This is a genomic window from Bacillus sp. 7_6_55CFAA_CT2 (genome assembly GCF_000238655.1).
Lineage (GTDB): Bacteria > Bacillota > Bacilli > Bacillales > Bacillaceae_G > Bacillus_A > Bacillus_A cereus.
The window spans coordinates 490,591-547,068 of sequence record NZ_JH414711.1 but is presented as its reverse complement, the minus strand read 5'-3'; the positions used below and the strand labels follow the sequence as shown (position 1 = coordinate 547,068).

Here is a 56,478-nt window from a genome sequence, read left to right as displayed (position 1 = left end):
GACAACTTTACTACAATTCTTCCTGTAACTAATTTATTATCGTGGTAAACCGTCTTCCACTACATCCGTAACAGTTCCATTCGGTTCAAAGTTTACATTTTTTCTACATAATCTTATCTTAAAATGAACAATATGAATCTCGAATTCACAGCATTAATCATATATACCGTATATAATAACATTTAAATTAAAATCTAAAGTAACTCTACATGCATTTTCTGTTTTAACGCAAAAAGAAAAGGCCTTTCTAACGATTTTATTCCATCGCTAAAAAGGCCTTTTCTTTTTTGGCTAAAAACTTAGCACTCTTCTGGCTTACCAGCATTCGATGCTGTACGGAAAGATGATCCACATCCGCATGATGCGATTGCGTTTGGATTGTCGATTGTAAAACCGCCGCCAAGCATAGATTGTTTATAGTCAATTTTTACTCCTTTAACTATCGGAGCACTTTCTGTATCAATAACAAATTCAACACCGAAAAACTCAAGAACTGTGTCGTCTTCTTTTGGTTCTACTTCAAATCCTAAGCCGTAAGAAAGACCGCTACATCCGCCGCCGTGTACAGCAAGGCGCACATACTTCTCTCCATCTTCAGCATCTTTTAACATATCTTTAATTTGAAAAGCTGCTTGTTCTGTTACTTCAATCATGAAATACACCTTCCTTTCTGTTCTTAGTCCATTATACATCTTTACGCTTCTATCTTGTACTCATACACTCCGCGGCAAATTACTTCCGCAGGTCCTTTCATCAACACGTTTCCTTCTTCAGTCCACGCAATCATTAAATCGCCGCCAGCTAAATGGACTGTAATTTCCTTACCACGTTCCATCTTTCCATTTAAAATAGCAGCTACAACTGCAGCGCACGCTCCTGTTCCGCAAGCTTGCGTTACACCAGATCCACGTTCCCAAACGCGGAAGTTCATCTCGTCATTATTCAAAATTTCGATAAACTCAACATTTACTCGCTCTGGGAACATTTCATGTGTCTCGAGAACTGGTCCAAGTGTTGTAAGAGGTGCTTTTTCTACATCATCAACAAAAATAACCGCATGCGGATTTCCCATTGAAACAGCTGTAAATGCATAACGATGATTATTGTATAAGAAGTTTTCACGAATAAATGGTGTTTCACCTTCACCAAGCATCGGTATTTCTGCACGTGTTAGACGAGGTGCTCCCATATCGATTTTTGCTAATGTCACGACACCATCTTCTACTGTTACTTCAGCCGTTACAATACCAGCTAACGTTTCAATTGTGAAAACTGTTTCTTCTACTAGTTTATGCTCATACGCATATTTCGCTACGCAGCGTAAACCGTTACCACAGCTCTTTCCTTCAGAACCATCATTATTAAACATACGCATCTTCACCGGAGCTACGTCTGAAGGGCAAATTAAAATCATCCCGTCTGCTCCAATACCAGTATTAATATTTGAAACCTTTTCGGCCACAAGGGCTAAATCTTCTTCAGGAATTTGCTCTTCAAACATATTTACATATATATAACTATTGCCAAGACCATGCATTTTTGTAAAAGAAAATTGGCTCATTTATATTCACTCCAAAATAATTTGTTATGTTAAGTATAAAATGCATGCTTTTAGAACACAATATGAATGTCCCCCGTTTCTCATATTTGACAACGTTTGGCGATGAGCCACTCTTACACAATTTGTGTAAGAAAAAAGCCCTTCTAAAAAGGGCCTTTTTTTATTTATCCTACTATTTTCGATTGGGGAAGACTAATACTCAGTATTAGTCTTCCCCACGAAATAAAGTTTTATCTAATGAAAAAGGTGCTGCTAATTCGCAACACCTTAAAACATTGGATTTTCATCCAAATACTCATATACATTATTAACAAGCTCTTCTACTGTTGCACCTTGTACAACTTCACCATTTACAAGTGCAAATGGTCCTTCAAAACAAATGCCACAATATCCTAAACAACCATACTCCATTACATCTAAATTCGGATCTTTTTCTAATTTTTCTAGAGCTGCTTGTGAACCACTTGCAAGGTTACCTACACAAAATTCAATTAATGGTTTAATCAAAATTCTCCCCCCTGTACTACAAAACAAATTACCTTTTCACTTTATCTATAAGAAGAAAACTAAGCTGTTTCTTGTTGTTTTCGTTACACAGTCTAAACTATTTAGTTACTTCATTACTTCACTTCAAAGTAGATGATTTCTTCTATATAACATGCTACTTACAATGAAAGAGTAACTTAAAAAGAAAAACAGTTTACTTTTCTTCTTATTGTACAACAGAGTATTCATTCATGCATTGTTATTTGTTCACAAATTCGATATAATTTGATTGAGTAAAGTCAAAATATTTTATTAATATAAAATTTTATGATTAGGGGATATTTCAACAGAAAAGGGGTAATCCATCATGAAACACCTCGTAATACTAGGTGGCGGCTACGGTGGAATGAGAATTCTGCAAAGGCTACTTCCAAGCAACCAACTTCCAGATGATGTACAAGTGACATTAATCGACAAAGTACCATATCATTGCTTCAAAACTGAATATTATGCATTAGTTGCGGGTACTATTTCAGAAACGCATATTCGTATACCGTTTCCTGAACACCCACGCCTCAATATTCAATACGGCACAGTAACAAATATTGACCTCGAAGAAAAAGCTGTTCATCTTGATGGCGGCGAAGCGATCCAATATGATGATTTAATTATCGGACTTGGCTGTGAAGATAAATATCATAACGTTCCTGGAGCTAGAGAATATACACATAGTCTACAATCAATTGAACAAACACGTAAGACATATGAACAATTAAATAGTCTAGAACCAAATGCAACAGTAGCTGTCGTTGGTGCTGGCTTAAGTGGCGTTGAAGTAGCAAGTGAACTTCGTGAAAGCCGTTCTGATTTAAAAATCTATTTATTTGATCGAAAAGATAGAATTTTATTCCCATATCCAGAGAAATTAAGTAGATACGTAGAAGAATGGTTTGTAAAGCATAAAGTTAACATCATACGAAACTCTAACATTACAAAAGTAGAACCAAATATTGTGTACAACCACGATGAACCACTTGAATGTGATGCAATCGTTTGGACAGCTGGTATTCAAGCAAATGAAGTTGTTCGAAACCTTCCAGTTGAACAAGATGGTAGCGGACGGGTTGTCTTAACTAAATATCATAATATTCCAAATAACGATCATGTTTACGTTGTAGGAGATTGCGCAGCACTTCCACATGCACCATCTGCCCAACTGGCTGAAGGTCAAGGAGAACAAATTGTCCAAATATTATTAAAACGTTGGAATAATGAACCACTCCCGGATGAACTACCTGTTATTAAATTAAAAGGTGTTCTAGGATCTCTTGGTAAGAAGCACGGCTTTGGTTTACTAGCAAACCAACCATTAATGGGACGTGTACCGAGATTATTAAAATCTGGTCTTCTTTGGATGTACAAATATCATAAAGGTTAATACCTTACAGGCTGTCTACTATGTAGGCAGCCTCTTTGCATCAGTTTTTAAAAATTATCAGACACATCTTTCTCAATATTTATAATGATTTATTTTTCATTTTTATATTAAAAAATATTGATAAACATTGTATGCTATTTGTAAGTTGTTTTATTACTTCCTTTAAGACCGAGTTCATTCGGTCTTATTTTTCATGTGATAAATACTTTTGTAGGAGGCATTACATTCCACTTATGAACTTATCGAAACTAAACAATCGAATAGAAGCGAAAAAGAAAGAGCTAATCTATCTCGTTGAACGATACGGATTCACTCATGATAAAGTGATTTCTTTCAGCCAAGAATTAGATCGTTTACTTAACTTATTAATAAAACTCAAGACGAAGAAAAAACGTTGTTCGTTATAACCATTTTCCCCTCTTTTTTTGATACGATATAACTAGAATCAGAAAGGAGCGATTTATGTTTATATTAAAAGACGTTATATATAAAGATATACTACACATTCCTTATTTACAGATTCAAAAAGAAAAGATTACTTGTATTATCGGTGAAAGCGGAAGCGGAAAAAGCACATTACTTCGCATGTTAAACGATTTACAATCCCCAACATCCGGCACAATTGAATATAACGGAAATTTAATTTCTGATTATCACCCTATTCAATTACGTCGTGACGTAGTTATGCTTGGGCAAACTCCACCTATTTTTGATGGAACCGTTAAAGACAACCTATTAATGGGACTTCGTCTTTCTGAAAAACCATTTCCAAATGATGATGCCCTGCGGAGTGCATTACAAACCGTTAGCTTAGACAAGCAATTAGAAGATAGCACCTCCTCATTATCCGGCGGTGAAAAACAAAGACTTGCCTTTGCACGTATCGTACTTATGGATTCGCCTGTCTATTTATTAGATGAACCAACTTCAGCATTAGATAGTGATACAGAACGCCGCATTATGAAACAATTTACTGAACTAGCACGAAAAAAGAAAAAAAACAGTTATCTTCATCACACACTCACAACAACTTCCAGAAGAAATTGCAGATGATATTATTGAAATTAGCAAAACAAAGGGTGCAACTAGAAAGGAAGTGCTCTCAGTTGAAGGGCGTTATTGAACTCCAAATTTGGCAACTTGCAGCTGCCTATATTTTCATTCTTATTTTAATTGGACTTGTAAAATTAAAAGGAATACCTCGCGAAAAACAAATCGCGCTCGCAACATTCCGTATGACGATTCAGCTCGTACTTGTTGCATATGTCCTTACATACGTATTTGAAAACAGTAATCCATTTTATACAATCGCTCTCATCACTTCTATTACTACCTTTGCAATTTTTAATATTTATAAACGGGTTAACATCCCAATGTCTAAAGAATTAAAACGAGTAGCCGCCCTTTCCATGGTCACCGGATCAATTGGGCCACTTCTACTATTTATCTTTGTTATTATCGGTCATGACCCTTGGTATGCTCCGCAATATATCGTCCCTATTACAGGAATGTTAGTTGGGAATGCCATGACTGGTGTTTCTCTTGGTGCAAATACGTTCTTAAACAATATGAAATCGCAAAGAGGTCAAATTGAAGGTGCACTTATGCTCGGCGCAACACCGAAAGAAGCTGCTGCTCCGCTCATTCGAGACGCTTTTGATTCTGCTATTTTACCAACAATTAATTCTATGGTCGGAATGGGAATTATAAGCTTACCAGGCATGATGACTGGTCAAATATTATCCGGTGTATCACCATTCACAGCCATTCAATATCAAATCGCTATCATACTCGGTATTTCTGGAAGTACTGCCTTTGCTGTCATTATCTTTTTACAGCTTGGATATAAAACGTTCTTTAATAAGCGATGTCAGTTGAAAGAAATTGACTATGGTGCACGGTGAATCGTGCGTAGTTCACGATGAATGAAATTATATTAACGATTTTTTCAATATATCTATCATAACTTGCAATATATCAACGATTTTTCAAATATATCTATCATAACTCAGAATATATCAACGATTTTGTACGAAATAAATATCGATTTACCGACAAAAAGTGACATAATAAAAAGAGGAGGCTATTCGCCTCCTCTTCTATTTACTTACGCCTTCTTAACGAACTGTGATTTTAGCTTCATAGCTCCGAAACCGTCGATTTTGCAATCGATATCGTGATCGCCATCAACTAGACGGATACTCTTTACTTTCGTACCGATCTTCACAACTGAAGAAGTTCCTTTTACTTTTAAATCTTTAATAACAGTAACAGCATCGCCATCTTGAAGAACGTTTCCGTTCGCATCTTTTACAACTTTTGCACCATCATTATTTTCAGCTTCTGCTTCTTGGCCCCACTCATGAGCACATTCTGGACATACGAAAAGAACACCATCCTCATACGTATATTCTGAATTACATTTTGGACAATTTGGTAAAGTAGCCATAAATTCATTTCCTCCGTTCATTATTTATACGTAAAAATCAAAATTGATGTTTACATCTCGATAAATAAAATTTGTATAGCATTTCTTTATAGTGCCATAGTCTCACGTTATTGACAACCCTACCTCAAATTCTCATTTTTTATTGTATTTTACAAAATTTCAATTTGTATGCCGTTTTTCTATTTGCTCTTCTACTAATTTTAAAAATCTTCGTTGTGCATTTTTATTTTTTACGAGCAATCGAACTCTTAGCTTACTTTGTAAATATGAGCGAACTTTGTAGTTCGTAATAAATAACTTTCGATACTTCTCGTCTTCATATATCATTAGAAACCATTCATACTGCTGCAAGTAACGTATGTTAACATCAATATTTTTCGTGTGTAAACCCGTACTTAAACTAATAGATCCTATTAGAGCTTCTATTCATGCTGAAATCATTTCTCTCCCCCTGATAAACAAAAGAAGAACCTTCGCAAGATTCTTCTTTTCAAAATGAACGAGTTCCCTCTAGAACCCCCAATTATTTTCTTCAATGTAAATTTGATATTCTTCTAATTCTTCTTCACTTAACTTCTTATTATTTTCATATATCTCTTGCCACTCGAAATAATCTTCATCGAAATAAACAGCAAATTTAATTTTCACGTTTTTCTTCTCTGTATAATCATAACCAGTAAACTCTACTACGTCATAATCTTTTTCTTTCTTCACAAACTTCCAAGTTGGATTATCAGTCATAATCTCTAACGTAACCCCTTCACCACTTGAACGAACAACGTTTTTAATATTCGGTTCAGTTGGTAAAAAGGACAGCCCGAACGCAGCTAACCCAAACACAATCCCGACTATAACTTGTAAACCAATCATACCAGCAATACTCACGCCACCCTTTGATTGTAAGAAATACGCCTTCTCATGATCAGACGCATCTTCTCCCTTACGAAAAACACGAACAGCATGCTTGTAATATAAACGGTTTCCTTGCCATCCAGTAAATATCATCATTCCTAATTGAAGAGCTAAATTAAATGTTACATAAATCCCATCTGGAATATCTATAAAAGGGGGTATAACTATACTAGGTATAGCCAATAACGCAAATATAATAAATAACTTATACATTTTTCGATAAGCTAACCAAAAAGTTGGGAAGAAAAAGGCTACCCAATTCCATGTATTCCCTTGCGCTGGATTTTCTACTTTACCCCACTTAAAGTCATAATAAGCTGTATTCTTTTGAACAACTTTATGTAATTCTTGTGGAGAAATCGTTTCTTGTAAAACAGTGTCCTTCACGTACATCATCCTTTTCTTATTTCTATATACATTTATTGTATATGCACAAAATGAAGGAATCTAACAAAAAGTACACATATTTCATAAAAATGAACGGAAATCGAATATATTCCGACAATTATCCGTTTCTTATTTCATTTTACTTTTAAATATATTAAAATAATCATGTATCATATCTTTAATACACTAAGTTAATTATTTTATATATTCACTAAAAAGGATGCATCAAAATCATTTTTATACATCTTTTTTAGTGAATATATACTATTATTTTAAAACAAACATCTCGACTTAAAAGAGCTCACAAATTAGCCTTCTACTAGTTCAAACATATTTCCACTTACACAACTAATGAATAGTTCATTATTAACTTTCTCTGCATAATGTTTCACATGAAACTATCAACATTCCGAATTACCTTTCTACTATTTTCGACTGGTTTCAAACGTGGGCATCTTATGAAAATTTAGTGGAAATAAATATACATTCCATTACTCCGGTACTAGCTGTCGTTCCAATATTAGAAGAAAAAGCGTTTCTACTTCTTACCTGTTTTTCTTTCTACAAATTAAAACAGTACGAACAAGCTAATCGCTACTTACAGCAATATTTACATTGCACCGTGCATCTGAATACCGAGGAAAAAGAGCCCATATTCTTTCACGAAATTGATATGTATATGAAAAAACTAGTAGAAAGTACAATGTAATTTCACATTGTGCTTTCTACTAGTCCTTTATCACAATGTTATATCCTATCCTACAACTCCCAAGTAATATTCATTTCTGCAAATGACTCCTTGCTAGCTTCCAATCCTTCGCTATCTTCCGTTCCAATCATTTCTACTTCTTCTTTAGACAACTTAATTTCCTCATTTGGCCTTTGGATTTTTTTCTCATACACGAGTTGTAAAAGCTCTATTTGTTCCTCTGTCAGTTCATACTCTTCTTCCAGTCTTTCCATTGCTGATTCTGTATCAAGTAATGGAATTTCTAATAAGAATCCACCGTGCTCTTCCATCTCTTCAAATGAATCAATTGAATACGCACCACTATCCTCAATCCAAAATGCAGTTGTAATAAAAGGAACTGTTTCGCCTTCTACTTCTTCTAATACGTATTGAAGTGCTTCTTCTTTCGCAATATCTATTACTTCCGAAGGTGCCCCTTCAAAATAACTTTTCGCATCAATCCACTCATCCATTCTCTCACTATTCACATCTTGAAGACATACAATCGTGTAATTCGGATGAAACGTAATTGCCCCTTGTCCGCCTTGGCTATCTTGCATACTATAGTTAAATCCATCCCATGAACTTTCATATGAGAAATCTGGACAATGCGCTACATTAATTGCATGGGCAATCGAATTTAAAACGCAGCCTTTCCATAATTGTTCTCTATCTATATGTAATTTATATTTACTCATCATCTTCCCCCATGCACATATTTTTTTCTATTATCTTTCCTCTACACAATACTTGTAAATACTTTTCTATCTACTACAAAATAAAAAAGACGCCTTTTTAAAAGGCGTCTTTTTATAGTTGAAAATTTACTAATAAATAAAACGAATTATTTAATAAATGAATCCCAATTGGAACGAGTAAATTCTTCGTTTTCTTATATGTGTATGCCAAACATATGCCCATACCAAAAATATATAAAATACTCCCTACTGTAAGGGGGTGCCCTAAAGTAAATATGAAAGCACTTATAGCAGCACTACTAAGTGTAGAGAAGCGCTGAGATAATTTCATAAAAAACATACCTCGAAATACAATTTCCTCCCAAATAGGCGCAAAAGTTGTGAGCACAACTACGTATAGAATGATTTCACTTGTAGTAGGTTCTATTACTATATTAGATTCATCCACACCAAGCCCATGTGGTAAAACTACATTTAATACCGCAAGATACATAAGCATTACAATCGTTGTTATTACTATCGTTACATAATGTTTAAGATTATTGAATTGTAATGATTTTATTAAATGTAAGCAGCAATTTCTTGCCGGTGCATACATTACGATAATCATACAAAACGTGAAAGGTGGAATAAGATGATCTACATACCATGGGTATAAGGAAGAATCATATAAAAGGTTCAAAAAACCAATTCCATGCATGACCCCAAAAATAATTAATAGAATGCTAATTACTTGGCGCATACTCATTTGTTCATTCTTTTCTTCATATGTAGCTAATTCCGTTTCCATTATATCCCCTCCAGTATAATTAAACCTTTTTAACCATTATATACCAAATAAAACGTAAAAAAAGACAATACCTCAACTGTATTGTCCATTTTCTTCCCTACCATTTCTCTCTACACATCTCAATTAAATGCAGTAAGTACCTCTTCGTCATATCTGCCCTTCTCCACCTTGAGAGCATTCGCTTTTCTTTTGGGTTCTGCCGTATTCTCGCTACTTCTTTTAATAAAAGCTCCCATTCTTCCGCTGAACGTTCTGACAAGTATTGCAAGCCTCTATCTTTTGAAACGATTGTTTTATGATCTAGTGTATATAAAATACGTCCCATCGTAACGACAGCTGATTCTACCCACTCTTCTATAAAAAATAAATATGGCTTCTTCGCCTTTTCACTCCAGTACTGTTCTACGTTGTATTTCATCGTATTTACTACATCATTCCATTGTATTTGCAGCGGAAGATCTTCTGCTTCTTTTCCTGTAACTGTAATGCCTTGATTTTTCAACGTCCACCATGTGACCGCATTAATGTCCCAATGACCAACATTAGCTTTACCATCTGCACAATACACGTACTCGTTCATTTCATCATTGTATTTCCCTAAGTCAGCAAGCGGAATATACATACCGTCCATTCTTTTACCTAGCATATTATCACTAAGTTTCTTATGTAGTTCCACAAGCTGCTGTTTTTCAGCTTCATTCACGGAATCATTTATCACTGTAACAAAATCAACATCGCTCGTTTCCTTATGAAATGCACCTAGTGCGATGGATCCGTAAATATATACCCCGACTATTTTTTCATCCAAAAAAATTTCTTTTAATTCTACTGTGTACCGCTCCATTAACTGCTCTACTTCCGTTGGTAACGCATGCTTCACTCCATTTTTCATATCTATCCCTCCAATAAAAAAAGCCTTTGCAAATTCGCAAAGACTTCTTGTTTTATAAATATTTCTCGATTTCTTCGTAAACATCCTTCAAACGAGGATTTCCTTCTCCAACAATTTCTCCATTTACAAGAACGACCGGATAAAATAAATCTTCTTCCACTACGCGCTCTGCGAATGCTTTTTTATCCGCATCTTCTTGTTCTTCTTGGAAATCAATATACTCGAAATTAAATTTATTTTCTTGTCCTTCATATTTACGACCAATTGCCGCTTGTAACCATTCAAACGTTTCTGTTGAAGATGGCATTCCAACGCAGCTCGCACAAATTACTTTCGTCCCATACACTTGAACATTAACCATTTCTTCTCCCCCACTTCTTGTCCCAACAGTATATTCAGATGTCTTATTACATAAGCACATCATTTTACAAACTTATTCCATACCCCTATACTGAAAAAACACGATACAAAATTTCGACAATAAAACAAGAAGAGAAAAAATAGATTTTCCCCTCTATCTTGATTATAATAAAACTGATGAAAGGAGTCGATAAAAATGGAAAACCCACATATGCAAGAACAAGTATTAGAAGTATTAGATAAATTACGTCCATTCTTACTTCGCGATGGCGGAGACGTTGAATTAGTAGACATTGAAGAAGGTATCGTAAAACTACGCCTTATGGGTGCATGCGGAAGCTGCCCAAGTTCTACAATCACACTAAAAGCTGGTATCGAGCGCGCGTTACTTGAAGAAGTACCAGGCGTTATCGAAGTAGAGCAAGTATTTTAATTAAAAGCGGAAGCGGCTCGTTCAGAGTCACTTGCTAAAAGGAGACCAAATTTGGTCTCCTTTTTTTATTCAAATCACATTTATCCGTTAACATCATAAAACAAAATTGGAAATCCCTCTCAAAAAATGCGATAATTAATACTATATAGTGAATCGTTCACACATATAAAGTAAAAAACATAGGGGGACGACAGATGCCAAAAATGGGGAACACTTTTTTAACAATTCAAGAACTAGAAAAGAAAAAAGAGTATTTATTAGGCCTTTCATCCGCTATACCAACGTGGAATACAAGCTATCAATTTTTATTTAAAGAAATCCAGCAAGAATTATTGGGTAAAGTAAATGAAAAACTCGAAGGGCATCAATTCGTTTTAAATATATGTGCAGATCAGCAGGTAGGGGCATAATGTATTACATAAAATTGTGGTATAAAAAAGAGACCTCCATCGGTCTCTTTTTTATACTTTTAAGATAGCCAATCTAATTTTCTAATCCCGAGCTTATCTACTGGTAAACGAAGTGAGCCATAAAAATGCTTCATAAATTGCTCTGAGCGGTTCACATCGTGTAAAATGGCTTCTAAGCGATCTCTATATATGCTTTTTTGTTCTTCGTTTCCAGTTTGGTAATATCGTTCGACCGTTTCAAAATAGTGCAGCGGGAACAGGAGCCTTGCAAATAATAAGCGCCAGCCAAATGAGGATAGCGAATAATTCCGTTCATAATCCGTAACAAATTGAACGATTGTTTGCTCCCAGTCTTTCTTTTTTTCTATTGTCATATGGCGGATCCATTCTGCAATATCTCGACTCGGGTGATCATACACCCAATCAAAAGGAAGTTTGAGACGCTTCGTTTGATGCCATAATAAAGGTGTGAATCGTTCTTGACAAATTGTTGCTGCATCCGTTAGTTGCGGCGTATCATCCATTTCTGTATCGACAACATATTGAATTGCATTTTCTGCAACTCCTAAGTAATACGGGAAGGATTCAATAAACAATTGATCGAATACATCTGAAGGGTGGTTCATCACTTGTGATTGCCAAAACTTTTCTAATTGATCGAGCCTTTTTTCCCATAACGCTTTCCATTCACCAATTCGGCTTAATTGCTCAATTTCTTCTGGAAAGAATGCACCTCGTTTATGGAATATAGAAAGCTCACTTCCTAATGACATAGCATGTCGTTCTAACGTGCGCATACCTTTTAATAAGCAGTAATTTTGTTCTTCTATCTCACTTACATAGTAGCCGTGTATAGTCGGAACGAAAGTCGCTACAGTTATATCCCCTTGCTGGTTCATATAATCACTGAGCTTTTTCATCTCTACAAGTACTTCTTCCTCCATTTCTCCAATTGGAACAAGTACATAAATTTTGTTGCGAATCCAAAAGCTTTTATAGGGGCCAAGGGGGATTAATTCTTTAACATGCATGTGATAATGCTCATAAATATGCTGAATCATCGCAGTCGCCACCTATGGTTTTTCTTTATATATATGAGCTTGTGCTCGCCTTTCATTCCTATGCACATGATAAAGCAACGAAACGTATACAAATACTAAAAAGAAAAAAAGGTGATAAACATGAAAGAATCAAATCAACTACAAGAAAGAGCATTAAAACTATTACAAGAACGCGGTGTAACAATTGACGATATTGCTGAACTTGTTCATTTTCTTCAAAAAAAATATCATCCAAATTTAGAGATGTCAGAATGCCGTTACAATGTAGAACGTGTACTATCAAAACGTGAAGTACAAAACGCACTGATTACTGGTATCGAGCTTGATGTCCTTGCTGAAAAGGGAATGCTAAGTGAACCGTTACAAGATATTGTAAAACGTGATGAAGGCTTATACGGAATTGATGAAGTTATCGCACTTTCTATCGTGAATGTGTACGGCTCTATCGGTTTCACGAACTTTGGATATATTGATAAATTAAAACCTGGTATTTTAGAATACTTAAATGATAAATCAACTGGAAAGGTGCATACGTTCCTTGATGATATCGTTGGCGGAATCGCTGCCGCTGCTTCAAGCCGTTTAGCGCACCGAGCTGAGCACTCAGAATAATAGTGTTTTCTAGGCCGTCAGGTTCATGCTGACGGTCTTTCATATTCCATCAGCATAAATTCTCTTCCGCGACTCAAAAAAATAGGCCCTTGCTTAAATCCGATATTTTTATATAACGTAATCGCTCTTGTATTAAATGTCGCTACGCTTAATCGAAACATTTTTGCATTAAACTCTTTCGTGGCAAACGCTATTCCAGCTTGGAAGAATTCTTTCCCCATTCCTTTCCCGGTTAACGCCGGCTTCATGCCAAGTCCGATATCAATCACATCTTCTCCACCATATAAATGAGCATCTCTTCCACCTGGTACTTGTGCATTTGCTCCAAAACAAAAATAACCGATGAAGTCTCCTTGATCATCACAACAGCCATAATACGTTCCATCTAATAGCTCTTCCATTACTTCTTTCTCGCCTGAAAAACTATATAAATTATATGGTTCCTCGTACGTCCAAGTATTTATCTCATTTGCTTCTTCCTCTGTTAATTTATGTATATCCACTTTCTCTTTCCCCCTATTATATTTCTATTAACAATATTCGATATTCATCTTATAATTCATCTTTCTCAATATATTTTTTTAATTTCTTGCTTCATTTTTATGGAAGATTTTTCTTATTATGTTACGATTAAACAGAATCATTATAAATAAGGTGGTGACAATTTGAATTACTTTTCTTATCTCTCCTCAGAAGAACGGCAAAATTTTTTCTATAAAGAACCTCTTAATTTTTCAAAAAATATAGGGAAAGAACAACTAGCTTACGCACTAGGTGCCACACTATATACTCCTGGCACGAAAGAAACGATTGCGGAAGATATAATTATAAGGAAACATGTGGATGCTATCTCAATTATTCTTTGTCTAGAGGACGCTATAAGCGATGAGGAAGTAAAACTTGCAGAGCAAAACATCGTCGTTCAAATACAGCAAATCGCTAACTTAGTCAGTGCCAACATACTAAATCAAGCAGACATCCCACTTCTTTTTATTAGAGTTCGACAGCCAAGTCAAATGAAGAAAATTGTTACTGAATTAGGTAGTGCTGTTCATTGTTTATGTGGTTTTGTCTTTCCAAAATTCACACCAATTAACGGAAAGACTTATATCGATCAGCTTGCATATATAAACGAGTTATACTCATTATCGCTATATGGCATGCCGATTTTAGAATCACCCGAAATTATGTATAAGGAAACACGGGCAGAATCATTATTACAAATAAAGGATTTACTAGATTCTTATCACGATTACATCTTAAATGTACGTATTGGTGCTACTGATTTTTCAAGTATATTTAGTATTCGGCGCAATAAATACACACCTATCTATCATATTACTGTTGTCCGTGATTGTATTTCAGACATTATTAACGTTTTCTCAAGGGCAACAAATGAATATATTATTTCAGGATGTGTATGGGAATATTTTTCTAATGATCATGAAGAAGGGCTTATTCAAGAGGTATCACTTGACCATGCAAATGGCTTAATCGGAAAGACAGTTATTCATCCATCTCATATTAAAGTTGTACAGGCAATGCACATTGTCACAATGGAAGATTATTTAGATGCGAGATTAATTTTACAAAATGCAGATACGTATAATGGAGTGCTAAAAAGCAGTTTTTCTAACAAGATGAATGAAGTAAAACCTCATTATGGCTGGGCTCGCAAAACCATTTTAAAATCTAATATTTACGGGGTGCTACATGAAAACAAACAATTTACCGATCTCCTTATTACAAACGCAAAGCAACACGTATAACGTTTTAAATAATATACAAGTTCATGTAGAAGTACGTGATAATCCATATAATTTAGCGCTAGACAATCTTTTTCAAATGGCTGCGAGAATAAATAAGAAACGTAGTTTTTTATTTGTGAGTACAATCCTTGGAAAGCATCTTCCTATTAAACCTGCAGTCTCTCTATCAAGTGGAGTTGCTCTCGCTGCAAGATATATGGAAATACTACATAATATTTCTCATCCATTTCAAAAAGAAATTTTAAATCTCATTTCATTAGAAATTGATGAAATCCCAGAGGAAGTATTTCGTTATCAATATCCTCTGCAACAAGAAGTTTTGTTCATCGGATTCGCTGAAACAGCGACATCACTTGGTCATTCTATGTTTCAATGCTTTCAAAATGCAAAGTATGTACATACAACTAGGGAATCGATACCCCACCTAGAATCTGTCATTACATTTGAGGAAGAACATTCTCATGCAACATCACACCGTTGTTATGTAGATGAAAGCTTTTTTCAAAACAACAATTCAATTGTTCTCGTAGATGATGAGATGACAACAGGAAAAACAGCATTAAATATTATTAGATCTATTCAAAATAAATTCCCACGAGAAGAATATATAATTGCTTCTTTGTTAGACTGGCGTTCTCATACTAATAGAAAACAATTTAAACAATTAGAAGAAGAACTTCAAATTAAGGTTCATGTTATTTCTTTATTAGAAGGCAGTATTCATACAACTGGCCAACCATTAAATATTGCAAAAAAAGAGATTCAAATTAAAGAAACAAAACCTGATTTCAAAAAACATGCCCTTACCTGCCCAAAATCACCCTATACATCAAATTATATAAAATATACTGGGCGATTTGGCATTTCAGCATATGAACAAAAGCACATTCATTCTTTCGCCCAAGAAGCAGGAAAAACTTTAAAAAGAGAAAGAATGGGAAAACGAACACTCTGTCTCGGAACGGGTGAATTTATGTATATCCCAATGAAAATTGCTGCTGAAATGGGTGAAAATATTTTATATCAATCTACAACAAGAAGCCCTATCCATCCTGTTTCAAATGATGTGAACTACGCCATTCATAATCATTTCTCATATCCAAGTCCTGAAGATTCTACTATTACAAATTACTTTTATAATATTTCACCTCATGATTACGATGAAGTATTTGTTTTTATTGAGCGTGATTTAGGAGAAGAAGCCCTATCTCCTCTTCTACAGCAGTTACAAACAGTTATTCCTTTTATTCATATCGTCTCATTTTCAAATAGCATAGAAAAGGAAGGTTGATAATTATGGTGAAATTAAATTCTCATATTAGTAGTTACAATCCAAATGATGCTATTTTTCTATTAAAAGATATTAGTGATTTAATGAAAGAAAGTTCCACGGAAACTAGAGAACAAGCAATTCAAGCTGGCACACATTATTCCGAAATGTTACCAATGGAATATAAACCCTCTAAAGCGTATATGGATTTATTCTTTTCTTCCCTGCAACAATACAAACACAAACTAGCCATCGCTGTTGGAGTTGTCGCCGAACAGATTATACAAACTAAAGGAACTAACCTTGTCCTCGTTTCATTAGCTCGTGCTGGTACACCTATTGGCATTCTTATCAAACGCTACATACGCTATCAATACAACCTTGATGTACCTCACTATTGTATTTCTATTGTTCGCGGACGCGGTATTGATGAAAATGCACTCCATTATATTTTGGAACATCACCCTAAAGAAACAATTCAATTCATTGATGGGTGGACTGGAAAAGGTGCAATAAAAAAAGAATTAGAATATGCAGTACACACATTTAACGAACGAAATAATACACACATTTCTCATTGTATGGCTGTGCTTGCTGATCCCGGTTACTGTACTTCAATTTACGGTACACGTGAAGATTTTCTTATTCCTAGCGCTTGCTTAAATGCAACAGTCTCTGGACTCATTAGCCGCACTGTACTAAATGACACCTATATCGGTCCAAATGATTTTCATGGTGTTAAATATTATAAAGAGCTAGAGCAAGAAGACTTATCAAATTTCTTCGTTGATGAGGTAACAGATTTATTCCCTTCTGTTCATTCTCATATAGATAATCAATTACGTTATATTACTTCAACTTACACTGATCCCTCTTGGCAAGGATTAAAAGATATACAGTCTATCCAAAATCACTTTGAAATTGACGATATTAACTTAATTAAACCAGGAGTCGGTGAAACAACTCGCGTATTACTCCGGAGAATACCGTGGAAAATTTTAATACGTAAGCAAAACAATCCCGATTTAAAGCATATTTTACTTCTTGCTAAAGAAAAGAATGTCCCTATTGAAATCTATGAGAATATGGCTTATTCATGTTGCGGGCTCATTAAGCCTCTTAAGGGGGAAACGATATGATTTTCGCCAGTGATCTTGATCAGACGCTTATTTATTCCCGGAAATCGTTTCGTGCCCCTATAGAAGATGAATCAATTCAACTCATTGAAACTTTAGATGGGAAAGAAATTTCTTTCATATCACATAAAACCATTTCACTACTAAAAAAATTGCAACTGCACTCACATTTCATCCCAGTTACAACAAGAACTATTGAGCAGTTTCAGCGTATTTCTTTATTCCAAGACGAAATCATTCCCGAATACGCCATTACAAGTAACGGCGGTAATATCCTTCATAACGGTAAACAAGATGGTACTTGGAACAGGATAGTAAAAGAAAGACTATCGTTTGAATGTATAGAGGGAAACGACATACTAAAGGAATTTGGACAAATAGCTCATAAAGATTGGGTTATATCACAAAAAACAGCTGATGATCTATTCCATTATTGCATTATTAAACGGGAGAACATTCCTTATGATGAATTATCATCCTTCACTTCCTGGTTAGGCAAACAAGGCTGGAATCATTCACTTCAAGGTAGAAAGCTATACTTTGTACCAAAACCAATTAACAAATGGGACGCCGTGCAATATATAAAAGAAATTTTGCAAATAGATACGATTATTACAGCTGGGGATTCTTTACTTGATTTATGCATGCTTGAAAAGGCGAACCATGCCTTCGCACCACTTCATGGTGAGTTAGGGGCAATGCATGATAACTTACAACCTCATATTTTAAAAACAGACGCAATCGGCATATATGCCGCAGAAGAAATCGTAAATAAATCACTTCAAATTATTCACAGTTCATTACCTACCTCATGATCATAATATGCACAATTGCATACGCACCACAATTAAACAAATGGTACAATCTATTTGAATCGCTGTTGCTACACTTCTTGATTAAAGAAAAGGCGTTAACACGGAAATTAGCGTCTTATCAACCTCAAGAAATTGGTACATTTTGTCATCTTAAAAGACACTCCACGAGTGTCTTTTTTTCTATATCCAACAAGGACTTACTCATTTCAAAGTATAAATACATAAAATAATGTAAATCATTACACGCATGAATCACTTTCTAAAAGTTATAAAGTAGATTCAAAATAAAAAAGCACTCTTAACTAGAGTGCTTTTTACTTTCAAACAAGGAGGCTACATATATGGATAGTACTCTCGTATTTAACTTCGGCATTGGTATTGTCATTATTTTATTTGTTTTCTTTGTTCTTTGTATGAGCGGGGTGTAGTAATCTTTTATGCTGATAACTCCTTTAAAGTATCACTTAATTTGAACTTTCTTAATTGTAATGAAGCAATCATTGCTGCACCTGCTCCAAGCATCACGCTAGCTAGGGCCAATATGACAACTTGATTATACGGAATGATAATCACTGTTAGCTCTAAGCTCGATAACACAATATAACTAAACAAAATCCCGCCAAAAATCCCTATACAACCAGCTATCGCTCCAAGTAAAGTTCCCTCTAATAAAACGATCCGTCTCATTTGCTTTGGGATAGCCCCTACCGCACGAATCATACTAATTTCAGCACGTCTTTCATGTAAACTTGCGACTATCGCATTCATTAATCCTATACCAGAAATAATGAAAACAATTACAACTAACAAGCGAATTAACATCATCATTTGCGATAATAACTGCTCTTGTTCTTTCAATAAATCATAACTGTTTATAACTTCTACATTCTCTTTATTATTTGTAATTTCTTTTACTTGCTTCTTAATCACTTCAAATGATTGATTAGAATTTGTCATAATTTGAATCGCTTCATATCCTTGTACGCGAAACTTATCCCGAGCCCATTGTTCATTTACGAAAATATCCAAACTCCTTAACCTTAATCCTTGCTCAATAATCGAAACGACTTTAATTGTTTGTTTTTCTTTCCCTTTTCCTTGTACGTCAACCGTATCATGCAACTGAAGCCCTAAATTTTTAGCAACTTCCTTCGTAACGACTCCCTCACCATCTTGTAATGGCTTATTTAAAGCTTGTCCTGCAATCACTTTCGCCTTTGTTACTTTCTGGTACGCTACAATATCGTTACCTACAACTTCCATTGAATCATAGTTCAAGTTATTTTTTTTCATAAATTCATACCATTCTTGATTCGCTTTTTTAAAGTCATAATTCACAAGCTTTGCAGTAAAGTCAGTAGCATTCCCAACACTCGATTCCACACCATCAATTTTTCTAACCTTCTCCATCCAACTAAACGGTAATGTTTCTATTCCTTGCGATTCTACTGGAATTCTTACTACTAAGTCCGCTGGTAAATGTTTTTGTAATCCTTTTTTCATACCTTCATACATAGAATTTACATACATCGTTCCAACAAGTGCTAACATAAAACCAAATGCTAATATAGCAACCGACACAGCTGCCTTGTTTCGATAACGAATGACATTCCGGCTACTAATCGTCGTTTCAATTCGTAATATCATTTGAAACGGTTTTGCAATCACTGGTGCTATCATACGAATAAATAACGGAATCGCTAATAACAAACCGACCGCAAATAAAAATGCTCCTATCGCACTTGGATTAAAACCGATATACTGCTCTAATACGCTACCCGTGAGTCCAATAACGGTACCAATGATTAAAATGCTAAGGCTAAAAGCACTCCATCTTTTTTCTTTTTTTTCATTACTAGGAAGACCAGGCCGAAGTGCTTGAACTGGTGGAATCTTTCTAACCATGAAAGCTGGTATAATGGCCCCTATGATAGACATAACAATCCCTAGTAAAAACGTAATGAGTAAAATCTCACCTGAAATCGAGAATGATGCTTTCCCTGCGCCCTCAATATTCACCCATTTATTAATGAATGATGCAGCGATTGTTTGCGTACCTGCTCCAAGAATAACTCCTGCTAGCGATCCGATTGCTCCGATGCATAAAGCCTCTAATAAAACGACGACTATAATTTGATTTGTGTTACTACCAAGCGCACGTAATAATGCCCACTGCTTAAATCGACTTCTAACAGATAAGAAGAAACTTCCCATTATTAACAGAGCTACAACAAATAAAGCAATACCACCTAAACTAAAAATTAAAGGCTTCATTACATTTAGTCGTTCAAACGCCTTATCAACATAAGTACGTTGATCCACCTTTATATTTTCTATCTTCTTATTTACATCAAGAGCAATTGCTCTTTTCACATTTACATCGACTGTTTTAACTTGAACGAGGTTAAATTGATTTGGTAGATTTAATTCTTTTTGAAGCCAATGAATTGGAAAATACGCACTATGCCCCATTGCTGCCATTAGCGGCGGATTTAAAATGCCGACGACTTTCACATTCTTTTCTCCATGTTGCGGGAATGGCAAAGGAATCGTATCTCCTACCCGTATATTTTCACGATCTGTATATCCTTTTGTCAGTGCTACTTCAGCCCCTTCTTTCGGATATCGACCTTCTAATATTTTATAAGAATGCATTTCTGGAGAATCTTGCTCCACACCCCAATAGGACGGTTTTCCCGATAACTCTTTATAATTTGGAAAAGGATATGGTATAAGTACTTTTGATATTTTTTCAGCATTTTCTAAGCCATCTATTCCTTTTAAACTTTCATTATTTAAATACATATCATTTTTTATATAACCAAATTGTAAATTATAATCCCCATACCGGCTTACTACTTGTTCTTTCACACTTTTCTCTACTGATTGATTGCCTAATAATAACATCGTCGCTAACATAACACCTAAAGCTGCACCGAGAGCAATCAACATATTTCGCAGCCAATTTTGTTTCATCGATTTTACTGCATACTTAATTACCCATCGCATCACCTTTACCCCCTACTTTAAAGTGACGATTCATAATCTCTTGAATGTGAGTAACTTGTTGCGGGATATTTCGAAACTTCCACCCTTTACTTTCAGCATGTTCATGTATCACTTCACCATCTAATAAAAAAACAACTTTATCCGCATGGGCCGCTACGAACGGGTCGTGCGTTACAATGACAGCTGTTTGCCCTAACTCATCACACGCATTGCGAAGTGCCGCAATTATGTTTTTACTATTTTCCGAATCTAGTGCCCCTGTTGGTTCATCTGCTAATATAATAGCCGGCTCATTTGCAAAAGCTCTTGCGATCGCAACCCTTTGCTGTTGCCCACCTGATAACTGTGCTGGTAAATGTTTTTCTTTTCCCTTCAATCCGACAAGTTCTAATAATCGCGTTGCTGTCACCGTTGCCTTCTTTTGAGAGACATTATCTAACAGTAAAGGTAATCCTACATTTTCCTCCGCACTAAACACTGGAATCAAATTAAACTGCTGAAAAATAAAACCGATTTTATGCCTTCTAAATAAAGCGAGCTCTTTTTCTTTTAATGTTGAAATCTCTGTACCATCAACTCGAATACTACCTACCGATGGAATATCTAATCCACCTAATAGCTGCAATAAAGTCGTTTTCCCTGAACCACTTGCCCCCATAATACAAACAAAATCTCCTTTTTGAATTTGAAGATTAATGCCTTTTAATATCCTGACTTTACTATCCCCAATATCAAATGATTTTTCTAACCTTTCAATTTCAATAATATTCATCCCCATATCCCCTTCTCTCTCTATTTACCAATTTATATATTCTATCCAGAATGCAAAATCCCTACTTTTTTGTATTTTTTTGTCACATACTAACATGTATCCCATGTTAGCCAATTACGTTTTCACTTTTTTCTCACGTCAGAAAAGTTGACTCTCACAACAGAAGTAACCATAATGGTTACATAAATAAAAAAACTATTCACATATCCACAAATAGGAGGAAGAAAAATGAAACATGTAATCGTTTATGCACACCCGAATACAGAAAGCTTCAACCATGCGATTTTAGAAACGGTAAAAAGTGAATTAGAAGGAAAAGGTCACGAAGTACGCGTTCGCGATCTATACGAATTAAACTTTAATCCAGTATTAGGCGCTTCCGATTTCATCTCATTTTCTAAAGGAAATACACCAGAAGATATTAAAGAAGAACAAGAGCATATCTCTTGGGCTGACAGCATTACATTTATTTATCCAGTTTGGTGGGCGGGACTTCCTGCTATTTTAAAAGGATACGTTGACCGTGTGTTTAGCCATGGATTTGCTTATGCTTACGGTGAAAACGGTATTGAAAAGTTATTAAGCGGTAAAAAAGGATTGTTATTATCTACAATGGGTAATACGAAAGAGGCATACACAGCAGGCGGCATGTTTGATGCAATGAAGAAAACAGCGGATGTTGGTATTTTTGAATTTACAGGCATTGAAACAATTGAGCATACATTCTATACAAGTGTTCCTTCTGTGGATAACAGTGTGCGTAAGCAATATCTTGAAGAGGTTAAAGACGTTGTGAATCGTGCTTTTTAATAAAATTATATCAGTGATTTTCTAAATATATCAGCGCAACTCAGATTATATCAGCGATTTTCTAAATATATCGGCGCAACTCAGATTATATCGGCGATTTTTCAAATATATCGACTTACCGACAAAAATCGACACTAGTCACAACCGAATGTTAGCCCACACCAATCGGGCTGCCCGCAAATATTAGAAAAAAAGCTGTTCCAAAGTTTGGAACAGCTTTCTTCATTACATCTTCTCAATCCACTCCGTCAAGTTATGCACAACTTGCGTTGGTTGTACTTCGTATTCTGTTAACTTCTCCACAGTTGTGACTCCAGTGTGGACAAGAAGGGTATGCATGCCAGCATTTATTCCTGCTAAAATGTCTGTATCGTAGTTATCCCCAACCATTAATGCTTCATTTTTTTCTATGCCAAGTACTTTTAAAGCTTGTTCCATAATAATTGATTCTGGTTTTCCGATAAAGATTGGATCCACACCTGTTGATACTGCTACAACTGATGTTAATGAGCCGTTACCTGGTAATAATCCGCGCTCAGTCGGAATGGCAATGTCTCCATTTGTGGAAATAAACGTTGCGCCGTTACGCACAGCAAGACACGCTTTTGCTAACTTTTCATATGTGATGTCACGATCTAAACCAACAACAACGAAATCAGGATTTTCATCCACAAGTTCAAATCCTTTTTCCACAAGTGCATCGTGTAAGCCTTCTTCACCAATCATATATACAGTTGCGTCTTGTTTACGTTCATAAATGAAGTTCGCAGTCGCCATACTCGTTGTGAATACTTGCTCTGCTTTCGCTGGAATATCGAAACGAACAAGTTTTTCTGCCACTTGTTCTGGTTTACGCGTTGAGTTATTCGTAACGAATAAATAAGGAATGCCGCGCTCTCCTAATGCTTTTACGAAGTCGCTTGCCTCTTCAATTTGTTCTTCCCCGCGATACATCGTACCGTCTAAGTCAATTAAGTAACCTTTATACATCGATTATGTCTCTCCTTCTATGCTAACGTTCTCACCTTATCATACCACTCTTATATTACCCGCTTTTTCCAAAGAAAAAAACGCTTTACCTAAAAGCGCCCCATAACGTTCATTTTTTCTCTTTTACTTGGTAAGAACAACTACAATCGCCCTCACACATATTTGCTAACGTCTTTACATCTGCTCCTGCAAATAAACGCTTATACATCTCTTTTTCATCTTTACATACTTGCGGGAATCTCTCTGCAATTTCCTTTAACGGACAGTTTTGTTTTTCAATTACGAAAGAATTCTCTCCATCTCTCTTTATTTGAACCATATAACCGTTTTTCTCTTGCATAGCTGCTATCTCTTGCACTTTATATGCTAAATTCTTTTGATTACTCACTCTCTTTTGTAACTGTTCTTCCATTCGCTTCGTTCTCTCTTTTAAAACGTAACGAAGTATTTTTTCATCACCCATTCGAGCTAAATCTTCTAGCATATCAATCGCAAATTGCTTATACTCTTTCGGGAATGTATCTTCTCCCTTTTCACTTAATCCATACAAATAAGTTGGTCTTCCGACATGTTGCCTTACCATCTTAGAATAAATAAGTCCGTCTTTCTCAAGATTACTTAAATGTCTTCGGATCGCCATTTCTGTAATCTCTAAAACGTCAGCTAGTTCCGCTACCGTGTGCTCTCCCTTTACTTTCAACAATTGTACAATTTCGTCTTTCGTAGTACGTGCTTCCCCCATACTTCACCCTTCTCCCTTTTCTTTCTCACATACAATATAAGATCCCCAAAAGGCATTCTCTGGGGATCTTATAAGCATAATTATTCTGGTACAAATGCAGATACAGGTCCTAATTCCTTTTCTAAATAACTGCGAACATTTGCTGGGTATTTCTCTACCACTGCAATATGTTTTTGAATCGTCTTATATAATTCATCATGATTCATTTGAATATAGTCTTGCGTAAGCATTTTTCGAAGAAGGATAATTTCTTTCATCCCTTGTCCATCTTCTTCACTTATCACTCGCTCGTCCATTAAAATATCAATAATATCTTCATAGCTTCCTGGATCGCGCATAATAAATCCATCAATCATCGCATTCCCGGCATCTAATACAGTATCAATAATAAGATGGGCTATGCGCTCTAATGCGTAAAATTCAAACTCGGTTTCATATATCTTTTTCTCTTGAAATGTACTTGTTGCTCGTTCTAAACATACTAGCATTTGTTCTATTTTCTTTCTGTCTACAAAATACATGAATGTCACCTACCTGGAAATTAAAGCATTTACATTTTAATTGTAACGCTTTCTTCTGAAAAAATCGACAATTTTTCGAATTCACCTTTTCTCCGTTATTTGTTATAGTTATATTTGTATGATTTTTGAAATTGGAGGAATGAAATCTTGGAACGTGAACTCGCACTAGAAATTGTCCGTGTAACAGAAGCAGCAGCATTAGCATCCGCACAGTGGATGGGCCGCGGAAAGAAAAATGAAGCAGATGATGCAGCAACTACAGCAATGCGTGATATGTTCGATTCAGTAAACATGGCAGGTACAGTTGTAATTGGTGAAGGAGAACTTGATGAAGCACCGATGTTGTATATTGGTGAAGAACTAGGAACAGGTAACGGTCCAGAAGTAGACATCGCCGTTGATCCATTAGAAGGTACAAACATCGTTGCAAAAGGTCTTGCAAATGCAATGGCAGTTATTGCAATCGCAGACAAAGGGAACCTTCTTCATGCTCCTGATATGTACATGGAAAAAATCGCGGTTGGTCCAAAAGCAGCTGGTAAAATTAGCTTAGATGATCCAATTGAAAAAACAATTGAAATTGTAGCAGAAGCTAACAATAAAAAGATTCGCGATCTAACAGTTATCGTTCAAGAACGTGAACGTCATCAAGATATTATTGACCGTGTTCGTGCAAAAGGTGCACGCGTAAAATTATTTGGTGACGGTGATGTTGGTGCGTCAATCGCAACAGCACTACCTGGAACGGGTATCGACTTATTCGTAGGTATTGGCGGAGCTCCAGAAGGTGTTATTTCTGCAGCAGCATTAAAATGCCTTGAAGGTGAAATGCAAGCTCGTTTAGTTCCAATGAACGAAGAAGAAGAAGCTCGTTGTCGTGAAATGGGATTAGAAGATCCTCGTCAACTTCTTATGTTAGATGACTTAGTATCTGGGGATGATGCAATCTTCTCAGCAACTGGTGTATCTGCTGGTGAGTTATTAGACGGTGTTAAATTCCTTGGCGGAGATTTAGCTGAAACATATTCTATCGTAATGCGTTACAAAACAAGAACAGTACGATTCATTAAAACGCATCACCATTTAGATCATAAGCCACACTTAAACTTAGATATTTAATAAAGGAGCCATGTGTATGGAAGAACGTTTCTTTCTGTACGACGATACTGTCGCTACAAAAACGCGTTTCGTTAGCTTTATGGGAGAAAATGAGCGTCACGATTTAGCGCTTTTATACTCTGATCGTCATTACGGTAAAACAATTGTCCTTGATATGCAGCGCAATAAATTTGCAATCATCGGCGCTGACGATTTAAACGAACCAGGCTACTTAGAGCACGCATTTTCTATGACTGAAGAAATTGCAGAAGAACTACGCTCATTTTTATTTGAACTTATATAATTTATCTTAGGCACCAGCTAAAACAGCTGGTGTTTTTTCATTGTAAGTATTTTTAATTTTCAAACTAATATGTTATAATTAAGAATAAATCTATTTGGATAGAAAGGACGTTATCTACGTATGCCAACATTTACTTTGTAATGGACCAGCAATTGGATAGCATTACTCTCAAAAAAGCACCACGCTTTTTCAAGGGAGTAGTCTGCCCATTCCCATTACAAAGGAACGTAACGCATCTGTAGTATGATGTTTACGGAGGTTCCTAAGGGAACCTCCTTTTATTTTTGTCTTTTTCTCATGTCTTCATACTACAAGACATCCAAATAGCTGTATTACGTTCCTTTGCCACTACTATAAGAGGTGAAGGAAAATGCAGAAAGTACAACTTTCTTGGAGTTTATATGAAAATGAACAAAACACAATCGAAAAGTATTGTAAAAATTGCAGACGCACTACCCTATTTACCGACACAAATATTCGTAGGCATAACGCCAACGGAAAAAACATATATCGCTTTGCCATTTATAAATGTCCGAAAGATCATACGTGGAATCAAAAACTGCGTATTTATAAATCATTTACTGATCACGTTGAAACAGTCGATATGACGCAGCAAGATCAAGCCGAAACAACTACTACTATTTCCATTATGCAACATAAAGAAAACGGCATAGCTAAAATCACGATCGTATTAGACATCGTTTTCGGTTCCCACCGCATGGATAAAGCCTTATCCACATATATTTCCGACTGGAGCCGTACACTCATTGTGGATAAAATTAAAAATGGGGATATTCAATTGAATGGACAACAAATGAAGCCAAATACAATACTATCTGAAGGAGATTATATCTCGATTTGTTTATAATGCAAAAAATCCTCTTACAATCGTAAGAGGATTTTTTTATTTCTTCATTTTTCGTAATACGAAGTGTGCGCAACCGAAGTTACAGTACTCGTATAAATACTCCGTTAACGTACTAATTTTCGTATCATATGTCGCACGCTGGTTACTATCATCAAAGAATCCGCGCAATCTAAGTTGCTCATATCCCCAGTCTCCAACGATATAATCATATTTATTTAAAATTTCTGCATAGCGCTCTTTAAATGCTTCTTCACTAAAACCGTCACGAAAGTTTTTAATTACTTCGTACTGAACATTATTAATGCTCACCGTAGCATGAATTTCTTGCTTTTGCTCCATCATTAACTTCCTCTCTAAGCATTCTTCTTTTTATCGTATCACAAAGCATAACAACCAACAATTTCAAATACAAAAAATTGCAAATTAGTACATGCTATGGAGAAGGAGGTGATACATCGTGAAAAAACAAATTTTACTTTCCCTTCTCACTATTTCCTTATTTGCAGGCTGCCAATCAGCGAACAAAGCTGAAATGGAACGTGAAGAAGGAAGCCGTGTTCTTGTTTCCAATAAAAATGACATGTATCATACGGAAAATACAAATACACGGCTCACAAGGGTCGGCTATTCATCTAAACAAAAGCATGAAGTATCTAACAAACAAGTAGGAGCCATTAACCGTGAGAAAGTTGCTGAAATGATTACAAGTATGACAGTCAAACTTCCTGACGTTACAAACGCTGCTACGCTCGTTACCGATGATGAAGTATTTGTTGTATACCGTGCAAACACAACGGATCCAAAACTCGTAGCAGATCAAGTATATAGAGCTGCTTTGTCCATCGTCCCTCGCTATTATAAAGGATATGTATCAACAGACCAAAAGTTGATTTCCCAAATTCAAGGTCTTCAATCTGGCGCATTAAATGATACAGAATATACGCAAAGCCTCGATATGCTAAAACGTGAAATGAGTAAAAATCCTCATTTGAACAATACGGGAGATCAGACTTTGAATGATATGATTAAAAAGTAAAACAGGTGGAGAAAACCTCCACCTGTTTTACTTTTTATTTTTTATTACGATCCGCATAAACCTCCATCGCATCACACATAAACTGCGCTAACCCTTCACCAAACTTATCGATATTTTTCGTGAAGCGCTCATCAGCGACGTACATTTGACCAAGTCCTTTAAAAGCATCTAATGAATATTCACCGAAGTTTTGCAAGTAATCGTACCACACCCCAATTGCTTCTTGTGCCTCTTTAGAATCTGGTGCTCCGTGTCTAAGCGCTGCTAAATTTCTATAAATAGCATTAAACTCCTCTTGGTTCTCTTTTGACATACCTTTTGCATATTCATTTGCTTTATCTACAGCTGCGTCTCCCCATTTTTCACGTGCTTCTTCTTCATATGGGTTATGGCTGAAATCGAATCCTTCAAATTTCTCTTTGTTCGTCATTTCAATCTCTCCTTTTGTATGCTGAATTGTTTTATCAATCGTCGCAATCACCTTATCTAATCTGGCACGCTTTTCAAGAAGCATTTTCTTATGAAGCTGTAGTGCCTCTTCGCGATCAAATGATGGACTCATGATAATCTCTTTAATTTTTTTCAAAGGGAAGCCAAGCTCTTTAAAAAACAAAATTTGCTGCAATGTCTCTAAATTTTCATTGGAATACAGACGATATCCAGACTCTGTCGTCTCGTCTGGGGTTAACAACCCAATTTCATCGTAATGATGCAGTGTGCGCACACTAATTCCAACTAAATCAGCTACTTCTTTTACTCTCATTGTCATTTGTATCTCCCCCTTAATACATACGATAAAGTATGACGCAACGTTAGAGTCAATAAGTAAATTCATTTTATCTTAAAAAGTTTCATCTCTCCTATATTTCATGCATAATAGATATGTACATATATTAGAAAGCGGTGAAAGTATGGTTTCAAATACTGTAATTGCCAGCATCATCTTTCAACTCATTGTCTCGATTCTGGTCCCAATTATTGTACTCGTTTATTTCCGTAAAAAATATAATATGAGTTGGAAAGTGGTCGGCATTGGTGTTCTTATCTTTATCGGATTTACCCAAATTCTTGAAACACCATTCCACCTATTTATGCGCGGTAATCCAACAATCGCTCCATTTTTAGAAAATCCGTTTGTCTTCGCAATTTATGGCGGATTGACTGCTGGTATTTTTGAAGAATTAGGACGCTTCGTTGCCTTCTTCTTCTTACTAAAAAAATATCTAGAATATAAAGATGGCTTCGCTTATGGAATTGGTCACGGCGGAATTGAATCTATTTTAATTGGCGGTTTTTCTGCATTACAAGCATTAATCTTTGCTAATTCTATTAACGATGGTAGCTTCGCTCGACTGATTGAACAAAAACCCGAGCTGAGCATTTTACAGGACATGTTAATTCAGCAACCTGCCTACTTATACTTCCTTGGTAGCTTAGAAAGAATTATGGCACTCGTGCTTCAAATTGCCTTTACAATGCTTGTTTTATACGCAGTAAAACAGAAGAAATATATCTTCCTAGTATACGCTATACTATTCCACGCATTTGTAGACTTTTTCGCGGCACTTTACCAAACAAAAACAATCAATATCTTCGTTGCAGAAGGAATTACACTTCTTTGTACAATTGGCGCTGTCGTTCTTATTCGCAAAATGAAAGCGAAATTAATGAGTGTACCGGAGTAAAAAATAAACCACCGATTGGTGGTTTATTTTTTATGGATTGTCGCAATGGTGATAGCTTTTTCCTTCTTGCAGCTCCCTCTTTGTTTCTGCATCTATAACGATATATTTATGAAACTCTTCTACTTCATTTTGAGAAAAGGAAGCAAAAAAATAAACTTGGCGATCAGGATGAACAAAAAAATCTTGAAGCATCACACTACTCCGACAACCCACGGCTGTTTTTTGTAGGAAAGAAAATTCTTCATCGGGCACTTCTTTAAATAAGATTTTTTTTCGAACACTATATGCTGCATTATTGTATTCTTTATAGATTTTCTTATCTAACTGTTTATAAAAAATATCCTCACTCACAAATGACTTATTTCGATTGCTTGGATAATTTACTTTGTGATTCGACTCTGCATAAGTTGTGGACAAGTGTATAAAAAAACAAAGACTAACTACAATACATATCATTTTATTCATGATTGCACCTCAAATGTTCATTATCCACATTACTTTTCCACATATTTAAATCCATATGCCGTTTTCCAAGAAAAAGGAATTATTTCCACATTTGTCGAAGTATATAGCGTCAACTTGAAAGATGGGGATGAATTATGAAGAAAATTATTGTAATACGACATTGTTCAGCAACTGGGCAAAAACGTGATGCTGAATTAACGACCGATGGAAAAGACCAAGCAAATACCCTTGCTACATTCCTCTTAGAAAATCATCTACAAATCGATCATATTATTTCAAGCCCATTTGTCCGAGCTATCGATTCCATTCGGCCCTATGCGCTCCAAGCTAACTTATCTATCCAAGAAGATGAACGATTAACTGAACGCATATTGAGCAACGTTCCAATGGATGATTGGATACAAAAACTAGAATCTACTTTTACAAATATAGATATTGCCTTTTCAGGCGGAGAGTCAACAAAACAAGCAACAGACCGTGCCATATCGCTTATTCAAGACGTTTTACAATTAAACCATACGACAACACTACTTGTTACACATGGCAATTTACTTACGCTCATTTTAAAGCATTTTGATCATACGATTGGCTTTAATGAATGGAGAACTTTAACGAATCCTGATATTTACGAAATTACAATCGACGAACAATGTATCATAAAACGCTTATGGGAAGCATCGTCCAAGTAATATCCCTTTCCAAAACATTCAGTTGACGCCACGAGAAGAAACTGTACTAATAATAGAAAGGGGTATCACTCCATATGTACGAAGATGTACTTGCTCTACTACATAAAACAAATGTTTCTTATGAAAAATTTGAACACGAACCAGTACTCGATTATGAGACAGATCGGATTGTACGTGAGAGACTCGGCTTACAAGGCACTCCAAGTAAAAGCTTATTTTTAAAATCAAAGTCTGGAGATTATTACGTATTTTTTACGTTAGAGGGCACAAGACTCAACCGGGGAGAAATGAAAGAACTAACAGGAGAACGGTTATCTCTCTGTTCTCCTGATGAACTGCGAGACAAAACTGGTTGTACGCCGGGATGTGTGGCTCCTTTCGGATATTCACACGATGTAACAATTATTGTGGATAACGCTATTTATACGTACGATAAAATTTTAATTACACCTGGTGTACCTGAATTTACAATTGAATTATCCACAGAAGAATTAAAAAAGATTTTATTAACATGTCCAAATACCGTTTTAGAGTATAAACAAAAAGAGAGCTAATCGTTAGCTCTCTTTTTTCATTATTTAGCTTCTGCTGTTTTTTCTTTTGCAGAACGTACTTGCTCGTCCGCATGGTAAGAAGAACGCACAAGTGGGCCAGCTTCACAGTGGCTAAATCCTTTGCTAAGTGCAATTTCTTTAAGCTCTGCAAATTCTGCTGGTGGGTAATATTTAAGAACTGGTAAGTGCTTCTTAGATGGTTGTAGGTATTGCCCAAGAGTTAAAATATCCACATTGTTTGCACGTAAGTCATCCATTGCTTCAATTAAATCTTCTCTCGTTTCACCTAAGCCCACCATAATGCTCGATTTAGTTGGAATATCAGGCTGCATTTCTTTCGCTCGACGTAAAAACTCTAATGAACGTTCATATTTTGCTCTAGCGCGAACTCGGTCAGATAATCGACGTACTGTTTCAATGTTATGGTTTAAAATATCTGGTTTTGCATCCATTAACATTTTTAAGTTTTCTTCTACTCCACCCATATCAGATGGTAATACTTCGATTGACGTAAATGGATTTTTACGACGTACAGCGCGTACTGTTTCAGCAAAAACAGCTGCTCCGCCGTCTTTTAAATCATCACGTGCAACCGCTGTTATAACAACGTGCTTTAAGCCCATTTGTACTACTGAATCTGCCACGCGTTCTGGTTCTTGTAAATCAAGCTCAGTTGGTAAGCCTGTTTTAACCGCACAAAAACGACAAGCACGTGTACAAACCGCACCTAAAATCATAAATGTTGCTGTTTTTCTTACAGCCCAGCATTCATGAATATTCGGACATTTTGCTTCCTCACAAACGGTATGAAGATTTTTAGAACGCATCATTTTCTTTAAGCCTGTATAGTTTTCATTCGTGTTTAACTTAATTTTCAACCATTCGGGCTTGCGCTTATATTCTGTTTGTTTTGTCATGGTTATCAACTCCGCACAATATGAAATAGTTTACCGTGTTCGCTTCTTTCAATGTAACATATCTATTCTAACGTATGAAAGCGATTTGCTCAAATGAAGATTCTAAGATTTTTTCCAATCGTTCCCTATAATGAAATACTCCGTATATCCCACACTAAAAAGAGTGATGTTGTGAAAGGAGTCTATTTCATGCTTCGAAAAATTTCTCTTTTGCTTTCTATTTGTTTTCTTCTCCACCAAAACATCGCTTACGGTGAAGATAATCAGCAAAGCATATACGAAAAGCGCATGGCACTATATAAAGAAACCGAGCAGTCTTCAGGCATTCCATGGTATTACTTAGCTGCAATGGATCAATATGAAAGAAATATACGGAGCGTAAGAAAAGATATTCCGAAAAAACCAGATGCCATCATTTCCCTTTATTTCAAACCAGAAATATGGGCTGGACCTATTAATAGTAACAATACTCTCCCCCATACAATTTCTCTATTTGGCGGAATAGGTTTAGATGGTGACAAAGATGGATTTGCAAATGCAAATAGCGACCGTGATCTTCTGCATACCGCAGCGACTATTTTAAGGAAACAAGGAACATCAGAAGACCGTATTAAAATTATGCTCTGGGAATATTATAGACGTGCCAAAACAGTTGATTTAATTAGCGAATACGCCCAAATTTATAAACATTATGGACGTATTAATTTAGAAGGAAATGCTTTTCCTCTTCCGATCCGTAGTGACCATAGCTACCGTAGTACTTTCGGTGCTGGAAGAAGTTTTGGCGGCAGAAGGATTCATGAAGGAACCGATATTTTTGCCGGATATGGCGTGCCAGTAAGATCGACTTGCTATGGCATTATTGAAACGAAAGGTTGGAACCGCCTTGGTGGATGGCGCATCGGTATTCGCGACCTTCATAACAATTACCATTATTACGCTCATTTAGGCGGGTTTTCAAAAGAAATACAGCTTGGACAAATTGTTGAGCCAGGGAAAGTAATCGGATTTGTTGGTAGCACTGGTTATGGACCTCCTGGTACAGCCGGAAAATTTCCGCCCCACTTACATTTTGGCATGTATAAAGACAATGGCTATACAGAATGGGCCTTCGATCCATACATGCATTTAAGCCTTTGGGAGCGCAAAGAACGAGCAAATACAAAACGATAACCGTAGCTGCATTGCTACGGTTATTTTTTATCCAGTAAAAGTCTGACTGAGCCGGGTTTCACTTTATTTACAACTAACTATCTGTTTTCTTTTTATCAGGTACAGCAACACTTCCGCTTCCGTAATAAGTAGGCACTTCCCCTTGAACAATGCGCGTTGCAATTGGAACGTCTTGCTTTACTGTTATTTCTTTCGTGTGAAATGGAATAATTACTTGCAACGTGACTTCCATCTCCATAATAATTTGAATCGCTGTCGTATTGATCCCGTGCGGTTCAATTTTTTGTTTAATATCCGTATTCACATGACCAATCGTCGTGAAATCAATTGGAATATCGGGTCCTATATTTCCAAGAAGCGCATTATCCGTTACACGACCAAAAGGAACTGCCATCGTTGCTCCATTTTTTTCAGAAATACCTAGTCCCTTCAAATCACCTTGTTCTACTTGCTGTAAATATTTTTCTATGTATGTGGTCGTTGATGTTACGATTTCATTTACTTGCTTCGTATTTAAATTAATTGTGGATACTTTCCCGTTTTTATCATTTTGTACTTTCATTAATGAATCTACATCGAATCCTTCATTAATTCTATCTTTTACCGCCTTCGTCATAATCGCTGTCGCCATTTTATGTGTCTCTACTTCCCCATATTTAATTAAGGTCGGCTGAATATTATTATTCACAATCCACAACCCTTGCGTAAGTAATATAACAAAAAGAATAAACGACATAAGCAGTATGTACCGAAAGGAAATAGGCCCCCTTCGAAACCGCGAATTTTTCGAACGAAATATACTCATAAAAAAACCTCCTTCTTATATCATTTCTATGCAAGAAGGAGGGACGATATATGCTTATCTCATTTTTAATAATGCTTCTTTTCCGATTGTGCCAGCCGTAATACCTAAAGATTCGGCTTCAATCGTTACTGATTCTAGCGGTGCTTCAAGAAGTTGTTCAATCGTTCTTACACCAACCGCGCGGCCAGCAATAATTCCTCGATCACCTAACTTCTCATTTAAAAGACCTACATCTAACGCACCGCACATAATATATCCTTTATCGCTCATTACAGCTAGCAAATTTGTCTTTGGAAGTTTGACGCTAACTGCAATAAACGTATAATTATCAATTATAATTGGCTCCACATTAACCATAGTTCACACTCCTCTCTTTCTTATCTGTATGACAAGAGAAAAATGAGTGTTACAAGTTAACTAGCCTATAGTTTAACGGAAGATGTATAAGTTATTAACATATCTGTTAACACATCTCTAAGTAGTTCTGGCATATAATATTGTTTGTCAGAAAGTGTGGATAGCTCTGGGTATAAGTAGCCAAATGTAAACATATCAATCGTTCCTACTGTATATATACGATCTAATTCCAGCGATTCCCCGTTAATTAATACATCTTCGAGTAAAATTTTATTCCCGGGAATCGTATCTGGAATGACTTCTACACCAGCGTAAATCATTTTCCCCATCACTTTTCCCCGAAATCCGAATCCTTTCACCTCAAGATTCTCCATATTCGGCTTACGTGCTTTCAAAATAACTTCTCTTAATATCTTTCCTGGAACTTTCAAAGCACACGGATTAATTGGATGTGGACAAATTCTGTGAATATCTCCGCGCGTTACAACACCCTCTTCTAACCCTTCAAGAAGTACACCAGCGTTCACCATGCCAATCTCTGCATTGCACCATGTTTTCAGCGCACTTGCTAACATGTGAGAAAACGGCGTCTCATGAAACCAATCAACCGGTAATGACTCTTTTAAATGAACGACAGACTCTGCCATTATATGCTCACTTTCTTCCTGCAGTATTTCAATTGTGGATAACGGCTTGCTATAAGCACCTAACCGTTCCGTCTTAATCGCTCTACCGTCTTTTTTCAGCAATTTCTTCATCTCGATATCCACAGTAAGCTGCACGTGACCAACGTAACGTCCCCACTTTTCACAACAACAAAGTAAAGTATTATTCAGTAGAATACCACGCTCAAATAAATGATGCGTATGTGCTCCTAAAATAACATCTATATCATAATGCTCTGCCATATACTCATCCATACTTTTTCCAAGGTGAGAAAGGACAACCGTAATATGAGCCTCATCTTTCACTTCTTCTAAAATAGACTCTAAATGAATAATGGGATCTTCAATATGCCAATCGAGCATCTGATAAAACTCTGGATAAGCTACCGTTAATCCGATAAAAGCAATGGTAATCCCATCCGTCGTTGTATGCAATTTATAAGGCCTTGCCCATGACGGACGTACCCCTTCTTTTTCAAATAAATTTGCGACAAGTATTTCAAATCCAGCATCATCATAGAGCCGATTCAAATGCTCCTTCGCTAACGTAATTCCTTCATTATTTCCGATCGTTACATAATCATATAACGCCTCATTCAAAAGCTTCGTATTCCCAAGTCCATTCGTCGCTTCCGAAATACTATGAAAACGATCCACATGATCGCCGATATCAACCGTCAAAACAGTCTCTCCCGCTTCCTGTCTTCGCTTTTTCTCCCCTAGAACAAACCGAGAAATTTGCGGCCAATTTTCAAAATGACTATGTATATCGTTTGTATGATAAAGGTGGATGATTGTTTCTTTATTTGTATTCAGAGAAAAAACCTCCTCTCAGTTCCTTACTGCCATTTACGCTATGCGCACACAATAATCCTGTAAATACTTTTCGTCTTTTCTTGCTATTTTACATTGTACTCGCATTGTGAGAAAAAGCAAAAGATTGTCCTTTTTATACGAGAAACTTTATTTTTGCCAGTGTGGGGATTAGTTGGTAGAGCGGGGATTTGTCAGAAAGTTAGCCGTGGGGATTTTCCCATAAGTTCTTTGCTGCATTTGTCATTATTTTAATCTAAATTACTTCCAGTCGCCCTCTTTATATATAAATGCTCCTTTCCTGTTTGAAGGGTGCGAGGTATTCGTTCCTCTTGCTATGTCGTAATTTGTTGATAAGTCGATATCCCTTGTCGAATCGTCGATATATTGAAATAATCGCTGATATATTCCGAGTTATGGTCGATATATTTGAAAAATCGCTGATATATTTAACTGAACACCCACCCGGGTATCCTCTCCCAAGCCAAGACAAATCCGCAAAACAAAAAAGCGCCCTGCACAGCAGGGCGCTTTCTTCATGCATATATTATCCAGCTTTGCCTCCTAGACCCTCATGTCTAAGAACCTTCCGCACGAGAAGATAAAAAGCATCTTCTGTGCGAAAGAACCTTAGCCAACGGGTCTGAACAGTCGGCTCCGCATTTCTATTTAACCAATAGAACCTTCCATCTCAAACTTGATTAGGCGGTTCATTTCAACTGCGTATTCCATTGGAAGTTCGCGAGTGAATGGTTCAATGAAGCCCATTACGATCATTTCTGTAGCTTCTTGCTCAGAAATACCACGGCTCATTAGGTAGAATAATTGTTCTTCTGATACTTTAGATACTTTCGCTTCGTGCTCAAGTGAAACGTAATCGTTTTTGATTTCGTTGTAAGGAATTGTATCAGATGTAGATTGGTTATCCATGATTAACGTGTCACACTCGATGTTAGAGCGAGAGTTTTTCGCTTTTGGTCCGAAGTGTACGATACCACGGTAAGTTACTTTACCACCATGCTTCGCAATCGATTTAGAAACGATTGTTGAAGACGTGTTTGGTGCTAAGTGAATCATTTTCGCACCAGCATCTTGGTGTTGGCCTTTACCAGCAATCGCGATAGATAATGTTAAACCACGAGCGCCTTCGCCTTTTAAGATAACTGCTGGGTATTTCATCGTTAATTTAGATCCGATGTTACCGTCAATCCATTCCATCGTTGCGTTTTCTTCACAAACCGCACGTTTTGTAACTAGGTTGTATACGTTGTTCGCCCAGTTTTGGATTGTTGTATAACGGCAATAAGCATCTTTTTTAATGATGATTTCTACTACCGCACTGTGAAGTGAGTTAGTAGTGTAAACAGGTGCTGTACACCCTTCTACGTAGTGTACGTGTGCGCCTTCGTCTACGATGATAAGCGTACGCTCGAATTGTCCCATATTTTCAGAGTTAATACGGAAATACGCTTGAAGTGGTGTATCAACTTTAACACCTTTTGGAACGTAGATGAATGATCCACCAGACCAAACTGCAGAGTTTAATGCAGAGAATTTGTTGTCTGTTGGTGGGATTACTTTTCCGAAATGTTCACGGAAAATATCTTCGTTCTCTTTTAATGCGCTATCTGTATCTTTGAAGACGATTCCTAGAGCTTCTAGGTCTTCTTTCATGTTGTGGTATACAACTTCAGATTCGTACTGTGCAGATACACCAGCTAAATATTTTTGCTCAGCTTCTGGAATACCTAATTTATCAAATGTTGCTTTAATTTCATCAGGTACTTCATCCCAAGACTTCTCAGATTTCTCAGATGGTTTTACGTAGTACGTAATTTCATCGAAATCTAAGTCGTTTAAGTCGCCGCCCCATTGTGGCATTGGCATTTCGTAGAACTTATCCAGTGATTTTAAACGGAAGTCTAACATCCACTGTGGTTCTTCTTTCATACGTGAAATTTCTTCAACGATTTCTTTTGTTAAACCGCGTCCAGCACGGAAAATCGAAACGTCTTTGTCTTTGAAACCATATTTATAATCGCCGATATCTGGCAGTTGCTTCGCCATGTTGGTGTGTCCCTCCTTAGATAACCTCGTTTTTAGGAACCTGTAACATTACTTATCTTCGTTTAAGCCCTTTTCTAACGCTTTCCACGCTAATGTTGCACATTTAATACGTGCAGGGAACTTGCATACGCCTTGTAATGCTTCAATATCTCCTAAATCGATGCTGTCATCGTACTCTTTTCCTAGCATCATGTCAGAGAAAATTTTCGAAAGCTGAAGTGCTTCTTCAATTTTCTTACCTTTTACTGCTTGTGTCATCATTGAAGCTGAAGACATTGAGATTGAACATCCTTCACCTTCAAACTTCGCCTCTTGTACAATACCTTCTTCTACTTTCATCGTAAGTTGAATACGATCACCGCAAGTTGGATTGTTCAAGTTAACGGTAACACTATCTTCTAATACGCCATGGTTACGAGGATTTTTATAATGATCCATAATAACTTGACGATATAACGTATCTAAATTATTAAATGACATTTGTGAAATACTCCTTTGTCTTGATTAGCGAGTCAACAAATGTATCAATTTCTTCTTTTGTATTATATAAATAGAAGCTCGCACGTGCTGTTGAAGAAGCTTTTAGCCACTTCATAAGCGGTTGTGCACAGTGATGTCCTGCGCGAACTGCAATGCCTTCTACATCTAATACAGTCGCTACATCGTGAGGATGTACGTCTTCAATATTAAATGTAACAAGACCAGCGCGATGCTTTGGACCATAAATTGTAACGCCATCTACTTCTGATAGTCTTTCTAAAGCGTATTGCGCTAATTCATGCTCATGCTTTTCAATATTATGAAGACCGATTTCTTCTAGGAAATCAATTGCCGCACCAAGTCCGATTGCATTACCGATAATCGGTGTACCTGCTTCAAACTTCCACGGAAGCTCTTTCCAAGTAGATTCTTGTAAATCTACGAAATCAATCATTTCACCACCAAATTCAATTGGCTCCATATTGTTTAGCAATTCTTTCTTACCATATAATACGCCGATACCTGTAGGTCCGCACATCTTATGAGCAGATAATGCATAGAAATCACAGTTTAAATCTTGTACATCCACTTTCATGTGAGGTGTACTTTGTGCACCGTCAACGACCATAATTGCGCCGTTTTCGTGTGCGATTGCTCCGATTTCTTTTACAGGGTTAATCGTTCCAAGTACGTTTGATACTTGCATAATAGAAACGATTTTTGTATTCGGTGTAACAGTTTGACGAACATCTTCTAAAGAGATCGTACCGTCTGGTTGAAGCGGAAGGTATTTCAAAGTTGCGCCAGTTTTCTTCGCAACTTGTTGCCACGGAATGATATTACTATGGTGCTCCATGTAAGAAATAACGATCTCATCGCCTTCTTTTACATTTTCAAGACCATAGCTAGCTGCTACTGTATTTAATGCAGTTGTCGTTCCGCGTGTGAAAATAATCTCTTCCATTGATTTCGCATTGATAAACTTGCGAACTTTCTCACGTGCACCTTCATACGCGTCGGTAGCTTTCGTACCGAGCGTATGAACACCGCGATGCACGTTAGAATTATATTCTTTATAGTAACGTTCTAACGTTTCAATGACTTGAATTGGTTTTTGAGAAGTTGCTGCACTATCGAAATAAACAAGTTGTTTGCCGTTCACTTTTTGATCAAGAATTGGAAACTGTTTGCGTATTTCATGAATATTCATTAGCGAACTTTCCTTTCAATTACCTCAACAAGCTGTGCCTTTACTCCTTCAATTGGAAGCTCATTAACTACAGGTGCTAAGAATCCATGGATGACTAAACGTTCTGCTTCGCGTTTTGGAATACCACGGCTCATCAAGTAGTATAGTTGGACTGGATCTACGCGACCTACTGAAGCTGCGTGACCTGCCATTACATCATCTTCGTCGATTAAAAGAATTGGGTTTGCATCACCGCGAGCTTTTTCATCTAACATAAGAACGCGAGAAGATTGTTGTGCATTTGATTTAGATGCACCGTGTTCAATTTTACCAATTCCGTTAAAGATAGATGTTGCACTATCTTTTTGTACACCGTGTTTTAAAATCCAACCTTCAGAATGTTTACCGAAGTGAACAACTTTAGTTGTAAAGTTTTGTGTTTGGTTACCACGGCCAATTGTTACTGTTTTCGTATCAGCATATGAACCGTCGCCCATTAAGTTCGTAACGTTCTCTGAAATTGTGTTTCCGTCATTCATAAGGCCTAGAGCCCAATCAATACGGCCGTCGCGTCCTACAACGCCGCGGCGGTTAACGTAAGTTGTTACGTCTTTTGCTAATAGATCAACCGCACCGAATTTCACTTGTGCGCCTTGTTCCACGATTACTTCTGCTACGATATTTGCAATACCTTTAGCATTTTCATTTGCAACATAGTTTTCTACATAAGTTGCAGTACTGTTCGCATCAGCTACGAATAGTACGTGGTTATATACGTTAGCTTCTTCGCCGTCTACTAAGAATACAGCTTGAAGTGGAGTTTCAAGAACAACGTTTTTCGGAACATATACGAATGCACCACCGTTGATTAATGCAGCATGAAGTGCAGTTAGACGATGCTCGTCTACTTTCACGCCGTCTTTCATTAAGTACTTTTGTACTAGTTCAGCATGCTCAGTTGCTGCTGTTACAATGTCTGTAAAAATAACACCTTTTTCTTTTGCTTCGTCTGCTAAAGAAACGAATGCAGTTGTACCAGTACGTTGCACTAATACGCTGTTATTTTCATCGATTAAGTTTTTCACTGCTTCTGGAAGTTCAGTTAAAGAACTTACAGGCTCTTGCTTAGCAGCGTCGCCTTTTCCGATAAAGTCCCATTTGTCAATTTTCGTTTTATCAGGCGTTGGCATTGGAAGTTCAGTTGCTTGTGCAAGAGCTTGTAAGCGGAACTCAGTCAACCAAGCAGCTTCGTTTACTTCGCTTGCGCGTTGACGGATTGTTTCTTGATCGAAAGGTAATGTACCGATTGTCATGTTTATGCTCCTCTCTTACGCTTCTTGCTCTGTTGTTTCGTCTTCAATACCTAATTCTTTTTTAATCCAGTCGTAACCTTCAGCTTCTAGACGTTGTGCAAGCTCAGGGCCACCAGATTTAACGATACGACCGTTCATCATAACGTGAACGAAGTCTGGAGTGATGTAGTTTAATAAACGTTGGTAATGCGTAATCATTAGGCAACCGAACTCTTCGCCGCGCATTTCGTTAATACCTTTAGATACAACTTTTAATGCATCGATATCAAGACCTGAGTCGATTTCATCTAAGATTGCGATTTTTGGCTCAATCATCATTAATTGAAGAATTTCGTTACGTTTTTTCTCTCCACCAGAGAAACCTTCGTTTAAATAACGTTGTGCCATTTCTGGATCCATTTCTAGGAATTCCATGTTTTTATCTAATGTACGGATAAATTTCATAAGAGAAATTTCATCGCCTTCTTCACGACGTGCGTTAATTGCAGAACGTAAGAAGTCAGCGTTTGTTACTCCGCTAATTTCACTTGGATATTGCATTGCTAGGAATAGACCCGCTTGTGCGCGCTCATCTACTTCCATTTCTAATACATCTTCACCGTCGATGATGATGCTACCTTCTGTTACTTCATACTTTGGGTGACCCATAATTGCAGAAGATAAAGTTGATTTACCTGTTCCGTTAGGTCCCATAATTGCGTGGATTTCTCCACCTTTTACTTCAAGGTTTACACCCTTTAAAATTTCTTTGCCATCAATTGATACGTGTAAGTCTTTAACCGTTAATGTAGAACCAGCCATCTCAATACCTCCATTAATCCTATATATACATTTTAAAAATTCCTAAAACGTTCATATTCTCATTTTATTCTCATTCTAATCTTATATCAAATAAAATGATATCGCAAACGACGAAAAAAAGTAACAATTTTTTCACAAATGTATATAAGTATTTCATTTACATCTTTCTATGATACACCTTTCTTCTTATTTATATAAAGAAAAAAGAACTGGAAAATTACCAGTCCTTTCCTTATATTTATTCACTTATCGGAAGTACAGCACCTTTATATTCTTTAGTAATAAAGTCTTGAATTTCTTTTGAATGCAATACTTCTACTAGCTCTTTAATCGCCTTTTTATCTTTATCACCTTTACGAACCACTACTACGTTTGCATACGGTGAATCATCACCTTCAATTGCAATTGCATCTTTTTCTGGGTTTAATTTCGCATCAATTGCATAGTTTGAATTAATTAAAACAGCGTCGCCTTCTTTATTGTTATACACCTGTGGTAACAAACCAGGCTCAATATCCGTTTTGAACTTTAAGTTTTTAGGATTATCTGCAATATCTTTTGGAGTTGCACTAACTGGATCTACTCCGTCTTTAATTTTTAAAATGCCTTCTTTTTGTAAAATTGCTAAACCACGTCCATGGTCAGTAACGGAATTACTCATAATAATTGTCGCCCCGTCTGGAAGTTCTTTTAAGCTCTTATATTTTTGAGAGTATACACCAATTGGTTCAATATGAATTTTCCCTGCTATTTCAAAATCATATTTTTTATCTTTAATTTCTTTTTCTAAATACGGAATGTGCTGGAAGTAGTTTGCATCTAAATCCTTATCCGCTAACGATTTATTTGGCAACACGTAATCTTGGAATTTTTTCACTTCTAATTCAATTCCTTTTTTCTCAAGTAACGGTTTTGCTTTTTCTAAAATTTCAGCATGCGGTACGTTAGAAGCACCAACAACAAGTTTCTTTTCATCTTTATCTTTCCCGCCACAAGCAGCTAACCCAAAAATTGAAGTTGAAATAAGTGCCGTAAGTAATAATTTTTTCATTTAAAATATCCTCCCGTTTTTATTATCGTTTATCTATTCGAGTCGTTAAACTATCACCAATCCACTGGATTAAAAATACAACTAGTAATACACAAATTGTCGCAACGATTGTTACATCGTTATTCCCTCTCTGGAATCCTTCTAAGTAAGCAAGTGTTCCAAGGCCACCAGCACCAACAACTCCCGCCATTGCTGTATAGCCTACTAAAGCAATTGTCGTAACCGTAATACCAGATACTAATGCTGGTAATGATTCTGGAATTAACACTTTCAAAATAATTGTGCTTGTTTTTGCTCCCATTGCTTTTGAAGCTTCAATTACACCTTTATCAATTTCGCGAAGTGCAATTTCAACCATTCTCGCATAGAATGGTGCCGCTCCAATAATTAAAGCCGGCAAAGCTGCACTTGCTCCAAGAATTGTTCCAAGAAGAATCTTTGTGAATGGGATTAATAAAATAATTAAAATGATGAACGGTATAGAGCGGAATATATTTACGAATGCTCCAATCACCGTATTAATTGATTTGTTTTCCCATAAATTATCTTTCGCTGTCATGAAGAGTAACAATCCTAAAATTAGTCCTAAAACAAATGTCGCAAGAGCTGCGATTGCCGTCATATATAACGTTTCACCAGTTGCTTCTAACATTTGATTCCAATCAACATTTGCGAGTAACTTATCCATGTGCAATCACCTCCAGCTCTACTTGATCTTGATGAATTCCTTCTATTGCTTGCTGGATCGCTGTTTCCTCACCATTTAAATGAACAACTAAACTACCGTAAGAACCGTTATTCGTTTGTGCAATATTTCCTTGCAAAATGCTAACTTCTATATCACTGCGTTGCATTAATCGTTGAAGCACTGGTCTTTCTACAGCCTCACCGATAAACTGCAAACGAATTACTTTTCCATCTGGATATTTTTCAATTAAACTTTCAATTGTTTCATTTGTATCTTCAGAATCTGTTAACTGCTGTACAAATCGTTTCGTAATATCTTGCTTCGGATTACGGAATACATCAAGTACTGGACCTGTTTCTACAATCTTTCCTCTCTCCATTACCGCTACTCGGTTACATATCTTTCGAATCACGTGCATTTCATGTGTAATGAGTACAATTGTTAAACCAAGACGCTTATTAATGTCTAATAGTAAATCTAAAATTTGATCTGTCGTTTCCGGATCAAGAGCTGACGTTGCTTCATCACATAAAAGCACTTGTGGATTGTTAGCTAATGCTCTTGCAATCCCGACGCGTTGCTTTTGGCCTCCACTCAGCTGAGATGGGTACGCGTCTCCTCTTCCTTCTAATCCAACAAGATGAATTAATTCATCAACACGTTTTCTTCTCTTTGCTTTATCAACACCTGCAATTTCAAGTGGAAACTCAATATTTTCACGTACAGTTCGTGACCAAAGTAAGTTGAAGTGCTGAAAAATCATTCCGATTTCTTGCCTTGCCTTACGAAGTTCACTTCCTGTAATTGCTGATATAACACGATTCGCAATTGTAATTTGACCAGAAGTCGGTTTCTCTAACTGATTAAACAATCTGATTAAAGAACTTTTCCCAGCGCCGCTATATCCAATAACACCAAATATTTCACCTTTTTCTATTTTTAAATTGGCGTTATCTACAGCAGTGACATCACCGCTTTTCGCCTTATATATTTTCTTTACGTTCTCTAATAGAATCATGATGTTCACCCCTTTTTTAAATAAAAAGCGCAAGCGGCTCGTTTAGAACAAGAGGACGCCCGAATCCCTGACGTAGAGGCGCTTTTGGCCTCATAGGAAGGGATGAAACGACCGACTGTTCTAGCCGCTGGAGCTAGATTTCATAAAGATTTTAGATCGACTCCGCAATTTCTTATGTTTAATGCGTGTAGTCCAACGTTATCACTACCTTTATTGTTTGAATGTCCTCCACATTCAAACAATAAAAAAACCTTTCTGCTTTAGAGAAGCAGAAAGGTTTATATGCGTATATAACAACATTATCCCTCTCTCATCTCTCAAAGCATTCGCTTTGCAGGAATTGGCACCATTTCAACATAAGTTGACGGTTGCCGGGCTTCACAGGGCACAGTCCCTCCACCTCTCTTGATAAGAGAAATCAGATTACATTTTCATCTGATTTGTAATTTATTAAATTGTCTATATTTTATGAATTGAATTGTATCAATATCCAAACACCATGTCAACAGAAATTTTCGTAAAAAATGAACCTTCAGAATTTTAAGCCCCTACTGACATCGGTTTACATATGTGAAACATCGATTCGACTAATAACATCGTTCGGTATGTTCCCGAATATTGTACACGTCCATCGTTCATTAACATTTGCAATCGTACATTTCCATTCACCAATTGTTCTATATCCTTTTCATCTAAGCAAATGATTTGTTCCGTTCCTCTTTCCTCATGTACCAGCTCTATATAATCTCTTGAAATTTGTAACGAACAACTTTCATCTCCAAAGCGAAAATTAACAGTTTTTTCTTCTTGTCTTAAAAGCGGTTCTAAATGATATTGACCATTAGCGTAATTTACAAATGATTGAAGCAAAGAATATAATCTCACCCTAAATCACATCCTTCATATCACTTTCTATTACATACCATTCCCTCTCACTAAAGAGCAATCCTGTTATTTTCGCTCGACAAATACTGTATCCACCCTGCATCTCGACATATTTCCCAAGAAATATGTCGAGGCGGCAAAAATTTTGCCGCCTACTTTAATTCCGTATATAAATATTCAACCGAATGAAATGCGTATATCTTCTTCATCAGTGTCCCATTTTCAAAAACAAGTAAACAAGGTACACTTTCAATCCCATACTCTTTCGCTAAATACGGAGCATAATTTAAATCTAACATCCCAATTTTGAGGCCTTCAATTGTCATCTCAACAACTGTTAACATCTTTTTTGCTAATTGGCATGTTCCACACATTGGAGTATATACATATAATACTGTTTTTTCTTCGTTCTCTATTAGGGCTGTAGCTTCGGCTCCTGTCCAATCAATCACTTCTATCATTCCTTACCGTAAATATTCTGTATAAACGTCAATGTCGGCTCCCCATAATACATTTGCTAAGTGTGTAGATGGCGCAGTTGCCACTTCTCGGTACGAGCGATCAATATAGATATGCTCGGCTTGCGGAAATTCTTTTCGAAATTGTTTCCTTAACTTTTCTCCAGCATCATCAGCATCCACTAGCACATACACTTCCTTATCAAAAAACTGATCAACGAGCTCATCCATTTTCGACAAACCAATTGTACCATTTGTACAAACAATTTCCACCGGTTCACGAATAATAGATTCAATCTTTCTTCTATCTGATGTACCTTCTACAATAATGACTTTTTCTACATAAATCATATGTCATCACCCGATCACCATATACTATATAACCTTGAACTTAGTATATAGTATATTCGTTATTTTCATGTTGTTTCCTGTTTATTTTTGCAAAAGAAAAGCGGAAGCGGCTTGCTCAGAACAAGAGGACATTGGAACTCCTGAACTAGAGGCGCTTTTTGCCTCAAGTGAAGGAGTGAAATGACCGACTGTTCTAGCCGCTGGAGCTGGATCATAAAGAAAAGCGGAACCGATTGTTTAGCCCTGTTGGCTAAGGTTCTTTCGTACAGAAGACGCTTTTTGTCTTCTCGTATGGAAGGTTCTTAGACATGAAGGGCTAGGAGGTGGAGCTGGACAATGAAAAGCGCAAGCGGCTCATTCAGATTGTGAAGACTTATGAAACCTTACCACAAAACAGTTTTTCTCATAATAGCTTATTTATTTACATATAACTTGAATTTCATTATTTCACACAAAATAAAAAAGGACAGCACAAAGGCTGTCCTTTAGTCGACTATAATTAGTCTTGGTTTGTCATTTCTGCATATTTTTCTGCAGTTAATAACTTCTCAACTTGGCTTGCATCAGAAAGTTCAACTTTAACCATCCATGCACCCTCGTATGGAGATTCGTTAACAAGTTCTGGTTGGTCACTTAATTCTTCGTTTACTGCTACAACTTTACCGCTTACAGGTGCGTATAACTCAGAAACTGTTTTAACAGATTCTACGCTTCCGAATGGCTCGTCAGCTTCGATTGTTGCACCTACTTCAGGAAGTTCAACGAATACGATATCGCCTAGCTCACCTTGTGCAAAGTGAGTGATACCGATAACAACTTCATTACCTTCAGTTTTTACCCATTCGTGTTCTTCAGAGTAACGTAAATTATTTGGAATGCTCATGACTGTACCTCCAGTGAATGTATTAATTATGTAAAAATACCTTATTGGTACTTTTTCCACACACTTTCAAACTGCTCTTCGTTAAAACCAAGTGTTACATTCGTTCCATCTGTTACAATTGGACGTTTAATCAACATGCCATCAGATGCTAAAAGCTCATACATTTCGTCTTCGCTTGCATCTTTCAACTTATCTTTTAGACCCAGTTCACGGTAACGCATTCCACTTGTATTAAAGAATTTTTTTAATGGTAATTCACTTTTTTCATGTAAATTACGTAAATCTTCTTTTGATGGTGGATTTTCAACAATATGAATCATCTCATATGCTACATCGTTTGCCTCAAACCATTTCTTTGCCTTTTGACATGTGCCACACTTTGGATATGAATAAAATGTTACTGTCATAAATTCACCTACTTTTTTACTAACCTTTACCTTTATCATATAGAAAACGTTTTATTATTTCAAACCATTATTCGCTAAACTTTTACTTATTTCGTGATAATTTTTAATAATCCTGCGAATTTTTCTTATTTTTCCGCCATTTGTTAAGAAAAAAATAAATATATAAATTTTTTAGATTCTTCACCAAACATATATCTTAAACAAGCCTTTGATTAATTCTCCATTTTTCTTTCTTAACCTTTGAACTACAGGAGTTTCTTCCTACCGAACATACAGCTTAAACAAACGTTTGATTAATTCTCCATTTCTCTTTGTTAACCCTTGAGTTACATCGGTTTCTTCCTACCGAACATACAGCTTAAACAAACGTTTATTTAAAAAAATAAGAAGCCTCTTTTACAGGCTCCTTCATCATCTATTCAAATAATCTGCAATTGTTTGAAATACTACGATATACATATTATGAATACTTTCTTCTGTGTTTCCACCATTTGATAAACCAATTGCCCATTGTTGCCCTTCACCACTTCCGATATTCGCAAAACCTTGCGTATACATCGCATTTACATCTTTTCGTGCACTGTTATACTCTATCCCTTTTGTAATAAAAATTGAATATGATTTATCTTGTAAACCGATAAAAAACACTGGTTTCTTTAGCGATGAAAATACATTTTTATACTGCTCTGTTGAGGCTTCTTGAAAGTGATCTTTCATTATTAGAAAACCATCCACTTCCTTAGATTTCTTTTCCAGTGCCTCTAACTTCATTTCCTCAAACTTTACATTCCTAAACGTATCTTTCGGCTTTTCTCCAACAACTCCAATTACGAGTGCTCTTCCGTTATATTCTAATTTCTCTCCTTCTTTATCCTTTGCACACCCAGCACCAACTAGGCATATCAATATAAAAAATAAGAAATACGATAAACGCTTCATTTAGCACCCTTCCCTTCTTTTTAGTCAAGTGACAAAAACGTAAGGTTAATTCAAGAAAATGTAAGTAAAATCGATAGCCCAATTCACGTTTCTATATTATAATCAATTGAATTTACTTACATTACTAAACATAGGAGATCAACATGAAGAAATTTAAACTTTCATCTTTTCTTCCGTTAAGTTATATACTTCTACTCGTACTCGTAAGTCCCCTTTACGACGTATTAAATAAATCGACTGTTCACGCAGTAGACGTTACAACTGTAGTAGATGATTGGATTCCATTTGTAAAAGCATTTATTATTCCTTATTTACTTTGGTTTCCATACTTATACGGCGCACTTATTTATTACTGCTTTGCAGACCGAAAGCAATATTATGTCACTTTAAGTAGTATTATTTTTGGAAAGCTTGCTTGTTTTTCTATTTATTATTTTTGGCAAACAACTGTACCGCGTCCGACTGTCGTTGGGACAGATGTATTTTCTGAACTAGTTCGCTATATTTATAGTATCGATCAACCTGTAAACTGTTTCCCTAGCATTCACGTTCTTACTACATTCGTAATTATGTTAGCTGCCTTTAAGCGTAGAGAACAGCATGCTTTTGAATATTACATCCTTACTTTCTTCGGTACACTTATTATTTTATCAACGCTATTTACGAAGCAGCATGCCTTTGTAGATGCCATTTCTGGAATGACGCTTGCAAGTATACTTTACTTCGGCGTTCAGCTCTTATTGGCCAAAGAACCGATAAGAGTTCCAGTAAAACAAAATCATAGAATGTAGCATGACAAAAAAGCAGACTGTGGCTTCTCAGTCTGCTTTTATATATTATTAAGGAGATTTTCAACTTAAGATTGCGGTACAGTCATATCACCAGAGTGAATACGACCTGCTTTTTTTAGAGCAATGTAAAGTATATAAGAAACAGCTACTGGAATGACGATATAAGTAATTACCATCGCCGGGAGAACTTCCCATCCTTGGCTGGAAATTAAATTAATTGGTGCGATAAGAGAACTTAATCCAAGACCTGCAATTTCCTTTCCTGCTTCCAGTTGGAAAATTAATGCGGATACTGGACCGACTATAGCACTGGCAACGACAGTTGGGACGAGAATCATTGGATTTTTAGTGATATTTGGTAACTGTACTTTCGGAGTACAAAGTGCTTGAGCTAATATGCCACCTAAATTATTTTCTTTCGCTGAGATGACAGAGAATCCGATAAACTGAGCGACGCATCCGGCAAGAGCAGCACCACCTGCAACACCGTCTAAGCTAAGTGCAATTGCTAACGCAGCTGATGAAGCTGGAGAGATAAGTAATAGTCCCCAAACGACTGCAATGACGATAGAAGCGATGAATGGGCTACCAGCTGAGCTATCTTTAATAAACGCTCCAACTGTATTTAAAACAGGAGTAATATTATGAGATAACCAAATACCAACTAAACCAGAACCTAATATGGCCGCAAATGGAACGAGCATCATATCTAAAGCAGTTTTTCCGCTTAAACGTTTACCAATATATACAGCTAAAGTTGCTGTTAATAAAGCACCGATTGGCTCACCTGTTTTAATAATTAGACCAGCTTCAGTAATTGAAATGGATCCGGCACCAATTGCTCCAGCCACCATAGCCGAGAAGATTACAAGACCATTTGCACCGAGCATAAAAGCAATTCCAGCACCAATGGCTGGTGCCATAAGTGATTTTGCAACAACTCCAATTGTAATAAGCAACGGAATATCAACAATTCTTCCTATATTTTCGATTAGTAAACCAATTCCGAGGGATACGAAAATACCTTGTGCGATTCCAGCAGATGCTTTAAATACACGAGACATTATATATTCCTTCATTTGTTTCACCTTCTTCTATAAGTTAGTAACCAATTGTTTTCATATAATCACGTAAAATATCGTTTGATTTTGCGAATCGAGATTCTTCATCCTCTGTTAAATTGAGTTCTACAACTTCTCTTATACCGTCTCTAGTAATAATAGCTGGTACTCCTGTACAAATATCGTATTCACCGTACTCACCATCTAAAATGGCTGATACAGCAATGACACGGTGATCATCGTTAAAGATTGAACTCGCAATATACGCTAGAGAGTTTCCGATTCCGTAATAAGTAGTTCCTTTACGTTTATAAATTTCCCAGCCAGCTTTTGCAGTTTTCTCAACAATTTCATCTAAATTTATTTCTCCAAATCGTTCTTTTTGTTCTTCTAAAATTTGCAGAATTGGCTTTCCACCAACAGTTACATGAGACCAAGCAACCATTTGAGAATCACCATGTTCTCCTAATGAATACCCATGAATACTACGAGGGTCTACATGTAGCATTTCAGATAAAATTGTTCTTAAGCGAGAAGAATCTAGTGATGTACCAGTACCGATTACGCGATTTCTAGGTAATCCAGATAATTTCCAAACTTGATATGTAATAATATCAACTGGGTTCGATGCAAGTAAGAAAATACCATCAAATCCACTTTCCATTACGCCACCAACAACACTTTCCATAATCTTCGCACTCGCTCCTAAAGTATCTAAGCGACTTTGCCCTGGTTTTGGTGCTGGTCCTGCTGTAATAATGACAATGTCCATATCTTTGCAGTCTTCATAGCTTCCTGCATATACTTTTGTTCTTGTATTTGTAAAGTTAATGCAATGTGATAAATCCATTGCTTCCCCAACTGCACGTTCATGATTTATATCAATTAATAATAGCTCTTCGCAAATACCTTGATTCACAATAGAATACGCACAACTTGATCCAACTAATCCAGTACCGATAATTGCAATTTTTCTTGTATGTCTTTTCATAGCAATCTCTCCTAATTGATCATATAATCTATTTCTTTTGTTCTTTACAATCCTAATTATAGAGGTTCTCACGATAGAAACCATGGATACTTTGTGAAATATTGAACAAAGTTTTTGTCCTTTTTGTGAATTGTTATATTCCATTTTCGTCATATTTGTTACAACTGGAAAAATATTTATTTTATATTTATTGACATGCTCAAAACAAAAAACGAGCGACTTCATTCGCCCGTTTTTTGTCATCCCGTTATTCCGCACTTAATTGACTTTTTAATTGCTGCACAATCATTGGATTCGCAGGTGCTGCCGGTTTGTAATAACTTTTTTGCTTTGCGTACTCATACATATTACGTTGGCGCATCTCATCTTGATTACGAATTTGAATTAACGTTTGATGTAACTGCTCATTATCAGACTGAGCAATATAATTTGCATAGCTTGTTAAACTTGCATTTAATCCTGCTAAATAATCATTTACCATATCTTTTTCATTCATGTTCCGCTTCCTCCTATCCTAAAAAAGTCATTAATTGTTGCTTCGTATTTCGTGCATCTTGCGCATCCTTTTGTAACATTTGTTTCAATTGTGGATCTGTACACGTTTGTGCATACTGCTCCAACTTGTTAATAATTGTTGCATGTCCACCAATTAAATGACGTAAGTTTTCTACTTCAAGCTCTGTTAAATTTTGCATGGAATACTCCTACCTTTCTTTATTCGTTCACTGTTAGTATTTAGCTATTTTTTGATTGTATACATGAATTAACTTTTTCACGTGCATACAAAATAAAAGATGAATAGCTAAGCCATTCATCTTTTATACTCGTTATGTATTTATTTTTATAGAGATACAATCATACTTATACTCACAAGTAAGTTCCATACAATGTGTAAAATAATACTAGGTATAATCGATTGCGTCTTTTTGTATAACATTGCAAATACCATTCCCATAATCGTTGCTGTAATTAGAAGACCTCCATGAAGAATTCCAAAAATGAAGGAAGGAAGAAATAATGATACTAACTAAAAAATTATATCTCTTTTCTAAAAATCGATATAAAATACCTCGAAATAGAATTTCTTCTTTAACCGGTGTAATGATAGCAACACTTAACACATATATAATACTTTGTATGCTATTTTGAAGCCTTAAACTCCCTAATTGTTCCTTTTGTTCCGCTGCACTTTCAAAACTAAACACATGTAACATTAAATATTGTGATACTGCAATGATAATAAAACCAATTAATAGATATAAATATGTCTTCCCACTCTTCAAAACGGATACATCCCAAATAGATTTAATAAAATGAAAAACCGGTTTATAGGCTAATAAAACGATAGCAACAACAATTGCATCGAATAAGAGTAAATAATATCCTTCTAATTTAGTACTTAATGCTTCTTCTCCATAAATCTCAAAGGCTAAACCAAGAAATAATCCTCCTAGGAGTGAAATCCCTATAATCATTGCTATCATTACAAATAGATTTTTATATGTTATATTCTCGATTTTTCTTTCCACACTATACGCTTCTAACACTGTTTTACTCACAGTATCCCTCCAGTTATTCTCATTTACCTTATTAAAATCCTTGAATTTGAATATAGGGATAATATAACAAATTTTACAAAAAGAATAATATGCAATTTTACATATTATGAAAACTTTATATTTTATAGTTTTAGGAATAGGATTGCTATGCAATAATTATTATATGAAATTTCAAAAAACACTTCCTATCCACCATAATCCTCGCATCATATAAAACTTATTAGTTAAAGGAGCAATGAACATGAAAACACATGACTTCCTTACAGAAATCCAGAAGGGCTCTGAGCCTAGTCCCTATCAAGACCCCATCGTATTCAGTTTCGTTTGCTTTTTCTTAGCGATATATACATTTTTCAAACCTGCAAAATAATATCATTTCATAAGAAAAAGCCTACCATTCTTTTCGAATCATATGCACTAAAAAACCTTAGAATCACTTCTAAGGTTTTTGTTTACCTTGCTTCTTATTCACGTAACCCTTTAATAAACGTTTCCAATAATACATGTAAACTTATATCTAGATCTAACGGCAAACCAAATCCGCCTTGCTGTTCAATCGAAGCAAATCCATGACAAATACTTCTGAATCCGCGTGTCGCATGAAGTGCATTCTCTCCTTCTAAGCCATACTGTTGTAATACTTGAAGACAAAGCTTTACAATTCCGTCACCTGCTTTTCTTACTTCTTCATCTCGTAAAAAAGTTGCTTCATATAGTCCAGGATGTTTTCGGACAAATGCTACATACGCTTCTCCTAATGCATGAATTGCTTCATCCATACGTTTATCCTCGGCCGCTTCTTCCAGTTTGTTATGCAGCTGTTTTATTCCGTAAATACCAAGATTTTTCCGTACATCTTGTAACCCTTTTACATGATTATATAGTGAGGGCGAACGTATCCCTAACCTTTGCGCTAATGAAGCTAACGTTACTTCTTGTATTCCATTTGTATCTGCAATTTCTGCCGCTGTTTCTACAATTTTTTGTAATGTAAGTCCGATTCTCGGTGACATAAATTAACCCTCTTTCTTACTTTCTATATTCCGTTTCGCTTCCTTAATAGCAAGCTCTATGACAGTCCCTGGATTCTTTATCATTTCCCCATGCCCTGCCGCAAGTAAGGAAGGCTCATATTCGCTTAACTTCTCTGCACTTTGTAATGATATTTCTTTGCTCCACGTTGCCATCGCTGGAAACGGAAACCAAAATTTCATTTGTCCCGAAACAGCCATACCTCCTCTTGTTTGAAATGCATCCCCAACAATAAGAGCTTTATTTCGTACATCAAGAAATGACATGGAGCCTGGCGTATGCCCCGGTGTCATAATCGCAAGAAGCGATCCAACTCGGTCGCCATCTTCTAATAAAACATCAGGTACCGTTTTTACTTTTTTAGGCACACCGCCTTTTATCGGTATATTCTGTTCATCCTTTTGTAACGTCGTATCTCCTTCTAACAGCTTTGCGTCCCGCTTAGAAATATAGACTGGAACATGAGGGAGTACTTCCTTTAATGCGTCTAATGCACCGATGTGATCATCATGCGCATGTGTTAATACAATTTTAGTAATTGGTTTTCCTATTTTCTCAGCCGCCTGTAAAATACTTTTTGCGCTATATGGCAAAGCCGCATCAATTAAAGTTAAACCATCTTCTTCCTCCACAAAGTAACAATTCACAGGAAACACTCTTGGCAAAAATGACAATTGATATACCGTTTGTTCATGTATTATTCTCATATTTCCATCTCCCTTTTCACGAAAACTAATACCATTAGTTTCATTATACTAATGGTATTAGTTTTGTGTCACTAAAAAATTTCTTTTTTCAAAAAAAAAGAACAGTAGCCGTATAAACGACTACTGTTCTTTAAAGATATTAAACTGTGTAACGCTCATCTTCTAAAATTTTCGCAGCGATTTCACGTTTCTTCGGAATTACGTTAAGTGGTGTGTGACGAGTTAATTTACGTAATGATGATAACATCATGCGCAGCATGTCGCCGTTTTCAACTGCGATAAGTGTTTCTTTCGCATCTGCTTCGATTTCGTTAAATGCTTCTTGGCAGAATACTTCAGTGTATAACACTTTTTGTTTATTCTTTTCAAGACCAGTTGTTTTGATCGCTTTTTCTGTACGAAGAACAGCTGATTCCATTGCGTATAGATTGCTTACGATGTCAGCGATATTTACAAGAATTTCTTGCTCTTTATCTAATGCTTTACCGTATTTTTGAGCCGCTAATCCAGCTACCATTAAGCCGATTTTCTTTGCATTAGTTACTAAATACTTTTGAAGTGCTAATGGCTCATCGCCTACTTCTTCTGGCATCATCATCATTAACTCTTCTTGTAATTTTTGTGCTTTTTGAAGAAGTGGTAATTCACCTTTCATCGCTTTACGTAAGAACGTACCTGGTACGATTAGGCGGTTAATTTCGTTCGTTCCTTCGAAAATACGGTTAATACGAGAATCGCGGTACATTCTTTCAATCTCGTACTCTGCCATAAATCCATAACCACCGTGAATTTGAACACCTTCATCTACTGTATAGTCTAATACTTCAGAACCGAATACTTTGTTTAAAGAGCACTCGATTGCATATTCAGCGATAGAAGCTGCTACTGCTTTACCATCTTTTACTTCTTCTTCAGATAATGTGCTCATGCGGCTTTCGAATAAACCTACTGTACGATATACAGAGCTTTCAGCTGCATATGTTTTCGCTGCCATATTCGCAAGTTTCTCTTGAATTAATGGGAAGCGAGCGATTGGTTGTTTGAACTGTTGACGTTGGTTTGCATATTGTGCTGAAATTTCTACTGCACGTTTCGCAGATCCAACTGTACCAACACCTAATTTATAACGACCGATATTTAAAATGTTGAATGCGATAATATGACCTTTACCGATTTCACCAAGTAAGTTTTCTTTCGGTACTAACGCATCTTCTAAAATTAACGTACGAGTTGAAGAACATTTAATACCCATTTTCTTTTCTTCTGGGCTTGTAGATACGCCAGCGTAGTCTTTCTCTACGATAAATGCTGAGAAGTGCTCGCCA

65 protein-coding genes, 3 pseudogenes and 1 riboswitch (1 of these 69 only partly in view) are annotated in these 56,478 nt (G+C 36.3%); of the genes and pseudogenes, 22 read left to right on the top strand and 46 right to left on the bottom strand.

From position 1 onward, the window contains the following. Window positions 1-299: 299 nt before the first annotated feature. The 3 genes from HMPREF1014_RS23375 to HMPREF1014_RS23365 all read right to left on the bottom strand — a co-directional run bounded on the left by HMPREF1014_RS23375 (window position 300) and on the right by HMPREF1014_RS23365 (window position 2,068). The gene (locus tag HMPREF1014_RS23375) at window positions 300-653 is read right to left on the bottom strand and encodes a HesB/IscA family protein (protein ID WP_000573825.1); all 354 of its coding nucleotides are present in this window, start codon (window positions 651-653) and stop codon (window positions 300-302) included. Window positions 654-694: 41 nt separating this feature from the next. After that, the gene (dapF, locus tag HMPREF1014_RS23370) at window positions 695-1,561 is read right to left on the bottom strand and encodes a diaminopimelate epimerase (RefSeq protein WP_000077397.1); all 867 of its coding nucleotides are present in this window, start codon (window positions 1,559-1,561) and stop codon (window positions 695-697) included. 267 nt (window positions 1,562-1,828) lie between these two features. Next, window positions 1,829-2,068, bottom strand: a complete 240-nt coding sequence (locus tag HMPREF1014_RS23365; protein WP_000595026.1) for a YuzB family protein — start codon at window positions 2,066-2,068, stop codon at window positions 1,829-1,831. Between the two features lie 346 nt (window positions 2,069-2,414). Between HMPREF1014_RS23365 and HMPREF1014_RS23360 the strand changes: the two genes are divergently transcribed. From HMPREF1014_RS23360 to HMPREF1014_RS23345, 4 genes and pseudogenes are all read left to right on the top strand, one after another. Then, window positions 2,415-3,485: an NAD(P)/FAD-dependent oxidoreductase gene (locus HMPREF1014_RS23360; protein ID WP_000682077.1), complete on the top strand. Its 1,071-nt coding sequence runs from the start codon at window positions 2,415-2,417 to the stop codon at window positions 3,483-3,485. A 233-nt stretch (window positions 3,486-3,718) separates the two neighbouring features. Beyond that, entirely contained in the window at window positions 3,719-3,892 is a 174-nt protein-coding gene (locus HMPREF1014_RS31390) for an aspartyl-phosphate phosphatase Spo0E family protein (RefSeq protein WP_001054089.1), read from the top strand. Window positions 3,893-3,947: 55 nt separating this feature from the next. Next, window positions 3,948-4,608: pseudogene (locus HMPREF1014_RS23350) on the top strand (ABC transporter ATP-binding protein). After that, window positions 4,592-5,389 carry an ABC transporter permease gene (locus tag HMPREF1014_RS23345; RefSeq protein ID WP_025966887.1) on the top strand — a complete coding sequence of 266 codons (798 nt, stop codon included), beginning with the start codon at window positions 4,592-4,594 and terminating at the stop codon, window positions 5,387-5,389. The pseudogene HMPREF1014_RS23350 and the gene HMPREF1014_RS23345 overlap by 17 nt, the downstream one beginning before the upstream one ends. A 203-nt stretch (window positions 5,390-5,592) precedes the next feature. On the opposite strand, the gene phnA is transcribed toward HMPREF1014_RS23345, so the two are convergent. The 3 genes from phnA to HMPREF1014_RS23335 form a co-directional block, all read right to left on the bottom strand. After that, a complete protein-coding gene (gene phnA, locus HMPREF1014_RS23340) occupies window positions 5,593-5,934 on the bottom strand; it encodes an alkylphosphonate utilization operon protein PhnA (protein WP_000212737.1) in 342 nt (113 codons plus the stop codon). 159 nt (window positions 5,935-6,093) lie between these two features. Then, complete coding sequence (locus HMPREF1014_RS31930) at window positions 6,094-6,360, bottom strand: hypothetical protein (protein WP_238143389.1); 267 nt, start codon at window positions 6,358-6,360, stop codon at window positions 6,094-6,096. 84 nt (window positions 6,361-6,444) lie between these two features. Continuing rightward, window positions 6,445-7,242: a DUF2628 domain-containing protein gene (locus HMPREF1014_RS23335; protein WP_113710572.1), complete on the bottom strand. Its 798-nt coding sequence runs from the start codon at window positions 7,240-7,242 to the stop codon at window positions 6,445-6,447. Between the two features lie 367 nt (window positions 7,243-7,609). Between HMPREF1014_RS23335 and HMPREF1014_RS32505 the strand changes: the two are divergent. Further along, window positions 7,610-7,942: pseudogene (locus HMPREF1014_RS32505) on the top strand (DUF4304 domain-containing protein); the annotation flags it as partial. 50 nt (window positions 7,943-7,992) lie between these two features. Here HMPREF1014_RS32505 and HMPREF1014_RS23325 read toward each other — a convergent pair. The 4 genes from HMPREF1014_RS23325 to HMPREF1014_RS23310 form a co-directional block, all read right to left on the bottom strand. Next, window positions 7,993-8,661, bottom strand: coding sequence for a hypothetical protein (locus tag HMPREF1014_RS23325; RefSeq protein ID WP_000049708.1), 669 nt, complete (start codon window positions 8,659-8,661; stop codon window positions 7,993-7,995). Between the two features lie 112 nt (window positions 8,662-8,773). After that, the gene (locus HMPREF1014_RS23320; RefSeq protein ID WP_000447119.1) at window positions 8,774-9,451 is read right to left on the bottom strand and encodes a CPBP family intramembrane glutamic endopeptidase; all 678 of its coding nucleotides are present in this window, start codon (window positions 9,449-9,451) and stop codon (window positions 8,774-8,776) included. Between the two features lie 97 nt (window positions 9,452-9,548). Continuing rightward, complete coding sequence (locus HMPREF1014_RS23315; RefSeq protein WP_001986998.1) at window positions 9,549-10,343, bottom strand: nucleotidyltransferase domain-containing protein; 795 nt, start codon at window positions 10,341-10,343, stop codon at window positions 9,549-9,551. Between the two features lie 52 nt (window positions 10,344-10,395). After that, the gene (locus tag HMPREF1014_RS23310) at window positions 10,396-10,704 is read right to left on the bottom strand and encodes a YuzD family protein (protein WP_000248588.1); all 309 of its coding nucleotides are present in this window, start codon (window positions 10,702-10,704) and stop codon (window positions 10,396-10,398) included. Between the two features lie 195 nt (window positions 10,705-10,899). On the opposite strand from HMPREF1014_RS23310, the gene HMPREF1014_RS23305 reads away from it, so the two are divergent. After that, window positions 10,900-11,136, top strand: coding sequence for a NifU family protein (locus tag HMPREF1014_RS23305; protein WP_000431159.1), 237 nt, complete (start codon window positions 10,900-10,902; stop codon window positions 11,134-11,136). 194 nt (window positions 11,137-11,330) lie between these two features. Beyond that, window positions 11,331-11,546, top strand: coding sequence for a hypothetical protein (locus HMPREF1014_RS23300; protein ID WP_001125493.1), 216 nt, complete (start codon window positions 11,331-11,333; stop codon window positions 11,544-11,546). A gap of 59 nt (window positions 11,547-11,605) precedes the next feature. Here HMPREF1014_RS23300 and yutH read toward each other — a convergent pair whose 3' ends face one another. Continuing rightward, window positions 11,606-12,607, bottom strand: coding sequence for a spore coat putative kinase YutH (yutH, locus tag HMPREF1014_RS23295; protein WP_000614218.1), 1,002 nt, complete (start codon window positions 12,605-12,607; stop codon window positions 11,606-11,608). Window positions 12,608-12,727: 120 nt separating this feature from the next. Between yutH and HMPREF1014_RS23290 the strand changes: the two genes are divergently transcribed. Then, window positions 12,728-13,219, top strand: a complete 492-nt coding sequence (locus tag HMPREF1014_RS23290) for a phosphatidylglycerophosphatase A family protein (RefSeq protein ID WP_000665094.1) — start codon at window positions 12,728-12,730, stop codon at window positions 13,217-13,219. Between the two features lie 23 nt (window positions 13,220-13,242). On the opposite strand, the gene HMPREF1014_RS23285 is transcribed toward HMPREF1014_RS23290, so the two are convergent. Beyond that, entirely contained in the window at window positions 13,243-13,722 is a 480-nt protein-coding gene (locus HMPREF1014_RS23285) for a GNAT family N-acetyltransferase (protein WP_000351145.1), read from the bottom strand. Window positions 13,723-13,884: 162 nt separating this feature from the next. Here HMPREF1014_RS23285 and HMPREF1014_RS23280 point away from each other — a divergent pair, with 162 nt between their 5' ends. The 4 genes from HMPREF1014_RS23280 to HMPREF1014_RS31385 are packed head-to-tail and all read left to right on the top strand — an operon-like array spanning window position 13,885 to window position 18,209. Continuing rightward, window positions 13,885-14,988, top strand: coding sequence for an HpcH/HpaI aldolase/citrate lyase family protein (locus HMPREF1014_RS23280; protein ID WP_001106077.1), 1,104 nt, complete (start codon window positions 13,885-13,887; stop codon window positions 14,986-14,988). Continuing rightward, a complete protein-coding gene (locus tag HMPREF1014_RS23275; RefSeq protein WP_000856284.1) occupies window positions 14,933-16,279 on the top strand; it encodes a phosphoribosyltransferase family protein in 1,347 nt (448 codons plus the stop codon). The genes HMPREF1014_RS23280 and HMPREF1014_RS23275 overlap by 56 nt, the downstream gene beginning before the upstream one ends. A gap of 5 nt (window positions 16,280-16,284) precedes the next feature. Further along, the gene (locus tag HMPREF1014_RS23270) at window positions 16,285-17,397 is read left to right on the top strand and encodes a cysteine protease StiP family protein (protein WP_000239907.1); all 1,113 of its coding nucleotides are present in this window, start codon (window positions 16,285-16,287) and stop codon (window positions 17,395-17,397) included. Then, the gene (locus HMPREF1014_RS31385) at window positions 17,394-18,209 is read left to right on the top strand and encodes an HAD family hydrolase (protein WP_000575385.1); all 816 of its coding nucleotides are present in this window, start codon (window positions 17,394-17,396) and stop codon (window positions 18,207-18,209) included. Before HMPREF1014_RS23270 ends, HMPREF1014_RS31385 begins: the two co-directional genes overlap by 4 nt. Before the next feature lie 435 nt (window positions 18,210-18,644). On the opposite strand, the gene HMPREF1014_RS23260 is transcribed toward HMPREF1014_RS31385, so the two are convergent. Beyond that, a complete protein-coding gene (locus HMPREF1014_RS23260) occupies window positions 18,645-21,218 on the bottom strand; it encodes an FtsX-like permease family protein (RefSeq protein ID WP_001267750.1) in 2,574 nt (857 codons plus the stop codon). Continuing rightward, on the bottom strand, window positions 21,202-21,990 hold the full coding sequence (locus tag HMPREF1014_RS23255; protein WP_001021176.1) for an ABC transporter ATP-binding protein: 789 nt from the start codon (window positions 21,988-21,990) through the stop codon (window positions 21,202-21,204). Before HMPREF1014_RS23255 ends, HMPREF1014_RS23260 begins: the two co-directional genes overlap by 17 nt. A gap of 228 nt (window positions 21,991-22,218) precedes the next feature. On the opposite strand from HMPREF1014_RS23255, the gene HMPREF1014_RS23250 reads away from it, so the two are divergent. Then, on the top strand, window positions 22,219-22,800 hold the full coding sequence (locus tag HMPREF1014_RS23250) for an NAD(P)H-dependent oxidoreductase (RefSeq protein ID WP_000683437.1): 582 nt from the start codon (window positions 22,219-22,221) through the stop codon (window positions 22,798-22,800). A gap of 225 nt (window positions 22,801-23,025) precedes the next feature. Here HMPREF1014_RS23250 and HMPREF1014_RS23245 read toward each other — a convergent pair whose 3' ends face one another. The 3 genes from HMPREF1014_RS23245 to HMPREF1014_RS23235 all read right to left on the bottom strand — a co-directional run bounded on the left by HMPREF1014_RS23245 (window position 23,026) and on the right by HMPREF1014_RS23235 (window position 25,053). After that, window positions 23,026-23,790, bottom strand: coding sequence for a TIGR01457 family HAD-type hydrolase (locus tag HMPREF1014_RS23245; protein ID WP_000276467.1), 765 nt, complete (start codon window positions 23,788-23,790; stop codon window positions 23,026-23,028). 109 nt (window positions 23,791-23,899) lie between these two features. Continuing rightward, the gene (locus HMPREF1014_RS23240) at window positions 23,900-24,532 is read right to left on the bottom strand and encodes a helix-turn-helix transcriptional regulator (protein WP_000503350.1); all 633 of its coding nucleotides are present in this window, start codon (window positions 24,530-24,532) and stop codon (window positions 23,900-23,902) included. An 80-nt stretch (window positions 24,533-24,612) separates the two neighbouring features. Continuing rightward, window positions 24,613-25,053, bottom strand: coding sequence for a DUF86 domain-containing protein (locus tag HMPREF1014_RS23235; protein ID WP_000274008.1), 441 nt, complete (start codon window positions 25,051-25,053; stop codon window positions 24,613-24,615). A 147-nt stretch (window positions 25,054-25,200) separates the two neighbouring features. Here HMPREF1014_RS23235 and glpX point away from each other — a divergent pair, with 147 nt between their 5' ends. From glpX to HMPREF1014_RS23215, 3 genes are all read left to right on the top strand, one after another. After that, entirely contained in the window at window positions 25,201-26,172 is a 972-nt protein-coding gene (gene glpX, locus HMPREF1014_RS23230) for a class II fructose-bisphosphatase (RefSeq protein ID WP_000439090.1), read from the top strand. A 16-nt stretch (window positions 26,173-26,188) separates the two neighbouring features. Then, window positions 26,189-26,455 (top strand): DUF3055 domain-containing protein, encoded by a 267-nt coding sequence (locus HMPREF1014_RS23225; RefSeq protein WP_000392606.1) that lies wholly within the window; start codon window positions 26,189-26,191, stop codon window positions 26,453-26,455. 370 nt (window positions 26,456-26,825) lie between these two features. Further along, window positions 26,826-27,323: a hypothetical protein gene (locus tag HMPREF1014_RS23215; RefSeq protein ID WP_001174576.1), complete on the top strand. Its 498-nt coding sequence runs from the start codon at window positions 26,826-26,828 to the stop codon at window positions 27,321-27,323. Between the two features lie 36 nt (window positions 27,324-27,359). On the opposite strand, the gene HMPREF1014_RS23210 is transcribed toward HMPREF1014_RS23215, so the two are convergent. Then, window positions 27,360-27,662: a YutD family protein gene (locus HMPREF1014_RS23210; protein ID WP_000435942.1), complete on the bottom strand. Its 303-nt coding sequence runs from the start codon at window positions 27,660-27,662 to the stop codon at window positions 27,360-27,362. Window positions 27,663-27,780: 118 nt separating this feature from the next. On the opposite strand from HMPREF1014_RS23210, the gene HMPREF1014_RS23205 reads away from it, so the two are divergent. Further along, on the top strand, window positions 27,781-28,359 hold the full coding sequence (locus HMPREF1014_RS23205) for a YhcN/YlaJ family sporulation lipoprotein (protein ID WP_000744129.1): 579 nt from the start codon (window positions 27,781-27,783) through the stop codon (window positions 28,357-28,359). A 34-nt stretch (window positions 28,360-28,393) separates the two neighbouring features. Here HMPREF1014_RS23205 and HMPREF1014_RS23200 read toward each other — a convergent pair whose 3' ends face one another. Further along, window positions 28,394-29,128, bottom strand: coding sequence for a MerR family transcriptional regulator (locus tag HMPREF1014_RS23200; RefSeq protein WP_000178774.1), 735 nt, complete (start codon window positions 29,126-29,128; stop codon window positions 28,394-28,396). Between the two features lie 100 nt (window positions 29,129-29,228). On the opposite strand from HMPREF1014_RS23200, the gene HMPREF1014_RS23195 reads away from it, so the two are divergent. After that, window positions 29,229-30,044, top strand: a complete 816-nt coding sequence (locus tag HMPREF1014_RS23195; RefSeq protein WP_009327507.1) for a YhfC family intramembrane metalloprotease — start codon at window positions 29,229-29,231, stop codon at window positions 30,042-30,044. A 30-nt stretch (window positions 30,045-30,074) separates the two neighbouring features. On the opposite strand, the gene HMPREF1014_RS23190 is transcribed toward HMPREF1014_RS23195, so the two are convergent. Then, entirely contained in the window at window positions 30,075-30,509 is a 435-nt protein-coding gene (locus HMPREF1014_RS23190; RefSeq protein ID WP_001038437.1) for a hypothetical protein, read from the bottom strand. Between the two features lie 134 nt (window positions 30,510-30,643). Here HMPREF1014_RS23190 and HMPREF1014_RS23185 point away from each other — a divergent pair, with 134 nt between their 5' ends. Both HMPREF1014_RS23185 and HMPREF1014_RS23180 read left to right on the top strand, forming a co-directional pair. Then, window positions 30,644-31,198, top strand: coding sequence for a histidine phosphatase family protein (locus tag HMPREF1014_RS23185; protein WP_000721048.1), 555 nt, complete (start codon window positions 30,644-30,646; stop codon window positions 31,196-31,198). A gap of 74 nt (window positions 31,199-31,272) precedes the next feature. Continuing rightward, a complete protein-coding gene (locus HMPREF1014_RS23180) occupies window positions 31,273-31,752 on the top strand; it encodes a YbaK/EbsC family protein (RefSeq protein WP_000272747.1) in 480 nt (159 codons plus the stop codon). A 20-nt stretch (window positions 31,753-31,772) separates the two neighbouring features. Here HMPREF1014_RS23180 and lipA read toward each other — a convergent pair whose 3' ends face one another. Continuing rightward, the gene (lipA, locus tag HMPREF1014_RS23175) at window positions 31,773-32,669 is read right to left on the bottom strand and encodes a lipoyl synthase (RefSeq protein WP_000166372.1); all 897 of its coding nucleotides are present in this window, start codon (window positions 32,667-32,669) and stop codon (window positions 31,773-31,775) included. Window positions 32,670-32,858: 189 nt separating this feature from the next. On the opposite strand from lipA, the gene HMPREF1014_RS23170 reads away from it, so the two are divergent. Further along, window positions 32,859-33,842 (top strand): M23 family metallopeptidase, encoded by a 984-nt coding sequence (locus HMPREF1014_RS23170; RefSeq protein WP_000944669.1) that lies wholly within the window; start codon window positions 32,859-32,861, stop codon window positions 33,840-33,842. A 73-nt stretch (window positions 33,843-33,915) separates the two neighbouring features. On the opposite strand, the gene yunB is transcribed toward HMPREF1014_RS23170, so the two are convergent. From yunB to HMPREF1014_RS23085, 17 genes are all read right to left on the bottom strand, one after another. Further along, on the bottom strand, window positions 33,916-34,647 hold the full coding sequence (yunB, locus tag HMPREF1014_RS23165; RefSeq protein ID WP_009327506.1) for a sporulation protein YunB: 732 nt from the start codon (window positions 34,645-34,647) through the stop codon (window positions 33,916-33,918). 54 nt (window positions 34,648-34,701) lie between these two features. Next, window positions 34,702-35,004 carry a YunC family protein gene (locus tag HMPREF1014_RS23160; protein ID WP_000248464.1) on the bottom strand — a complete coding sequence of 101 codons (303 nt, stop codon included), beginning with the start codon at window positions 35,002-35,004 and terminating at the stop codon, window positions 34,702-34,704. A gap of 65 nt (window positions 35,005-35,069) precedes the next feature. Continuing rightward, window positions 35,070-36,461 carry a bifunctional metallophosphatase/5'-nucleotidase gene (locus tag HMPREF1014_RS23155; protein WP_084796690.1) on the bottom strand — a complete coding sequence of 464 codons (1,392 nt, stop codon included), beginning with the start codon at window positions 36,459-36,461 and terminating at the stop codon, window positions 35,070-35,072. Window positions 36,462-37,151: 690 nt separating this feature from the next. After that, window positions 37,152-38,549, bottom strand: coding sequence for a Fe-S cluster assembly protein SufB (gene sufB, locus HMPREF1014_RS23150; RefSeq protein ID WP_001118827.1), 1,398 nt, complete (start codon window positions 38,547-38,549; stop codon window positions 37,152-37,154). Between the two features lie 48 nt (window positions 38,550-38,597). Then, on the bottom strand, window positions 38,598-39,029 hold the full coding sequence (gene sufU, locus HMPREF1014_RS23145; RefSeq protein ID WP_000009523.1) for a Fe-S cluster assembly sulfur transfer protein SufU: 432 nt from the start codon (window positions 39,027-39,029) through the stop codon (window positions 38,598-38,600). Continuing rightward, window positions 39,019-40,239 (bottom strand): cysteine desulfurase SufS, encoded by a 1,221-nt coding sequence (sufS, locus tag HMPREF1014_RS23140; RefSeq protein WP_001020768.1) that lies wholly within the window; start codon window positions 40,237-40,239, stop codon window positions 39,019-39,021. Before sufS ends, sufU begins: the two co-directional genes overlap by 11 nt. Further along, window positions 40,239-41,531: a Fe-S cluster assembly protein SufD gene (gene sufD / locus HMPREF1014_RS23135; RefSeq protein ID WP_000152167.1), complete on the bottom strand. Its 1,293-nt coding sequence runs from the start codon at window positions 41,529-41,531 to the stop codon at window positions 40,239-40,241. The genes sufS and sufD overlap by 1 nt, the downstream gene beginning before the upstream one ends. 15 nt (window positions 41,532-41,546) lie before the next feature. After that, window positions 41,547-42,332, bottom strand: coding sequence for a Fe-S cluster assembly ATPase SufC (gene sufC, locus HMPREF1014_RS23130; protein WP_000929160.1), 786 nt, complete (start codon window positions 42,330-42,332; stop codon window positions 41,547-41,549). A gap of 238 nt (window positions 42,333-42,570) precedes the next feature. After that, a complete protein-coding gene (gene metQ / locus HMPREF1014_RS23125) occupies window positions 42,571-43,383 on the bottom strand; it encodes a methionine ABC transporter substrate-binding lipoprotein MetQ (RefSeq protein WP_000735086.1) in 813 nt (270 codons plus the stop codon). A gap of 22 nt (window positions 43,384-43,405) precedes the next feature. Continuing rightward, entirely contained in the window at window positions 43,406-44,071 is a 666-nt protein-coding gene (locus tag HMPREF1014_RS23120) for a methionine ABC transporter permease (protein WP_000359401.1), read from the bottom strand. After that, window positions 44,064-45,089: a methionine ABC transporter ATP-binding protein gene (locus HMPREF1014_RS23115; RefSeq protein WP_000601780.1), complete on the bottom strand. Its 1,026-nt coding sequence runs from the start codon at window positions 45,087-45,089 to the stop codon at window positions 44,064-44,066. Before HMPREF1014_RS23115 ends, HMPREF1014_RS23120 begins: the two co-directional genes overlap by 8 nt. Before the next feature lie 307 nt (window positions 45,090-45,396). After that, window positions 45,397-45,504, bottom strand: a riboswitch (SAM riboswitch). A 125-nt stretch (window positions 45,505-45,629) separates the two neighbouring features. Then, window positions 45,630-45,974, bottom strand: a complete 345-nt coding sequence (locus HMPREF1014_RS23110) for a hypothetical protein (RefSeq protein ID WP_001242139.1) — start codon at window positions 45,972-45,974, stop codon at window positions 45,630-45,632. Between the two features lie 152 nt (window positions 45,975-46,126). Next, window positions 46,127-46,435, bottom strand: coding sequence for a thioredoxin family protein (locus HMPREF1014_RS23105; RefSeq protein ID WP_002062684.1), 309 nt, complete (start codon window positions 46,433-46,435; stop codon window positions 46,127-46,129). Window positions 46,436-46,438: 3 nt separating this feature from the next. Then, window positions 46,439-46,783 (bottom strand): toprim domain-containing protein, encoded by a 345-nt coding sequence (locus HMPREF1014_RS23100; RefSeq protein WP_000640870.1) that lies wholly within the window; start codon window positions 46,781-46,783, stop codon window positions 46,439-46,441. A gap of 499 nt (window positions 46,784-47,282) precedes the next feature. Then, on the bottom strand, window positions 47,283-47,666 hold the full coding sequence (gcvH, locus tag HMPREF1014_RS23095; protein WP_000026896.1) for a glycine cleavage system protein GcvH: 384 nt from the start codon (window positions 47,664-47,666) through the stop codon (window positions 47,283-47,285). 41 nt (window positions 47,667-47,707) lie between these two features. Next, complete coding sequence (locus HMPREF1014_RS23090; protein WP_000218968.1) at window positions 47,708-48,073, bottom strand: arsenate reductase family protein; 366 nt, start codon at window positions 48,071-48,073, stop codon at window positions 47,708-47,710. Between the two features lie 411 nt (window positions 48,074-48,484). Continuing rightward, on the bottom strand, window positions 48,485-49,012 hold the full coding sequence (locus HMPREF1014_RS23085) for a hypothetical protein (RefSeq protein WP_000826876.1): 528 nt from the start codon (window positions 49,010-49,012) through the stop codon (window positions 48,485-48,487). Between the two features lie 143 nt (window positions 49,013-49,155). Here HMPREF1014_RS23085 and HMPREF1014_RS23080 point away from each other — a divergent pair, with 143 nt between their 5' ends. Continuing rightward, complete coding sequence (locus HMPREF1014_RS23080; protein ID WP_000713762.1) at window positions 49,156-49,803, top strand: phosphatase PAP2 family protein; 648 nt, start codon at window positions 49,156-49,158, stop codon at window positions 49,801-49,803. A 65-nt stretch (window positions 49,804-49,868) separates the two neighbouring features. Here the strand turns inward: HMPREF1014_RS23080 and HMPREF1014_RS23075 are convergent, their stop codons facing one another. The 8 genes and pseudogenes from HMPREF1014_RS23075 to HMPREF1014_RS23040 form a co-directional block, all read right to left on the bottom strand. Next, window positions 49,869-50,882: a PTS sugar transporter subunit IIC gene (locus HMPREF1014_RS23075; RefSeq protein WP_000666178.1), complete on the bottom strand. Its 1,014-nt coding sequence runs from the start codon at window positions 50,880-50,882 to the stop codon at window positions 49,869-49,871. A gap of 22 nt (window positions 50,883-50,904) precedes the next feature. Beyond that, window positions 50,905-51,855, bottom strand: coding sequence for an L-lactate dehydrogenase (locus HMPREF1014_RS23070; protein WP_000820661.1), 951 nt, complete (start codon window positions 51,853-51,855; stop codon window positions 50,905-50,907). Window positions 51,856-52,102: 247 nt separating this feature from the next. Next, window positions 52,103-52,351 carry a spore coat protein gene (locus HMPREF1014_RS23065; RefSeq protein ID WP_001002987.1) on the bottom strand — a complete coding sequence of 83 codons (249 nt, stop codon included), beginning with the start codon at window positions 52,349-52,351 and terminating at the stop codon, window positions 52,103-52,105. Window positions 52,352-52,364: 13 nt separating this feature from the next. Continuing rightward, on the bottom strand, window positions 52,365-52,550 hold the full coding sequence (locus HMPREF1014_RS23060) for a hypothetical protein (protein WP_001180555.1): 186 nt from the start codon (window positions 52,548-52,550) through the stop codon (window positions 52,365-52,367). Window positions 52,551-52,696: 146 nt separating this feature from the next. Beyond that, window positions 52,697-53,414, bottom strand: a pseudogene (locus HMPREF1014_RS23055) (CPBP family intramembrane glutamic endopeptidase). A 464-nt stretch (window positions 53,415-53,878) separates the two neighbouring features. Further along, window positions 53,879-54,427: a TetR/AcrR family transcriptional regulator gene (locus HMPREF1014_RS23050; protein ID WP_000074937.1), complete on the bottom strand. Its 549-nt coding sequence runs from the start codon at window positions 54,425-54,427 to the stop codon at window positions 53,879-53,881. 3 nt (window positions 54,428-54,430) lie between these two features. Further along, window positions 54,431-55,153, bottom strand: coding sequence for an MBL fold metallo-hydrolase (locus HMPREF1014_RS23045; RefSeq protein ID WP_001220136.1), 723 nt, complete (start codon window positions 55,151-55,153; stop codon window positions 54,431-54,433). Between the two features lie 139 nt (window positions 55,154-55,292). Beyond that, window positions 55,293-56,478 carry the 3' portion of an acyl-CoA dehydrogenase FadE gene (locus HMPREF1014_RS23040; RefSeq protein WP_000416291.1) on the bottom strand. Its footprint extends 599 nt past the window's final position, so only the last 1,186 of its 1,785 coding nucleotides appear in the window; its start codon lies off the right edge, out of view — the gene reads right to left on this strand; it ends in the stop codon at window positions 55,293-55,295.

Bases quoted from the DNA above. Each gene is read 5' to 3' on its own strand.
- HMPREF1014_RS23045 (WP_001220136.1), bottom strand. From the start codon at position 55,153: ATGAGAATAATACATGAACAAACGGTATATCAATTGTCATTTTTGCCA.
- yunB (WP_009327506.1), bottom strand. From the start codon at position 34,647: ATGAGTATATTTCGTTCGAAAAATTCGCGGTTTCGAAGGGGGCCTATT.
- HMPREF1014_RS23300 (WP_001125493.1), top strand. From the start codon at position 11,331: ATGCCAAAAATGGGGAACACTTTTTTAACAATTCAAGAACTAGAAAAG.
- HMPREF1014_RS23160 (WP_000248464.1), bottom strand. From the start codon at position 35,004: ATGGTTAATGTGGAGCCAATTATAATTGATAATTATACGTTTATTGCA.
- sufB (WP_001118827.1), bottom strand. From the start codon at position 38,549: ATGGCGAAGCAACTGCCAGATATCGGCGATTATAAATATGGTTTCAAA.
- HMPREF1014_RS23240 (WP_000503350.1), bottom strand. From the start codon at position 24,532: ATGGGGGAAGCACGTACTACGAAAGACGAAATTGTACAATTGTTGAAA.
- HMPREF1014_RS23325 (WP_000049708.1), bottom strand. From the start codon at position 8,661: ATGAGTAAATATAAATTACATATAGATAGAGAACAATTATGGAAAGGC.
- HMPREF1014_RS31385 (WP_000575385.1), top strand. From the start codon at position 17,394: ATGATTTTCGCCAGTGATCTTGATCAGACGCTTATTTATTCCCGGAAA.
- HMPREF1014_RS23245 (WP_000276467.1), bottom strand. From the start codon at position 23,790: ATGTATAAAGGTTACTTAATTGACTTAGACGGTACGATGTATCGCGGG.
- HMPREF1014_RS23090 (WP_000218968.1), bottom strand. From the start codon at position 48,073: ATGACAGTAACATTTTATTCATATCCAAAGTGTGGCACATGTCAAAAG.
- HMPREF1014_RS23235 (WP_000274008.1), bottom strand. From the start codon at position 25,053: ATGTATTTTGTAGACAGAAAGAAAATAGAACAAATGCTAGTATGTTTA.
- HMPREF1014_RS23315 (WP_001986998.1), bottom strand. From the start codon at position 10,343: ATGAAAAATGGAGTGAAGCATGCGTTACCAACGGAAGTAGAGCAGTTA.
- HMPREF1014_RS23320 (WP_000447119.1), bottom strand. From the start codon at position 9,451: ATGGAAACGGAATTAGCTACATATGAAGAAAAGAATGAACAAATGAGT.
- HMPREF1014_RS31390 (WP_001054089.1), top strand. From the start codon at position 3,719: ATGAACTTATCGAAACTAAACAATCGAATAGAAGCGAAAAAGAAAGAG.
- sufU (WP_000009523.1), bottom strand. From the start codon at position 39,029: ATGTCATTTAATAATTTAGATACGTTATATCGTCAAGTTATTATGGAT.
- HMPREF1014_RS23225 (WP_000392606.1), top strand. From the start codon at position 26,189: ATGGAAGAACGTTTCTTTCTGTACGACGATACTGTCGCTACAAAAACG.
- phnA (WP_000212737.1), bottom strand. From the start codon at position 5,934: ATGGCTACTTTACCAAATTGTCCAAAATGTAATTCAGAATATACGTAT.
- HMPREF1014_RS23275 (WP_000856284.1), top strand. From the start codon at position 14,933: ATGAAAACAAACAATTTACCGATCTCCTTATTACAAACGCAAAGCAAC.
- HMPREF1014_RS23260 (WP_001267750.1), bottom strand. From the start codon at position 21,218: ATGCGATGGGTAATTAAGTATGCAGTAAAATCGATGAAACAAAATTGG.
- sufS (WP_001020768.1), bottom strand. From the start codon at position 40,239: ATGAATATTCATGAAATACGCAAACAGTTTCCAATTCTTGATCAAAAA.
- HMPREF1014_RS23065 (WP_001002987.1), bottom strand. From the start codon at position 52,351: ATGAATGAAAAAGATATGGTAAATGATTATTTAGCAGGATTAAATGCA.
- HMPREF1014_RS23255 (WP_001021176.1), bottom strand. From the start codon at position 21,990: ATGAATATTATTGAAATTGAAAGGTTAGAAAAATCATTTGATATTGGG.
- HMPREF1014_RS23200 (WP_000178774.1), bottom strand. From the start codon at position 29,128: ATGACAATGAGAGTAAAAGAAGTAGCTGATTTAGTTGGAATTAGTGTG.
- HMPREF1014_RS23375 (WP_000573825.1), bottom strand. From the start codon at position 653: ATGATTGAAGTAACAGAACAAGCAGCTTTTCAAATTAAAGATATGTTA.
- HMPREF1014_RS23210 (WP_000435942.1), bottom strand. From the start codon at position 27,662: ATGGAGCAAAAGCAAGAAATTCATGCTACGGTGAGCATTAATAATGTT.
- yutH (WP_000614218.1), bottom strand. From the start codon at position 12,607: ATGATTCAGCATATTTATGAGCATTATCACATGCATGTTAAAGAATTA.
- HMPREF1014_RS23195 (WP_009327507.1), top strand. From the start codon at position 29,229: ATGCATAATAGATATGTACATATATTAGAAAGCGGTGAAAGTATGGTT.
- HMPREF1014_RS23310 (WP_000248588.1), bottom strand. From the start codon at position 10,704: ATGGTTAATGTTCAAGTGTATGGGACGAAAGTAATTTGTGCGAGCTGC.
- HMPREF1014_RS23360 (WP_000682077.1), top strand. From the start codon at position 2,415: ATGAAACACCTCGTAATACTAGGTGGCGGCTACGGTGGAATGAGAATT.
- sufD (WP_000152167.1), bottom strand. From the start codon at position 41,531: ATGACAATCGGTACATTACCTTTCGATCAAGAAACAATCCGTCAACGC.
- HMPREF1014_RS23270 (WP_000239907.1), top strand. From the start codon at position 16,285: ATGGTGAAATTAAATTCTCATATTAGTAGTTACAATCCAAATGATGCT.
- HMPREF1014_RS23115 (WP_000601780.1), bottom strand. From the start codon at position 45,089: ATGATTCTATTAGAGAACGTAAAGAAAATATATAAGGCGAAAAGCGGT.
- HMPREF1014_RS23120 (WP_000359401.1), bottom strand. From the start codon at position 44,071: ATGGATAAGTTACTCGCAAATGTTGATTGGAATCAAATGTTAGAAGCA.
- HMPREF1014_RS23085 (WP_000826876.1), bottom strand. From the start codon at position 49,012: ATGAAGCGTTTATCGTATTTCTTATTTTTTATATTGATATGCCTAGTT.
- HMPREF1014_RS23190 (WP_001038437.1), bottom strand. From the start codon at position 30,509: ATGAATAAAATGATATGTATTGTAGTTAGTCTTTGTTTTTTTATACAC.
- HMPREF1014_RS23180 (WP_000272747.1), top strand. From the start codon at position 31,273: ATGTACGAAGATGTACTTGCTCTACTACATAAAACAAATGTTTCTTAT.
- lipA (WP_000166372.1), bottom strand. From the start codon at position 32,669: ATGACAAAACAAACAGAATATAAGCGCAAGCCCGAATGGTTGAAAATT.
- HMPREF1014_RS23070 (WP_000820661.1), bottom strand. From the start codon at position 51,855: ATGAAAAGACATACAAGAAAAATTGCAATTATCGGTACTGGATTAGTT.
- HMPREF1014_RS23185 (WP_000721048.1), top strand. From the start codon at position 30,644: ATGAAGAAAATTATTGTAATACGACATTGTTCAGCAACTGGGCAAAAA.
- HMPREF1014_RS23100 (WP_000640870.1), bottom strand. From the start codon at position 46,783: ATGATTTATGTAGAAAAAGTCATTATTGTAGAAGGTACATCAGATAGA.
- HMPREF1014_RS23335 (WP_113710572.1), bottom strand. From the start codon at position 7,242: ATGATGTACGTGAAGGACACTGTTTTACAAGAAACGATTTCTCCACAA.
- HMPREF1014_RS23060 (WP_001180555.1), bottom strand. From the start codon at position 52,550: ATGCAAAATTTAACAGAGCTTGAAGTAGAAAACTTACGTCATTTAATT.
- dapF (WP_000077397.1), bottom strand. From the start codon at position 1,561: ATGAGCCAATTTTCTTTTACAAAAATGCATGGTCTTGGCAATAGTTAT.
- HMPREF1014_RS23170 (WP_000944669.1), top strand. From the start codon at position 32,859: ATGCTTCGAAAAATTTCTCTTTTGCTTTCTATTTGTTTTCTTCTCCAC.
- sufC (WP_000929160.1), bottom strand. From the start codon at position 42,332: ATGGCTGGTTCTACATTAACGGTTAAAGACTTACACGTATCAATTGAT.
- gcvH (WP_000026896.1), bottom strand. From the start codon at position 47,666: ATGAGCATTCCAAATAATTTACGTTACTCTGAAGAACACGAATGGGTA.
- metQ (WP_000735086.1), bottom strand. From the start codon at position 43,383: ATGAAAAAATTATTACTTACGGCACTTATTTCAACTTCAATTTTTGGG.
- HMPREF1014_RS23080 (WP_000713762.1), top strand. From the start codon at position 49,156: ATGAAGAAATTTAAACTTTCATCTTTTCTTCCGTTAAGTTATATACTT.
- HMPREF1014_RS23250 (WP_000683437.1), top strand. From the start codon at position 22,219: ATGAAACATGTAATCGTTTATGCACACCCGAATACAGAAAGCTTCAAC.
- HMPREF1014_RS23305 (WP_000431159.1), top strand. From the start codon at position 10,900: ATGGAAAACCCACATATGCAAGAACAAGTATTAGAAGTATTAGATAAA.
- HMPREF1014_RS23105 (WP_002062684.1), bottom strand. From the start codon at position 46,435: ATGATAGAAGTGATTGATTGGACAGGAGCCGAAGCTACAGCCCTAATA.
- HMPREF1014_RS23050 (WP_000074937.1), bottom strand. From the start codon at position 54,427: ATGTCACCGAGAATCGGACTTACATTACAAAAAATTGTAGAAACAGCG.
- HMPREF1014_RS23075 (WP_000666178.1), bottom strand. From the start codon at position 50,882: ATGAAGGAATATATAATGTCTCGTGTATTTAAAGCATCTGCTGGAATC.
- HMPREF1014_RS23215 (WP_001174576.1), top strand. From the start codon at position 26,826: ATGCAGAAAGTACAACTTTCTTGGAGTTTATATGAAAATGAACAAAAC.
- HMPREF1014_RS23290 (WP_000665094.1), top strand. From the start codon at position 12,728: ATGAAAGAATCAAATCAACTACAAGAAAGAGCATTAAAACTATTACAA.